Raw genomic sequence first — 57671 nt, 5'->3', positions numbered from 1 at the left:
TCGATATGTCCAAAAGGGAATCAACGGATCCGTTTGTAAAGAACGGGGTTTATTTAATTACTGGAGGAATGGGTGGTCTCGGCTATTTATTTGCTCGAAAATTAGCGGCGAAATATCAGGCGAAACTTATTTTAACGGGCAGAAGCGCTTTATCTGAGGAAAGAATGGAGCAACTGCAGCAATTAGAGGAGATGGGAGCGGAAGCTTGCTACATCCAGAGCGATGTCTCTGTGCGGAGTGCTGTGGCTCAACTGGTACGCACGGCTAAGGCGCGTTTTGGTCATATTGACGGCGTTCTTCATGCGGCCGGGGTGCTCAAGGATGGGATTTCCGCGGATAAGCATATCGATGAATTCGAGGAGGTATGTGCTCCAAAAATCCTTGGCAGCGTGTATTTGGATGAAGAACTGCAGGAAGAGCATTTGCATTTTTTTGCTGTATTTTCTTCAGTCACATCGCTGATCGGCAATATTGGACAGGTTGATTATGCGTATGCCAATCATTTCATGGATCATTATGTCGGAATACGTGAACGCTTGCGGCTACAAAAGAAAAGGCATGGCAGAAGTTTAGCTGTTAGTTGGCCGCTATGGGAGCAGGGCAGCATGCAAACGACTTTGCGCAACAAGAAGGTGATGGCCGACAAGGGGATGGCGGTTCTTGGCATTGATGCCGGGTTTTCCGCTTTTCAGAAGGCTCTACAAATGTCGGAGACTCATATATTGGCGCTTGAGGGTGATAAGCACCGATTCGAGCAGCATCTCGATTATTGGATCGCGCCCGAAGAAGAGGAAGGTATTCAATTGGATACCAGTCCAATTACGATTGACTTTGAAAGGAAGACAGATCAGGATATAGCAATTATCGGTCTCGCGGGAAGATATCCAATGGCGGATGACATTTCGGAATTTTGGGCTCATTTGGCTAATGGACAGGATTGCATCACAGAAATTCCTGAGGAGCGCTGGAACTACACGAAACATTACCACCCAGATCGAAACCATGCGGGAACGAGTTATGGCAAATGGGGCGGATTTATAAGCGATGTTGATAAATTTGACGCTCTCTTTTTTAATATCAGCCCCAAAGAAGCTGAACTTATGGATCCCCAAGAACGAATTTTTATGGAGACGGCCTGGCATGCCCTGGAAGATGCGGGGTACACGAGAAAGCGGATCGATGGAAAGCGGGTGGGCGTATTCGTTGGAGCAATGTGGGGACAGTACCAGCATTACGAGGGGATGGATCGTGGCGCTGCTACGTATCCGACGTCGGTGTTTGCTTCGATTGCGAACCGGGTATCGTATTTTTTAAATCTTACCGGTCCTAGCATGGCAGTTGATACAATGTGTTCTTCATCGCTCACGGCAATTCACTTAGCCTGCGTTAGTTTGCTGCATGGAGAGAGCGAGCTGGCTATTGCAGGGGGAGTAAATCTCACTTTACACCCGAGAAAATACAAGGTACTTAGCCAAGGGCAGTTTTTGTCAAGCGATGGACGATGTCGGAGCTTTGGAGAAGGCGGTGATGGGTATGTTCCCGGTGAGGGAGTAGGTGCGATTCTGCTAAAGCCTTTGAACAAGGCAATTGCTGATAACGATCTTATTTATGGAATTATTAAGGGAACTTCGTTAAATCATACAGGAAAAAGCAGTGGTTATCATGTACCCAGTCCCCAATCCCAATGCAGCGTAATTTCTGACGCAATCCGTAAGGCCCAAATTCACCCGGAAACGATAAGCTATATTGAAGCGCATGGTACGGGGACGTCACTAGGGGATCCGATTGAGCTCGCAGGGTTGGTTAAAGCATTTCAGCAATATACTGATAAGCGTCAATTTTGTGCAATAGGGTCAGTTAAGTCCAATATTGGACATTTGGAATCGGCCGCGGGAATTGCCGGAATAACGAAAATACTGCTCCAGCTAAAGCATAATAAGTTGGCTCCTTCCCTCCTTCATTCAGATGCAGAAAATGCGAAAATTAATTTTGCTGATTCTCCTTTTTATGTACAGAAGGAACTTGCTGATTGGCATCAATCCAAGATGTCTGAGGGAACGAATGCGCGAAGAGCCGGTATCAGCTCATTTGGTGCCGGAGGAGCGAACGCACATGTCCTTATCGAACAGTTTACCGCCGGAGCTCTGCCACGGAAAAACAAAAGTCCTAGAACATTTTTGTTCGTGCTGTCAGCCAAAAATAGAGATCGGTTAGTAGCCTATGCGGAAAAAGTAAGAAAATTTCTGCTAGCAGAGTCGCTAACCGATGAGCAAATTTCGGATATTGCTTATACATTCCAAACCGGCCGGGAGGAAATGCCGGAACGATTGGCCATCGTAGCATCGGACAAAGAAGGAATCATCAAAAGACTGCTGCGTTATGAACAGGGCTGCAGCGAAGGAGAAAATCTCTTTAGCGGCAATATCATGGATAGTCCCGACTTGAGTGATGATGGGGCTTTAATGATGGACGACCCTTCCCGAAAAAGCGAGCAGCTATTGGAATGGGCCAAAGTGTGGATTCATGGCTATGAGCTGCCTTGGGAAAAATTATACACCGACGATATTCCCAAACGAGTGTCGGTACCCGGTTATCCGTTTGCAAGAGAGCGTTATTGGGTTGAGTCAAGAGGAAGGGATGAAGGCAATGACCATGTGTTGGTTATTCATCCTTTTGTTCACTACAATGTGGCCACATTGAAGGAACATAAATACCTTTCAATCTTTAACGGCTCCGAATTTTATTTTGATCAGCACCGGGTAGGGGGCAAAATGATTCTACCGGGCATGGCATTTATTGAAATGGCGCGCGCCGCTGGAGAAGCTGCTTCGGAGCAGACTATCGTGACGATGAAAAACATCATCTGGGAAAATAAGCTCGAGATCGAAAATTACCCAAAACGGGTTGAAACGGTTATTTATCCGAAAGTGGACGGCGTTCGATTTGAAATCCGTGCCGAGAGAGACGGAAGTGATGAAGGAGATTGTATCTTTGCCTCGGGGGGAATGTATACGGATGAAGGCTCGCGAGCTCCTGCACGTAACTTTGACATACGAAGCATCATGGAGCGCTGTCCATTCACGTTTACACGGACTGAAATTTATCCGTATTTCACGGAAATCGGCATCGACTATGGCGAGAAGTTTAACGCGATTGACAGTATGCACATTGGTAACGGTGAAGTCGTTTCGCGTTTAATCATCGAACCGGATGGAGGAGACAAATATATGCTGCATCCATCCTTGCTTGACGGAGCGATGCAATCTGTGGCTGGACTTATCGGAATTAAGGGCGGAAAAAAAGGACGACCATTGCTGCCGTATGGGGTGGGGCTAATAGAGATTTATAAGCCTCTGCCCTCTCTTTGCTATACGTTGGTTCAGCAGCGGGAGGATTATAATCAGCAGGCGTCCGGTCTGATGAAATGTAATATCACAGTGCTTAATAAGGACGGAGAAACGCTAATCGCCATGAAGGACGTATCCTTCAGGAATGATCTTCGATATCTCACGCAACCTGAAGAACAATCTAGTTCTGATTTCAAGGACGAAGCGTTGCGAGAATTGCTTATGAAACTCGAAAATAAAGAATATACGCCAGATGAAGTCGATCGATTAATGGAGGAGTTGTATGGATCGCCTAAATAGAAGAGAGATTCTCTCGTTGTTGGCATCAGGGCGCATCAATTCGGAGGAAGCGTATCAGCGGCTGCGAACGACGGAGCTTTTTGCGCCGCAAGAGACGGAATCTTTACCCGCAACTGATGAGGATCATTCAGTCTCCCTGCTACAGCATATCGAGCGTTTTCTAATTCGCATATTTGCCGAGGAAATCAAGCTTGATGACAAGCGAATCGATGTAAGGGTACCGTTTGAACAATACGGAATCGATTCTCTGATGGTGACACGGTTAAATAAAATGCTGGAAAATCAGTTTGGCGAACTTCCCAAAACTTTATTTTTTGAATATTCGAATATAAGCAGGTTAGCGGAATACCTCGTCAACAATCATGGATCTGCCTGCTCTCAATGGTTTTATTCTTGCGAAGAATGCATACCGAATACTTCCTCGACGCTATCTGTTTCCGATTCTGCGCAGTCTCTTGAGGATATGCAGACGGAAAGGGAAACGGCCCATCATGTTTCTGCAAAATTGGTAGAACGATCGGGTGAGATTGCGATTGTCGGGGTGGACGGAAGATACCCTATGGCAGACAATTTGCTTGAATTTTGGGATAACCTTACTAACGGGAGAAATTGCGTGGAAGAGGTTCCGCCAGAACGGTGGGAAATCGAAAGATACTTTGATCCAAATAAAGAAACCAAAGGTAAGAGCTATATTAGGCATGGCGGCTTTATTCGTGAACCTGAAAGCTTTGATTCCATATTTTTTAATATTTCTTCGAGAGAAGCAGATCTCATGGATCCTCAGGAACGGATTTTTTTGGAGACTGCTTGGAATACGCTAGAGGATGCAGGCTATACGAAGCAAAGTCTACAGAAGGATATAGTTGGAGTCTTTGTTGGAGTTATGTATGGGCAATATCAGCTGTATGGCATGGAACAGGCCGAACGCGGATTCCAGCTCCCGAATTCCGTATTTGCATCAATTGCTAATCGCGTTTCCTATTTTTTTGATTTTCACGGTCCCAGCATGGCAATAGATACGATGTGTTCTTCTTCTTTGACTGCTCTCCATTTAGCCTGTGACAGCATACGGAAAGGGGAATGCACGGTAGCCCTTGCAGGGGGCGTCAACTTGACGCTTCACCCGAATAAATACATTCTATTGAGCCAAGGCAGGTTCGCTTCCTCAGAGGGGAAATGCCGCAGTTTTGGTGAGCAGGGAGACGGATTCGTTCCAGGCGAGGGTGTTGGTGCAGTTCTTTTGAAGCCACTGGAGCAAGCGGTAGCAGATGGAGATCAAATTTATGCTGTAATCAAGACAACAGTTATCAACCATGGAGGTAGGACGAACGGATATTCTGTTCCAAGTCTCAACGCTCAAGCGGAATTAATCAAACACGCCATACAAAAAGCAGACATACCGGTGGATAGCATTAGTTACATCGAGGCTCACGGTACGGGAACGTCCTTGGGTGACCCTATCGAAATCGCGGCTCTGCGCAAGGCTTTTCAAGAAACTGGAGGCGGTACAGCGTGCCGTATAGGCTCGGTAAAATCAAACATCGGGCATGCGGAATCGGCGGCAGGTATTGCGGGAGTTACCAAAGTGCTGCTGCAAATGAAATATAAAAAAATGATTCCCTCCCTTCATGCGGAAGTAGTGAATCCGAATATCGATTTTCATGGATCCGGCTTGCAGGTGCAGACCAAGTTTGAAAATTGGAACCGGGGCGACTATCCGCGTCGGGCTGGAATCAGTGCTTTTGGAGCGGGCGGTTCAAATGCACATGTCATCTTGGAAGAGTATTCTCCACCGCATAGCCCGGAGCAGTACAAGAACGAAGGAGAAGCGCAGCTCTTTGTGATCTCAGCCAAGAGCGAGAAGGCTTTGCGTGCCTACATTAAAATATTCATTTCGTTTTTACAACGTCAGGACTGTCCGTCACTGCATCGCCTTGCCTATGTGCTGCAAACCGGAAGGCAGGCAATGGAGCACCGTGCCGCTTTTATTGCATCGGGGAAGGACATGCTAGTTTCACAAATGCAATCATTTGTGACTGGCGAGCAAGTTAAAGACGTATATGCAGGCAGCGTAACGACTTATGCTGCTGATTCTCGGGAAGCGGATACGAAGGCTGCGTTGGCTCAACAACGAGTCGTGCAGGCTATCGAGCAAAGAAATTACAGCCTTATCGCTTCTGCTTGGATAGAAGGCAAGGAAATTCCGTGGGGAAAATTGTACGAGGACAGTGGGCGAATTGTAAAAGTTTCTTTGCCCACCTATCCTTTTGAGAGAAAGAGACACTGGATAAAACGGGGGAAAGGAACTGAGCAGCTCATTGAAAAGGCTTCCGAAGCTGAGTCTGTGCCTGCGTTAGCGCCAATCTATTGCGTGCCTAAATGGGAGCTTATCTATCTGAATGAAGCGTTCGACAGAGAAGCTAGAGGGAAAACAATCCTTTGTATATTCCCTTCCGGACAGGAAAATTGGGCAGAGGCAATAGCTCAGCAATACCTTCGGCATAATGAAGTTTTGCGAATTCGTCTCGGGTTGCTGGATGCTCGAGTAAGCCAAAGGGAGTGGGAAATTTCACTTGCATCTACAGACTCCTTTAAGGAAGTGCTGAAATCAATAAAGCGTCCCGATATTGTATTTCATTTCGGTGGAGTGAGCGGCGAAGACGACGCTGTGCTGGACAATGCCCGTCTTGCAGAGGCTCAACAGCTAGGGCTTTTGTCCGTTTTCCGATTCGTTCAGTCAGCCAGCGAGCTTCGATGGAGCAATGCTCCGCTTCAGTTGTGCATCGTCACGGCAGGAGCCCAGTCGCTGCGCCCAGAAGACCCGATATATCCAGTACATGCAGGGCTGTTCGGATTTTCGAGATCATTAGCTAAAGAATTCGGGCAATGGACCATAAGGGCTGTGGATCTTCCATTTCAGGCTTTGTCTGATAGCGAGCTTGCCAAAGTGAGTCATTGGGTAGAGCTAGTTGCGGGGTTGTCTAATCATGCCGACTGCGGGGAAATCGCGGTTCGCGGAGGCAGGTGTTACGCAAAGAAATTAACACCAGCGCCTGACCAGATGAGCAATCAACAACATGCGCCGATGTTCCGACAAAACGGGGTGTACCTCATAGTTGGCGGAGCAGGGGGCATTGGATTTGAATTAAGCAAGCATTTAGCCAGAGAATATCGAGCCAATATCGCTTGGATAGGGCGGAGTCCGCTGGATGCACGGATAACGCGGCAAATTGAAGCTATCAGGGATCAGGGGGGACAAGCTCTGTATTTCCAAGCCGATATTTCCAACTATTCCGAAATGAACAGAGCCCTGCACGCAACCAAGGAGCGGTTTGGTCGTATCAATGGTGCGATTCATTCGGCAATTGTGCTGAAGGATCGGCTGATTGAGTTTATGGATGAAACCGAAATGCAGGCGGTTTTGGCGCCTAAAATGTCTGGAGCAGTTACGTTGTATCATGTGCTTCGAAATGAAGATCTGGATCTAGTGCTGTTTTTTTCGTCGGCGCAATCATTTTCGGGGAATGCTGGCCAAAGCAACTATGCCGCTGCCTGCACGTTTAAAGACGCCTTTGCCCATTATTGGCGCCAACGCGGATCTACTCCAGTCAAAATTATCAATTGGGGTTATTGGGGAAGCGTGGGGATTGTAGCGACTCCAGATTACAATAGGAAGCTAGCAGAAGCTGGACTATATTCGCTTTCTCCTAGAGAAGGGATGGAAGCGATTACCTATATTTGCGGCAACAACAGGGCGGATCAGATGATGGTAATCAAAGCCGAGTCGAGTTTGCTGCAAGAAATGGGTGTTCGCATTGATGACAAACTGCCTTCCTTAGACCTGGAATATACGCGCCATATTCGCAAAGGGACTGATCAGCTTAATCGGTTGAGCGCATTCGTACTTGCTGAAGCGTTTCAAACCATGTGCGTTTTTTCTGGCGGCAAAGGCCAGTATACGAAAAAGCAGCTAAAGGACAAGCTCTGTATCGTTCCCGGCTATGATCGATTGTTCGACGAACTAATCGACATTTTGTTGGAGCATGATATCATCCACGGTAATGGTTATATGTACGATTGGAACGAGTCCGCACTTGTCAGTAATGAATTAAGAAATCTGGATCGATCAATCCTTCAATTTATTGAAAATTATCCGGAGCTTGAAGATTATATCCGACTAGTGTCTGTATGCGCGAAGCACTATGCCGGCATACTCTCCGGGAAAACGCCAGCAACGGATATTTTGTTTCCAGGCGGGTCACTCGATCGAATCAAAGGCATCTATCGCGGGAATCAGGCAGCCGATTATTTCAATGATTTGGTATTGAATAGAGTGATTGCTTGGATTGAAGCCAGAAAAGGCAGTTTGCCTCCTGGTAAACAGTTGAAAATCTTGGAGATCGGAGCTGGTACGGGGGGCACGAGTGCATCTATTCTCAAAGGATTGTCTTTATATAAAGAGATGATCCGATACACCTATACGGATATTTCTATTGCGTTTGTCAATCACGGAAAAAAGGAATTTGGCGCCGATTATCCATTTGTGAATTTCAAAATTCTCAATATAGAGGAAGATCCGGTGAAGCAAGGTTATCATCTGGAAGATTACGATTTGATTTTGGCGACTAACGTGCTTCACGCGACGAAAAACATGACGGTTACGTTAAGACATGTGCAGCAGCTGTTGTCCGAGCAGGGGGTGCTTATTGTCAATGAAGGAACGGAGCGGCAAAATTTCTTAACGCTTACGTTCGGGTTGCTTGATGGCTGGTGGCTTTATGAAGATGAAAACATTCGCCTGAAGAGCTCTCCTCTGCTTTCGGCTGATATGTGGTGCTCGCTGCTTAATCATTTGGAATTTGCCGATGTTGCAGTGCTGGGGACTAACAATTCGGAGCAGCGTGGTACTGGACAGCATGTCATCGTAGCCAAGTCTTTTTTACGTAAACATCAAGAGCCGATTATTGAGAGCCCTGTCACTCAGAATCTCGACATGCAGCCGGAATCGCTAAAGCACGCAAAAGATGAAATAAATCTTGTATCCGGAGCAGAGTGCATGGAGGCGGCCATTATGGACAGCCTGTCCGAAGTGCTTGAAGTCGAGAGGGAACGCTTTGATATCGATGCTCCATTTACTGATTTCGGGGTAGATTCGATTTTAGCGGTGGAAATCATTGAACTAATTAATGCAAGACTCCAAATGTCGCTGAGGTCGACGGACTTGTTTAATTATGCAACGATTCGCCAGCTAACCGAGTACCTTTGCAAGCAGTGTGAGGATTACCGGTTGTTCGAAGATGTAGCCAACGGCCGACCTTCTCCGCCAGAGGCAATGTTAATTGAGGATGTTGCGCAAGCTGGGAAGAGAATGGACATTGCAGTTATAGGCATGTCCGCACAAATGCCCGGGGCTCGAAATATAAGGGAATTTTGGAGAAATATTAGCAGCGGAATGTCCAGTGTGAAGGAAATCGATCGATGGTCAATGGATTCGTTTTATGACCCCGACCCGGAAGCTGTAGGCAAAAGTTACAGCAAACATGCGGGGCTTATGGAAGATGCGGATAAATTCGATCCAGCGTTTTTTAATATTTCTCCAGCTGAGGCGGAATTCATGGATCCACGGCAGCGCCTATTTTTACAAGAAGCATGGAAAGCAGTAGAAGATGCCGGATACAGCATGAAGAAAATGGAGGGAACAAAGTGCGGCGTTTATGTCGGTGCTGGTTCCGGTGATTACCATAAATTAATGGAGGGTTATCCCGAATGCCAGGATAGTCATGCGTTTATGGGGAACAGCGATGCTATTCTTGCCTCAAGAATTTCATATTATTTGAATTTAAGAGGGCCCAGCATGGCAATTGATACAGCTTGCTCTTCCTCATTGTCGGCCGTTCATCTAGCCTGCGAAAGTATTCGAAACGGGTCGTGCGAGATGGCGATTGCTGGAGGCGTTGAAGTGTTGGCTACACCTCAATTTCATGTGCTGGCTAGCAAAACGGGCATGATTTCTGCCGATGGGTCGTGCATGACATTCGATCGACGTGCCAACGGATTTGTACCGGGTGAAGGAGTAGGCGCAATGCTGTTAAAGCCTCTTGCTGCTGCGCTGGAGGATGGAGATCATGTATATGCAGTAATAGCCGGTTCAGCCATGAACCAAGACGGAAAAACCAATGGCATTACAGCGCCGAGTGCTCCTTCTCAAGCAGCATTGGTATGCGAAGTATACGATACTTACGGAATCGATCCTGAGAGCATCGGCTATGTGGAGGCGCACGGAACGGGGACGAGGCTGGGGGATCCGATTGAAATCGATGCTTTATCGGATGCTTATAACCGATATACATCGAAGACATCGTTCTGCGCAATCGGCTCTGTAAAGACGAACATAGGCCACACACTGGCAGCGGCTGGTATCGCAGGGCTGATTAAAATAATACTTTGTATTGAGCAGAAGCATCTTGTGCCATCGCTTAATTATAAAGAAGCCAACGAATTTATTCATTTTGAGGACAGTGCCTTTTATGTCAATACGGAGCTGTGCCCATGGAAAGTCTCAGAGGGGAGTCCAAGGAGAGCGGCAGTCAGTGCATTTGGTTTCAGCGGCACGAATGTGCATATGGTTGTGGAAGAGCCTCCTCGGATAGCAAAAAGGCCACAGAAGCCGGTAGGCCCTCAGTTGATATTCATGTCTGCGAAAACGGATGCCGCATTGCGGCAAAAAGCGGCGGATTTGCAGGTGTGGATGGAGCGGGAAGGACATCATTATGATTTGGATGATATCGGCTTTACCTTAAACACAGGAAGAGATCATTTCCCGATTCGCTGCTGTATGCTGATACAAGATAGGGCCGGTTTAATTGACAATTTAGAAAAAGTAATCCGCGGTGAGAATTCGCAACACATTTATCGCCTTAATCCGGCTGAACGGAAGGTTAAAATGGAGCCCTCCACGATTCGGGAAGGGGAGCGCTTTTTAAAGGTTTTGACCCGGTCAACGGATCCGTCTAGTCGATACGAGATACTTAGTACCTTAGCTGAAATGTATGTTCACGGTTGCGATTTGCATTGGGAGGAGCTGTATCCGGGAGAGCGGCCTTTAAAAATTTCGCTTCCTGCATATCCTTTTGCCAAAGAACGCTATTGGTTTGATCCTAATGCGCATCATGCTGCACCTTCTATGAAGTCGGCGGAGAGTCTGCATCCTTTAATCGATAGGAACATGTCCTCTTTGTACGAACATAAGTATGAGAAGACATTCACTGGCCACGAATTCTATTTAGCTGATCATGTTGTATTTGGGCATAACATACTGCCAGGTGTGGCGTACTTGGAAATGATGAGAGCCGCAGCCGAATTGGCATCTGACCAGAGGATATTGCAGTTGAAAAGTGCGGTTTGGGCTAGTCCCATTCAAATAGCACTATCCGAAGCTCGCAGTGTTTATGTCGGATTGCGTGAGGGAGATGTGGGCTTATTGGATTGCGAGGTATACTCCGTACGAAAAGACGGCAGCAGGGACATGCATTTTCAGGGAAAATCGAGTATCGACAAGAGAGGAAGCGTGGTGCAAAGGGAGCTATCGATTGATTTAGGGGCAATACGCCAGCGCTGTACGATGAATTATTTTACTGGCAGAGAGTTGTACTCCATGATAAGCGCCAAGGGATTAATGCTTGGTTCCCGCTTCCACGCCATTCAACAAGTGTGGGGCAGCCCAGTGGAAGCTCTTGCGAAGCTACAATTGCCTGATGAACTGCTCCAGCAGTTTGACCAATATGTCCTTCATCCGATCCTGATGGATGCTGCGTTGCTATCCATTGCCGGGATTAAGACCGAAGAGGGAAGTAATCAGCTATATATTCCATTTTCACTAGGGACGCTCGAAATTATCAGGCCAATGTCTACCTCCTGTTATGTTCATGTCTCGTTAGCGGATAGGAGCTCGGAAATCGATTTTCATGCTACCAAGTTCAATATTGTCATTGCAGATGAACAGGGACGAGTAGCTATCCAGTTTCGTGATTTTCTTGGCAGGATTGTGGACAAGCAGAGGATGCAGCTGCAAACCGAGGATATGCGTGATAAAGAACTGTTGAATGTATTCCACAAAATATACAGCGGAGAACTTGATGTTCATGCAGTTGAGTCTATTACGGGAGTGAGCAAGGTATGAGCAGACAATACGAGTTAAGCGCCATTGCTGACATGCTGAAAAGCCGGAAAATTACTCCTGAACAAGGCTTGGCGCTCTATAAAAAGCTTGACTTGACTAATTCGGAAGCAAATGGGGGGATCAGGAAAGAACCTTCCATTCTTCTTTATCGGCAGCATTGGGCGGAAAGTCGACTAGATGTGGAAGTGGAGACAGCGTCTCCGCTTCTGCTCATTGGTCACGATTCGCAACGATTGCGTCGTATCAATGCCTCAATTGAACATGTAGAAGGTATGATTGATAAGGTTGTTTCCGTTTGTTTCGGAGAAAGATTCGAGGAGCTTGACGGACAAGGCTTCGTTATTGCCCGAAACAATGAAGCTGATCTTCATTCGCTGTTTTCCATTTTGGAAAACCGTTTAGAAATATTACCTTCGCGGATCGTATATATCGCGCCCCAATGGGACGGAGAATTAGCAGAAGCTGCAGCTGCTTCTTGGGCCTATGAAATGATGCCGCTTTTTTCATTCGTGAAAACGGCTATACGCCGACAGCCTTCGCGACAAATACAATTTCTATATGTATTTTCAGATACGCAACAGGGAGCAGCGTTTCATCAGGGGATGAACGGGTTCCTGAAATCAGTGCAGGCCGAGCATCATTCATTTTTAGGTCGTACGATTTCTTTTGCAGCTTCCGATGATACGATGCTGGCTAGTATTATTATGGGTGAGCTGGCGTGTTCAGATCGAAATCAAACAGAAATTTGTTATATAGAAGGCACTAGGTGGATTAAAGAGCTGCGCGAAGTCACTGGACAGCCGATGGAGGTAACAACTACGGCCTGTCCTAAGCTACGAGAGAATGGTGTATATGTTATAACTGGCGGTGCAAAAGGTATTGGTTACCTTGTTGCTCGGCATTTAGCAAAAAAGTATAGGGCCAAGCTCGTATTGGCTGGCAGATCTCGCATCATGGAAGTAGAGGGAAGCATAGCAGAACTTCAATCCTATGGCTCGGAGGTTATTTACGTCGAGGCGGATGTAGCAACAAGGGAAGACGCTTATCGACTCATTGCCACAGCCCAAAGCAAGTTTGGGGCATTGCATGGCATCATTCATAGCGCGGGCTCGAATAATGATTCGCTTTTGATTAATAAGAAAATAGAGGAGAGCCTAAACATTTTTGGCCCTAAAATACGGGGGACTATTTATTTGGATGAAGCGTCAAAGGACGAATCTCTCGACTTTTTTATGTTGTTTTCTTCACTTGCATCCATATTTGGAAACCGCGGGCAGAGCGATTATGCATTTGCTAACGGATTTATGGATGAATATGCGCGCTGGCGTGATAGCCTGCAGCGCGCAGGGAAGACAGTATCAGTTAATTGGCCTTTCTGGGAAAATGGCGGAATGAAGCTCGAACAGGACACAAAAGATTATTTAACGAATGTGCTCGGTTTGCATTCATTGAGCGATCAGGACGGAATGTTGATTTTTGAATGGCTGCTGACGCAATCTGATTGTCAAGCGGTTGTATTGACAGGCAATCGAGACAAAATCACAACACAAATTAAAGGCGGGAAAGAGCAGCAGCATACAAGGGGTAATGTTGCGGAAGTGTTACGCCAAAAGGATGACTTCTCACCTTCCGATAAAGAACTGCAGGGAAAAGTCAATCGAGATCTGACTAATTGTGTTCATGAACTGTTAAAAACGGACTTGAAGCGCATTGATCCTGATTCGGAGCTCAGTTCCTTCGGATTCGATTCTATCACATTGACAAGGTTCAGCAACCGTTTGAACGGACTGTACCGCTTGGATATTATGCCTTCGATATTTTTCGAGTTTCCTACTCTGCGTGCGCTTTCTGGATATTTCATATCTGAACATAAGGAACATTTGTGCAGATATTATGGTCTGTCTTCCTTCCCTCCTGAGATGGAAGCGCATGCATCTGTTGCCGAGGCGCCGCCAGTAAATCGAATCGAATCAGAACAAGTAGAATCGTTAATCCCGGATACGGAAGAGAAGGACGTGAACACATTCGAACCGATTGCCATCATCGGAATGAGCGGCATGATGCCGCAATCGGACAATCTGGACGAGTTTTGGGAACATTTGCGCGACGGACACGATCTGATTACGGAGATCCCTCCCGATCGTTGGGATTGGCACGAATACTACGGAGATCCAAAAGAGGAAGGCAACCAAACTTATGCTAAGCATGGTGGATTCATGAGAGAAGTCGATAAGTTCGATCCGCTATTCTTCGGCATTTCGCCGAAAGAGGCGGAACTCATGGATCCGCAGCAAAGACTCTTTATGAACGCAGTTTGGCACGCTATCGAAGATGCGGGATATCGGGCTTCTGAGCTGGCTGGATCCAGAACTTCGCTTTTTGTGGGCGCAGCTACGCAGGATTATAATGAAATATTAAAAATGAGTGTACCAAACTTGGAGCCCCAATCCCTGACCGGCATGACGCATTCAGTCCTGGCCAACCGTATTTCGTATCTACTTAATTTGCGCGGGCCGAGCCAACCTGTAGATACAGCTTGCTCCAGCTCCCTGATCGCGATCCATCAAGCGGTGGAATCGATTCAACATGGAGGCTGCGTGATGGCGATAGCGGGTGGAGTAAATGTGATGCTTACTCCAACGCTTCATATTTCTGAAAGCAAAGCGGGGATGCTGAGTCCTGATGGCAGGTGCAAAACATTTGATGAACGAGCCGATGGCTACGTGCGAGGTGAAGGGGTTGCAGTTGTATTGCTAAAACCTTTGCGTAATGCAGTGAGCGATGGCGATCATATCTATGCCGTCATTAGAGGCAGCGCTGTAAATCATGGAGGACGCGGGAATTCCTTAACAGCCCCAAATCCAAACGCACAGGCTGAATTGCTCGTAGAGGCTTACGAGAAGGCAGGCTTCGCTCCAAATACCGTCAGTTACATAGAAGCGCATGGGACTGGAACGAGTCTTGGTGATCCAGTTGAAATAAACGGGCTTAAGAAGGCATTTGCGATACTGCAGAAAAAACATGGGCAGATGTCAGTAACTAAACAGCATTGCTGGATCGGTTCTGTGAAAACGAATATCGGGCATCTGGAAACCGCGGCTGGGATTGCGGGAGTAGTTAAGGTTCTGCTTGCCATGAAGCATGCAACGATTCCAGCCAGTCTTCATATGAACAAGTTGAACCCATATATTCGATTGGACGATGGTCCCCTCAAGATCGCTACCCAAACGATACCATGGGATCCGATAAAAGATGATCGTGAACGGGCTATACCAAGGAGAGCTGGTGTCAGCTCATTCGGATTTGGCGGCGCCAATGCCCATATCGTTCTGGAGGAATATGTTTCGGCCAAGAAGCGCGTGCATGATAATATCGATGGGCATGCTCAAATTATTTTACTATCGGCTAAAAATGCAAACAGACTGCGCGCGTACGCCCACAGCTTGAGGGTGTACGTAGATCGGTTGCTGGAAGCCCGCGCAGCCGCATGTAGTGATTTCACAGAGCCGTTGCTGGCCTATATGGCCGAAGCTACTGCCCAAATTTTAGGTATTCGTCAGCAAGATATTTCTTCCAATGAACAATTTACGGATTTGGGACTCGATCCCGTGCATATAAGTCGCTTGGCTGACATGATTAGCGAACGATTCGAATTGGAGATGCATGCATCCATATTGGCGAATTGTGCAACATTGCATGAGTCAGCTGTTTATTTGCAGCATCAATATGGACGGAGCCTACAAAAACATTTTACAGGGGCTGGTCGGCCTATTCGATTTGATGAACCCTCTATCAGAGATATTGCATATACACTTCAAGTTGGAAGAGAAGCTATGGAAGAGCGCTTGGCATTTGTTGCATCCGATCTTTCCCAATTGAGAGAGGCGCTTTTTGCCTATGCATCAGCCGAAGCTTGTCATGATACTGTTTATGTGGGGAACTCGAAAAAAGGAAATCTCCTTTGTGATCTTCTACTGGAGGGCATTGAAGGCGAACAATATTTACACAGGTTAATCAAGGATAAAAAATATGCGAAGCTTGCACAACTTTGGGTGGCGGGTGTGTCTATCGATTGGAAAATGATTCATATGGGAAGGGAGTCCCGAAGGGTTTCACTTCCTGTGTATCCTTTTGCCGCAGAAAGATATTGGATTCCGCAAGTGAAGCACAAAGAGAAACCGACTGTGGTAACAAAATTGCACCCGATGGTTGGGGAAAATATATCGACGTTGGATGAGTTTAAGTTCTCTACCAAGTTTAGCAGTTCGGATTTCTTTATTCGAGATCATATTGTAAATGGTGTCCCAATGTTTCCTGGTGTAGCATATTTGGAGTTGGCCAGAGCAGCAGGAGACTTGGCTTCCGGGCGTACTGTATATGGATTGCGAAATGTTGTTTGGGCCAAGCCTATCATCATGGAAGGTAGAGATTGCCCGGTTCATATACGGCTAAGCATAAAATTGCCACAGTCGGGTTCAGTGGAATTTGCGATATCCACGGAGAATGAAATACATGCTCAGGGCAAGCTGGTATTCGAGCCCGTTGCACAAAGCGACGAGATTATAGATATCGAATCCATTAATCGTCGCTGCACGGCTTCTATTACTGGCAGAGAGTGCTATGAAGCTTTTTCCTTGATCGGATTTCGCTATGGAAATGCAATGCGGTCGATTCAGCGTATTTCAGGAAACGAAACAGAGGCATTTGCGGTTCTATCGCTGCCTAAAGAACTGCGCGGAAGCTTTCGGGATTATGTGCTGCATCCGGCATTAATGGACGGAGCGCTGCAAACCGTGGAAGGATTGATGAACGAAGGTTCTGAGTCGAACGTATCAACGTATTTGCCGTTTTCTGTGGGTGCTGTCGATATACTGAATTCCTTAACTGAGACATGCTATGTGCACGTTCGGATGAAGCAAGCATCTTCGGCTAGCGGCACTAAGAAGTTTACTATCATTATCGCGAATGAATCGGGACACGTGGCAGTAAAAATAGATGATTTCGCGGTGCGGGCCGTGCGCGACGACGTGCGATCGCCCTCGGTTGTTTATTTCAAACGACAGTGGGAAAAAAGCGATAGATGTGATTCAGAAACAGCTATGAACCGACTTAACGAAGATGTTCTCGTATTGGCGCCAAATCGGGAATTCATTGAGGCTTCTAAATGGACGAACTATGCTAAGAGGGTTGTCTATTTGCTGCCTGGCCAATCTTTCAGACATATTGGAAAGAGCATATATGAAGTTAATCCGGGCTCTGAAGCGGACTATGAACAATTATTTCAAGTCCTGCGGGATGAGGGGATTACTCCCCGCAAAATCATACATCTGTGGATGCTGAATAGAGACGGCGATGAACGTGCAGACCTCCTGATGGAGCTGAAGAAAAGCTTCTACTCCGTATTGTATGTGTATCGCTGTTTGTTCAGAAAAAGGCAGCCAATCAGTTCGGAGATGATTTATGTTACAGGCAATGATCATGCCCCGGGTACTACGTTTCCTGTTGGAGCAGCGACTTATGGATTGCTGAAAACGCTTTCCATTGAGAGTTCAAAGCTTTCCTTTAAATCAATAGAAATAGGAGCATCTGAGTTGCAGGGCGACGTACTATCTATAGCGATGCGGGAACTTCTATACAGTGAAGATGCAGGTATGGCTATCCGATATACGGACAGTGGAAGGTATGTCCAAAAATTGCAGCCGGAGAAAGAACAGTCGTTAGTTCCTCGTAATGTCGTCATTAAGCATCATGGAGTATACGTCATTACAGGAGGTGCCGGAGGCATTGGTCAACACATTTCTGAATACTTAGCCGAACAATATCAAGCGAAGCTAGTACTGGTAGGCAGATCCGATCTTAGCGCCGATCAAAGAAGGAAGATTGATCGCATAGCGCGACAATATGGCACCATAGTTGAGTACAGGAAGGCAGATCTTGCGCAATCTGCTGAAGTTCGCAAGTTGATTCATGAAATAAAATCGGGATTTGGTCAAATTAATGGCGTGATTCATGGGGCTGGAGTAATACAAGACAGCCTTGCGTTGATGAAATCGCCTGAGCAGATCGACAGCGTGCTTGCTCCAAAAGTATACGGCACGATGAATTTGGATAAGTCCTTGGCTGACGAGCCATTGGACTTTTTTGCCCTGTTCTCTTCGGTATCGGCCGTGACTGGAAACCGTGGACAATGCGATTATGCTTTTGGAAATGCATTTATGGATCATTTCATGCTACGGCGCGAGCAGTTGAGACAGCTCGGCCAAAGGCAAGGCCGAACGGTCACTATTAATTGGCCACTATGGGAAAGCGGCGGCATGCGTGTTGAGGAACATCTGTTGCGCATTATGGAAGAAGAAGCGGGACTTGTGCCCTTACCGACTAAAGAAGGAATCGCCGTATTGGAAGAAGCGCTCGCCTCAGACAGAACGCAGACGATTGCATTGTTCGGACATAGGAGGAAGATTGTAGCAGCATTATCTCGCAGCGTATCGCCTCGGTCTAACGAAAGTGAGAATTTCGTTGCATCACCAGTGCATTCGGAGAAAGACTTCGAACGGGATATCACTCAAATATGCGCAGAAGCCCTGAAATTAAACATTGCAGATTTTCAGCCTGAAGACGATTTAAGCGAATACGGTGTGGATTCGGTGACGATGATGGCGCTTTTGAATCGGTTAGAGCAACATTATGGGGAAACGATCGATCCGAGCGTGATTGCCGAACATCGATCAATCCGTGGAATTGCCCGTTACTTAACGGAAGAATCGAAAAATTGGAATGTAATGCGGAATCATGAAACAGTATCAAACGTTGTCATGCCTGAGTCTGTACTTGGTGTGTGGGAATCGGCTGTTACGGTTCCTCGTGGTAATGAAGGGGAAGAACGTCGGAAGGCCCATCAGGAGGACGGTCGTAAGCACGGAAGCTCTGGTGTACAGGATCGCAGGATCGCCGTTATCGGGATGGCGTGCCGCTTCCCTGGATCGGACAATCCCGAGCAGTACTGGGATAATCTTCGCCAAGGGAAAGATTTGGTGACCGAGGTTCCCGGTGAACGCTGGGATGCCGAGCTCTATTATGACAAGAACAAAGCCGAACCGGGGAAGTCGTACTCGAAGTGGGGAGGCTTTATCCGCCATGTGTTCGACTTTGATGCCGAGCATTTCGGGATTGAATCGAATGATGCTTTGATTATGGATCCACAGCATCGGATCATACTCGAGCTGGCTGAAGAGTTGTGGGCTAGAGCGGGCTACCAGAGGGATGAAGCCGCCAACACGAGTACCGGGGTGTTTTTAGGTGGCGGAGCCAGCTCATATGTGAAAATTTCAGATTCGGGGCTTGCTGACGAGTATTATAAGCGCTTAGTGGTCAATTCCATTCCTAATATGATGGCTGCTCGTATTTCCGACTATTTTAACCTGAAGGGAATATCTCAAGTTATAGATACGGCATGTTCCTCATCGTTGGTCGCTATTCACCAGGCTTGCCAATCTATTGCTAACGGAGAAATAGACATGGCTATCGCTGGAGGTATTGAACTGTTGCTTGATCCTTCTGTCTTTATTGCTTACAGCAAAGCGGGAGTGCTTTCTGACGACGGGAAATGTTACGTCTTTGATGAACAGGCAAAAGGATTCGTTCTGGGAGAAGGTGCCGGACTTATTCTGCTGAAACATTATGAAAAAGCATTGGAGGATGGCGATCCTATTATTGGGGTTATCGCCGGTTCGGCTGTAAATAATGACGGGAAAACGATGGGGCTTACCGTACCTAACATGGAAGGGCAGAAGCAAGTAATTCAGATGGCGTTGGATAATAGTGGAGTCCGACCAAATGAGATCGGGTACTTGGAGGCGCACGGCACTGGTACGCTCTTGGGTGATCCTATTGAGATTCGGGCAGCCACGCAGGTTTTCCGTTCTTATACGAATGAGACCCAGTTCTGCGCGGTCGGTTCAGTTAAGTCGAATATCGGACACTTGGCAAGGGCTGCGGGAGCCGCTAGTATAATTAAGGTTTTATTGGCTCTTCAACATAAAGAACTACCTCCAACAATCCATTGCCATAGTCCGCATCCGAGGTTCAAGTTCGAAGAATCACCGTTCTACCCGAACCGTTCCCTACAAAAGTGGGGCGAGAATAGCTGCACTAGAACAGCGGCAATTTCTTCGTTTGGATTCGGGGGAACCAATTGTCACATTATTGTTCAGGAGGCTCCGGACAGGGAGAGACAAGCTGAGAGGTCTCCGCTTGCCGTGCACTCGTTCAACCGGAAAACTTACCGATTGAAGACTTCTCCATCTCGAAACTATCTTATGGATGAAGTCCCTATCAATCAATCGATTGAACCGAATACCGATCTAAACGCGATAGCTATAGTACTGGATGAATTGGAAAAAGGGAAGCTTGATATTGAACGGGCGACACAAATTATTGAGAGCCGTCAAATGAACCGGGGGTGAGTTGGTGAGGTTGGACGTGAAAACGGTTTTGGAACGTTTCAAACATAAAGCATTCACGAAAGAAGAGGCCCAATTGCGGATTTCTTCATTGGATAAGGGAGAATTCTGGTTAACTTTTGAATACGGTGAGCCCTATCTGCAAGACCATACTGTCTTTGGAGAGCAAGTTCTTCTTGGCGTTACCCATTGCTCTTTGGCAATAGAGGCAGTTAATCATGTTCAGCACACTTTTCCGCTTCAATTTAGCCGACTATTGTTCCAAACACCAGCGACGGTTAAATCAGGAGAATCAATTGATATCAGATCCAGATTGACGATGGGTGACGACCAGAAACAAAAATTTACAAGTTTGTACAAAAGATCGTCCGAAAATACTTGGACGGAAGCGGCTGTCGCAGAGATCGAGAGGATGGAAAAGATTGAGCCGATTCAAAAAAATATCGCAGATGTACTGGACGAACCGGATCGGATTATGCAAGGTCAGGAAATTTACGAGAAGTTATCGAAGTCGCCCGTCTGTCATGGGGAGTCGCTCAGAACCGTTGAGCATGTTTATATTCGCGATCATGTCGTGCTCGGGAGATTATGCCTTTCGGAAGAATTCACAAGCTCGGAAGGAAATTATATTGCACATCCCGCCCTTCTGGACGGAGCAATCGTCAGCAGCATGTGCGGTATCCGTGAAGCACGGGACGGGGCGTTTATACCGCTGTTCATCAAACGAGTTACCGCATTTGCGCCTCTATTGCAGCGGTGCTTTTCATGGTCGGAAGTCATAAAAATGAATTCCGAATTAATTGAAACCAATATTTATGTGTGTGACGAAGAAGGGAATTGCCTGTTAATGCTGGAGGGTGTAACCTGCAAGCGGGCAGAGTCCTCCGCGCTTTTGGATAGTTCGGAAAAGGAAGCTCATGTAGCTGGAATTCAACGCATGATCAATAAAACGGAGTCTACAATCGTCAGGTCGAATGCTAGTGCTGAGGGGGATTATCACGATCCTCTCAGAAGCAACATTGAGAAGTATTTGACAGAACGGGTTTCGTGCTTGCTCACGGAAGGAAAAACAATTGGCGATAAGAGCAAAAATTTTATGGATATGGGGATTGACTCTACGAGATTGATCGAATTGGCTCGTGAGCTCGAGGTCGAGTTGGGTATAGAATTATACCCAACTTTGTTTTTTGAATATCAAAATATTCTCGATTTATCGACTTATTTCGCTAAGCAATATCCTGAGGTTATGCGATCAAAATTGCATGTTCCGGAATCGGCAGCCAGTCAGATACCGGAGGTGGGGCAAAAGGATCGGGCAGCAGAACTGCCGTTCTCAGAACCGATGTTGTCTACGGGTTCCCAAACTAGTAGCGACGACTCTGAGAGAATGTATGGAGCAAAGGAGCTTCAGAAGCAGAGCAGTGAACGGGATATAGCAGTAATCGGCATGTCAGGCATGTTCGCTGGTTCTCCGGATCTACACTCATTCTGGAACAACATTCGCGAGGGCGTAGATTTAATGCAAGAAATTCCGCACGAACATTTTGATTATCGGCCATGGTACGACCCGACACCGTATGCAACCGACAAAATGTATTGCAAGTGGGGGAGCTTCATTGATGATGTGGATAAATTCGATGCGGAATTTTTTAATATCTCTCCACGTGAGGCGCAAATGATGGATCCGCAACTTAGACTGCTCTTGCAGGTGCTTTATGGAACGATGGAGGATGCCGGATATGCGGGACGCATAAGAGGAACGCATACGGGGATGTATGTTGGAGCCTGCTTCCAGGATTATAAAGATAGGCTTCCGCAAACGGTTGATCCGCACTCTGGGACAGGGAATGCGTCTACCATGCTGGCTAATCGCCCCTCTTTTTATTTTAATTTATTGGGCCCGAGTGTGTTTATCGATACTGCTTGCTCCTCTTCTTTGGTTGCCTTGCATTTAGCGTGCCGAGCATTGCGTAATCAGGAATGCGAAATGGCATTTGTCGCGGGAACCAATTTATTGTTAAGTTCGCATCATTACCGCTATTTCTGTAGCATTGGAGCATTATCCGCTACGGGAAGATGCCATACATTCGATGCCGCGGCAGACGGATATGTTCCAGGAGAGGGAGTAGGCGCAGTTTTATTGAAGCCGTTGCAGCAAGCTTTGCGGGATGGGGATCGCGTTCATGCGGTTATAAAAGGGACAGCGATTAATCATGGTGGATACACTCCATCGATTACGGCTCCAAGCATGTTGCAGGAGGCCAAGGTCATCATGGACGCATGGAAAGATGCCGAAATTAATCCGACATCGATCGGTTATATCGAAGCTCATGGGACAGGAACGAAATTGGGTGATCCTGTAGAAATAAATGCGTTAAAGGAGGCGTTCAAGCCGTACGCCGGGCAAGGCGAAGCATTTTGCGCTGTAGGTTCCGCGAAGGCGCATATCGGACATGCAGAGGGTGCTGCAGGCATAACGGGCTTGCTTAAGGCGATTTTGTCTTTGCAGCATAAGGAAATTCCCGCAATGCCTCGGTTTCATGAGTTGAATCCGTATATTAAGCTGGAAAGCTCGCCGTTATACATTAATCGTGAAGTCATTCCATGGGAATCGGTCAATGGAGAGCCAAGAAGAGCTGGCGTGAGCTCATTCGGATTCGGTGGCGCTTACGCGCATGTCGTCGTGGAAGAGTATGTCTCCCCCTCTGTTGACGAGAGCCAGTTGCATACGCTGGCGCCGCACGTAATTGTAATGTCTGCCCTAAATCGGGACAGATTGACAGAGCAAGCGGCACGATTGATTGCTTATGTCGAGAAGTATAATGCAAGTCTGTGCATAGACGATATTGCCTTTACTTTGCAAACCGGGCGGCAGCATATGGAAGAAAGGCTCGCTTTCGTTGCAGCTGATCTTACATCCCTAGTAAGGCGATTACAGGCCTTTATCAATGGTGCCGGCGTTGAGCAAGGGATCCATTCCGGCAATGTGAAACAAATTGGATCCTCGTTGGAGCTTATGTTAGGCGGTGCTTCAGGAAAAGACTTCATTCGCTCTATCCAATCTCATGACGAAACATATAAGCTTGCCCAATTGTGGGTATGGGGAGCACAGATCGACTGGTATTCCCTTTGGCCTGAGCGAGTAGGCAAAGTCGTATCATTGCCTACTTACCCATTCGCCAAGAAGCGGCATTGGGCTGCAGAGGATCAGCCGCAGCCGCACTCTTCTGGAAGTCTTCTATCGATTGGGAACCTACATGTCGAACGTTCTATGAAAGAGTCCGGTCTCGTGTTCGAAACCGTCGTCGCTCCGGAAGACTCAATTATGTCAGACCATTTAGTTCACGGTTTGCCGACGATGCCAGCCGCAGTATTTTTGGATATGGCGTCTCAAGCGGCAGCGTTGATTGCTAAAGGAAAAGAGTTTCATCTGATGGATGTAGTGCTTGCACGAGCATTGACGGCAGATACCGTGCCCAAAAAAATTGAATTTGTAATGAAAACATCAAATGCTGGAACACAGTTCGAAGTGCGCAGTCCAGGCAAACATTCAGAAATACATGTTCAGGGTCTTATTGGAATGCAGCCCTCGTTAAAATTGCGGAATTCCGTAAATCTGCAGGAGCGAATGGAGATTGCCGATAGCACGATTGAAGCAGAACAATTATATGATGCGTTCCGCAATCTGGGCATTCAGTATGGCCCCTTCTTCGAATCTGCGCGGAAAATATGGATTAAGGGCGATCAAGCGCTCTGTTATCTCGAAGCACCAGAAGGCGGCGCAGGCAGTTTTCATCAAATCCATCCGTCGCTCTTGGACGGAGCATTGCAGGGCATCATTGGCATTTTCGCTGCAAAAGGCATAATAGAGCCATATCTGCCATTCAGTATCGATGAGTTGATATGGTCACACTCAATACAAGGAAGTGCATATGCGTTAATAACGACTGCAGGGAAAGACAAATTCGATATTGAGCTGACGGATGCCCAAGGAAAAGTGGGCGTTCATATAAGCGGCTTGCGCATCAGAAAAGCTAGGGATCCGCTTGCGTCCCTACTGTATGTTCCAAAATGGGAGCAGGATCCAAATGAAATCCGTGAACATGCTGCGACTTCTAGTGGGAAACGGATATTGATTGCCGCCGCTCCGGGGTGGGAAAGGTTCTCTGAGGCTCTAGGCCGATATCATATGGACGATAGTGTGGTCGTATTTTCATTGACTCATGAATCTCTATCGGAACAGCAGGCAGGTGCACATCCTTTTTTCTCGGGAGAGGATGCACCAGAAATTATTTATTTTTTGGTGGGCTTCAGCGATATACAGGAACGTGTAGATGCAATCGGCCTGGAGCAAAGCCAAGAATATGGAATTATCGCGCTTTATCGCCTGTTCCGTGCATGGAGCAAAATCGGTTATTTGCATCAATCCGTTCAATTAAAGGTAGTTACAAATCGTGCCTTTGCTGTTGAGGGAGATGAAGCAAGTCCCTTTACCGGAGGCATCTTCGGGTTTGTCAAATCGATTGCTCGAGAATATTTGAACTGGAATATTCATTGCTTGGATGTTAGCTTCGATTTGCAGAATGAGAACGAGGGAGAAATACGAAGCGCTGCTGAAGCGATTGTTAGGGAAAACGAGAAATTCCACGGAGAAATTGCATTTAGGAGTGGGAAACGGTATAAGCGCATGCTATATCCGATTGTACTTCCACCGGCCGAGAAGTCTGCCTTCAAACAAGAAGGGGTGTATTTTATCGCTGGCGGAGCTGGAGGAATCGGTATAGAGTTATGCCGCTTTTTATCGCGCCATTACAGGGCGAAACTCGTCTTGATTGGGCGCCGCTCTATTAAAGAATTGACTGCTAGCACACAGTCAATGATTAATGAATTTGGTGCTGATTTGCTGTATTTGACAGCGGATTTAGCGAATCAGGAGGAAATGGAAGAGGCTGCAGCCACAGCTAAACGGCGTTTCGGAAAAATAGACGGGGTCATTCATTCTGCTTTGGTGCTGAAGGACTGCTCGTTAGAAGCGCTCGAGGAGGAAACGCTGCTCGAAGTTATGCGACCGAAGGCCGCGGGCAGCATTGAGCTCTATGAAGTATTTAAAAACGAGCCGCTTGATTTCATGCTCTTTTTCTCATCAGTGCAGTCGTTTTCCGGCAATGCGGGTCAAAGTAATTATGCTGCCGCCTGTTCCTTTAAAGACGCGATTGCAAATTACATTCGTGAAAAGGTCAGTTACCCGGTTCATATCGTGAACTGGGGCTATTGGGGGAGTGTTGGTGTAGTAGCGAATGACAGCTACCAAAAGCGGCTAGCCGCACAAGGATTATATTCCATCGATCCGATGGTAGGGATGGAGGCAATCGTTCGTACTCTCGCTTGGAACATCCCGCAATTAATTGCTATAAATGCGGATGTCAACGTTATTAAGGGAATCGGTGGGAAGCTTGATGCGACCGTTGTCGTTCCGGCAGAACAGTCTGCTTCTATTCCGCATGCAAGACTAAATATCTCGGAACGCCCTAAAATGGGTACGAAGCATGTTAGAAAGTCCCTACATGCACGGGGCATTATCAACGAATTCGGGCAGCAGATGCTGATGAATGCTTTCCAACGCATGGGCGTTTTTTTACCAGATGGAGAGGCTGTCAGAGCAGATGAGTTGCAGAAAAAGCTAGGTATTATTCCGCAATACTCCAGGTTGTTGGAAGGATTGTTGCAAATTGCAGCAGCAGCGGGACACATAGAGGATCAAGGAACGTATTTGTCTGGCACTAGCACTGCTACCTCGCTGGATGAGCTTGCCGAACGCAAGAAGCAGTGGTGTAACTTGAATCCAGACATTAGGCCGCAGCTGGAACTAATATGGGAGTGCGTGCGCCACTATCCAGAAATCTTGACTGGGCAAGTGCCGGCGGAGAACATATTGTTCCCGGAAGGTTCAATGGAACTGGTTGGATCCGTCTATCAAGGAAACGCCGATTCCGATTATTACAATGGCGTAGCAGCTTGGGCACTGCAGCGCTATGTCGAATTAAGACTGCCCGATTTGAAGCAAGGCAGCATCATTAAAATATTGGAAATTGGTGCGGGAACCGGAGGAACGAGCTCTCGAATCTTGCCAGCGCTTCAAAAACACAGAGACAACTTATCTTATACGTATTCAGATATTTCAAAAGCTTTTCTCAAATACGGTCAGGAAACGTTCGGAAAGGGATTTCCTTTTGTAGAATTCAAACTGCTTAATATTGAAAAAGAAGTATTGCAGCAGGGATTCGCAACTGGAGAATATGATGTTGTAATTGCTGCCAATGTACTTCATGCTACGCAAAATATTGAGCGCACATTAAGGCATGTTAAAACATTGTTGAAACCGAATGGGTGGCTCGTCATCAATGAAGTGACGTCGAGAATGGATTTCTTGACGATGACATTCGGATTGCTCGAAGGCTGGTGGCTGTTCAAGGATGACTTGCGAATTCCGCACTCGCCACTGTTGTCGCCGGCGTGTTGGAAAAAGCAATTGTCGGTGCAAGGCTTCCGCGGTGTTACGTTATTGGCGGATGCTGAGGAGGAAATGGAGCATAGTCAGCAAGTCATAATAGGTGAGAGTGATGGTCTCTATGTTGTGAATAATCCGGAGGCCATAGAAATATCGGCAACTGGCGCCGCACTCGAAAATGTAGCACCGTCTACTTCTAGGATTGAGCCCCCTTTCCATACGCCCGGTCTAATTGAGCGTTTGGAACAGCCTACGCAGGATACAGGCAGATTGTCGCAGGCGGAATTACAGCGTTATGTAGCCAATAGGCTGGTTTTATTTTTGCGGATGACGTTAAAGCTTACAGACGACGATATAAAGTCGGAAAAGCAATTTACTGATTATGGTGTTGATTCCATAATGGGGCTGGAATTTGTGAAGCACATAAATGAGGAATTCGGCATTACAATGCGGACTACCGCATTGTTTGATTATGGAAATGTTCGTGATTTATCCGCATATCTCTGCAAGGAATATGGCAAGCTCATTGCTCCGCACTCGAAGGAGGGCAGGCATGAAGGTCCTCCGAAGTCGACCAATCCGCTCGAGAAAGAAGTGGGGGAGAGGACGCAATTCGAATTGCTTCAAAATCTGGCGGATGGGAAGATGAGTGGTACCGAAGTGTTAAAGCTACTGGGAGGTATCTGATGGACAACGTTGAAAAAGTGAAGCAGATAATTTCCATGATTGAAAGCCATCAAATGACGCCTGAGGAGGGATATCGGCACATCCAACAGATCAGGCAAGGCATCGACACCTTCTTTGATAAAGGCTCAGAATGGTACAAGGTATACTTGACGAAGCCGGGAGCCATTGAAGACATTGTCTTGGATGCTGTTCAACCCAGCGATCCGTCCAATAGCGAAGTGCAAGTGCTGGTTAAAGCATTTTCGATAAATTTTGGTGATATTTTATGTATTAAGGGGCTTTATCCAACCCAACCGGATTATCCATTTACACCAGGATTTGAATTTTCCGGCATTGTGATGAATACGGGGAGCAGTGTTACACGAGTAAAAATCGGGGATGAGGTCATCGGGCTGACAGGTGCACGCATGGGGGCGCATAGCTGCGTTGTCAACACGGATGAGCATTTCCTCGTTAAGAAACCGAAGCATATTACATTTGAACAAGGCTGTAGTTTTCCCGTCGTTGCCTTGACGATGCAATCCGTATTTGACAAAGCCAACCTTCGGCCGGGGGAGAAAATATTGATTCAAACCGCGGCGGGAGGAACAGGTCTAGTCGCTGTGCAGATGGCGCAGAAAATAGGTGCTGAAATATTTGCAACCGCCGGATCAAAGGAGAAGCTGGAATATTTAAAGCAGTTAGGCGTGCCACACCTGATTCATTATAAAGAAGAGGATTTTGCAGATAAGATCATGCAGTGGACGAATAACTACGGAGTTGACGTTGTCATCAATACGCTGTCTGGAGAGGCAGTGCAAAAAGGCTTGAACTTGTTGGCCTCCGGTGGCAGATACATTGAAATTGCCGTCGCTGGCTTAAAGGCCTCCGGTGCAATAAGCTTGTCCCATCTTATTGACAATCAAAGCTTTCACAGTATAAATATCCGCAAATTACTGACGGGGAGTCCTGACAAGTTATCGCTTTATTTGAAACGAATGGCCAATATGCTGGAAACAGGTGAGGTACAACCTAGTGTGGGCCGCGTTTTTACTTTTACTGAGATTAAAGAAGCATATAAGTATTTGGAAAGCGGTAGCAATATTGGAAAAGTAGTCGTATCTACGGAAGCTTCCTTACCGACAGCATTCTCTACCAGTTGGATGAAGCCGAAGCAGACAGACTTGTCAGAAGAGGTTCGACCGTTACGAAATTGTTCGGATATAGCTATTATTGGCGCTGCCGGTAAGTTTCCTGGAGCCAAAAATTTGGATGAGTTCTGGGACAATTTGAAGAACGGGCGCTGCACAATCGGTGAAATCCCTAAAGAACGCTGGGATACCGAGCAATATTATGATCCGGATCCGAAGAAGCTTGACAAGACGTATTGCAAATGGGGCGGCATACTCGAAGATATCGATCAATTCGATGCGGTGTTCTTCAACATGTCAGGGAAGGAAGCTGAGGTCACCGATCCACAGCAGCGTATTTTTTTGGAAGTATGCTGGAATGCCTTGGAGGATGCTGGATATGCGATCGAGTCCATGGATAAAAAGAAGTGCGGTGTATTCGTCGGCGCCAGCGGAGGCGACTATCTCGCCAAAATGCAAGAGGACGGGGTACCGATGGAACCCCAGTCGTTCTGGGGCAATTCCGCTTCGGTTCTTGCTGCCAGAATATCGTACTTTCTGAATTTGAAGGGTCCAAGCCTCACTATCGATACGGCTTGCTCATCATCACTTGTGGCGATTCATTTGGGATGCCGCAGCATACTTGCAGGAGAAAGTGAGATGGCTATTGCGGGGGGCGTTTTTATTTCCTTGACACCCGCCTTCATTATTTTATCCAGTAATGCAGGAATGCTGTCTCCCGTTGGTCGATGCAAAGCATTCGACGATGGAGCAGACGGCTTCGTACCTGGTGAAGGGGCAGGCGCCGTTGTACTCAAGTCGCTAGATGCAGCCCTGCGAGACGGAGATCATATTTACGGCGTTATTAAAGGTTCGGCTATCAATCAGGATGGAAAAACGAATGGCATGACGGCTCCTAGCACACTATCCCAGACGGAGGTCGAGCTCACCGTTTATCGCGAGGCCAATATTCATCCTCGCACCATTCAGTTGGTGGAAGCTCACGGAACTGGAACGAAGCTCGGTGATCCGATTGAAGTGGAAGCATTGACAAATGCATTTCGCCAGTATACGCACGATACCCAATTTTGCAAAATTGGTTCAGTCAAAACTAATATCGGGCATGCCGCTGCTGCTGCCGGAGTCGCCAGCGTCATTAAAGTGTTATTAGCCTTTAAGTATAAGCAGATTCCTCCGAATATACATTTCAGGCTGCAAAATCGGCATATTCAATTTGAAGAGACGCCGTTTCAGGTCGCAGCCGAATTAGAACAATGGACGGCTTCCGACGTTCCTAGGAGGGCTGCCGTCAGTTCTTTCGGCTTTAGCGGCACGAATGCTCACATGGTAATTGAGGAAGCGCCGCGAGCAGATGCATGTTTATCTCCGGAGCTTCCGTATTATTTAATACCGATCTCGGCTAAAAACAAACAAGCCTATGATAGTGCATTGAGGAATATGCTGAAGTGGCTGGAAATAGAAGCAGTTGATTATTCAATTTCAGATATTTCCTATTCATTGCAGATTTCACGTATGCATTTCTCATACCGTTCGATGCTCATTGTTCAAACTAAACAAGAATTAATCGAAAAGCTTAAACGATACTTGAACGGTGAACAGATTGAAAACTTCTTCCTCTGCAATCTGAAGGATCACAGAAGTATTGAGACAAAGGTATTTCCGGAGGAATCACAAGAAGTCTTATTTGAGGCCGCGATGCTCTCGACGGATTATGGCAACAAAGTTAAGACAGCGATCGAAATGTATTGCCAAGGTAATGAAGTTCCTTGGCATGAGTTGTGGCCGCTTGGAACGGTTCGTAAAATACCGCTCCCGACTTACTCGTTTAACCGGCAACGGTATTGGTATAGACAAGGGAGAAGGCAAAGCGTAAATAAGGCTTCGAGACGATCAGGGGTAAAGCTGCATCCTCTTGTGGAACAAAATGTGTCGACAATCGAAGAAACTAAATTTTCGTTAACCTTAACGGGTGATGAATTTTATATTCAGGATCATGTCGTGGGCGCAGCTCCGTTAATGCCGGGTGCTGCTTATATTGAAATGGCTGTCGCTTCGGCGGAGCTTGCTTTTCAAGCGCAGATTTCTAGTCTGAGGAATGTCATATGGGCAAGCCCGTTGTCAGTAGAGAATGAGCCTTGCCGTCTTGAAATTCGGTACCGGAAGGAAAAAGCGGGAGCATCTTATGAAATTTATTCAATCCAGCCGGGAAGTGGGGAAATCATCCATTCCAGAGGAAACATCGGGACAGTGGCGGTTGATAAGCCTGCAAGTAAATTGGATATTCAAGAAATTGTAAACAGGAGCAGCTCTTCTTACTCTAAAGAGCATTGTTACAACATGTTCCGAACGGCGGGATTTCAATACGGTTCGACCTTTCAATCCATTCAGCATTTATGGGTGAATCGTCAGGAGGCGATAGCGCGCCTAGAACTCGCTGCCGAATGTGATGAGAATGACTCCATTTTCAATCTGCATCCAGCTATGTTGGACGGTGCGCTGCAGACGGTCATGGGAAATTTATTGTTCGGCGATGCATCTGTAGATGAGCGGTATCTTCCCTTCTCAGTAGGATCGATAGAAATCTATGATCGCATACCGAGAAGCGGTTATGCATATGTTCGGGATAGGACGGATTCCCAGCGGATCGCGGACATGAAATGCTTTGATGTGTATGTTACTGACGACGAGGGACGCCTGATTGTTCATTTAAAGGAGTTCTTGAGTCGTGCAGTGCCTGCAGTGTCTGCAGCGCCATTGTTGCAAGGCAAGCAAAATCATACCGCGAGTCCAGAATGGCTGCGCTTCAGACCTATTTGGAAGCCAGAGGAGCGTGTGTCGATTCCTGAGAATCGGCTCGAGGGCTCCGTTCTTGTATGGAGCCATTCAGAGGAATTTTTCAGAAAAATAAGGGGACAATGCGTTAATCCCGAGCGGGCTGTATGGGTTAAGCCGGGGAACTGCTTCCTTACAACGGATTCCGGCCATTATACCGTTGCGCTGGAGAGTGAGGAAGATATGCGCCTTCTCATCCGTGCGACAGAGCAAAATGAAGTGGAACCAAGCCATATCATCGTTCATTCGCAATCTGCGGAAAAAACGCCTGATTTGCTGCAGGTGGACGAGCAATTGGAGCAAGTCCTTTATCCAGTATTCATGCTGATTAGAGAGCTTGTGGCAGCCAAGTCCAAGCGCCAATTGAATGTGCTCTATGCTTTCCAGAATGGTGGAGGCCAGCCGTTTCCTTATGCCGCGGCCATTGCGTCCTTTTTGAAGTCAGTTTCCTTAGAACATCCGAATGTACAAACCAAGAGCGTGGAATGGGGAATGCCCGTCGAGGATGATTCTGACTTAATGGTAGAAACGTTGATAACCGAATTGGTTCGTATATTGCCATCAGAGAGGGAGATTCGCTACCTCAACGGTAAAAGGGAAGTTGCGGCGATAGAGGAAATCCATTCGCCAAGTGAGTATTCGGCGTATTCTTTGAAAGATAAAGGCATTTATGCGATAACAGGCGGGATGGGAGGAATCGGTTTTGGAATTGCGGAGCATCTTGCCCGAACGCATCAAGCCGGTCTTGCTCTATTGGGAAGAAGCCCGCTTAATCCGTGTATTGAGGAGAAAATAGCCAAGCTTCGCGCTTACGGTTCCGAAGTGATTTATCTCGAAGCTGACTTGGCAATTTATTCAGACACCGAACGAGCTGTAGAACGTATATGCAGCCACTTTGGTCGACTGCATGGCATTTTCCACTGTGCCGGCTTAACTCGCGACTCCTTATTAGTTGAGAAAACGCTTACAGATTTGAAGGATGTTCTGGCTGCGAAAGTGTGGGGAACGGTTCATTTAGATTGCGCGTCGCAGCGCTATGTTCCTAATCTTGATTTTTTGATGTTGTTTTCATCGGTGTCTGGAATGCATGGAAATGTGGGACAAACCGATTATGCGTATGCCAACCGCTTTATGGATCGTTATGCGGAATACAGGAGTGTTCGTGAAGGCGGAGGAAGAACCATTTCTATCAGTTGGCCTTTATGGAAGGAAGGCGGCATGAAAATCGATCCACATACGGAGCGCTTATTCATGACGGCGGTAGGAATGTCGGGCATCTCGACTGAGACTGGACTTGCAATTATTAAGGAAGGGTTGCTTTTGAACCATGCCCATATAGCTGTCATCGCCGGAAACGGAGAGAAAATCAGAAAATGGGCAGGCGTGACTGTGACGGAAAACAACCCAGGAAGAATTAAGCAAGGTCACATACGCGAGAAGGATATATCAATTTCGTCCGAAAGCGATGAAACCAGGTGGCATGAACAATATCGTTCAGAGGTTGTACAGATCATTTCGTCCGTTCTTCGCATCGATCGCGAGGCAATTGATTATTACGGGGAGCTTGCCGAATATGGGTTCGACTCACTGACATTGACTGAGTTTGCGGCGCAATTGGGAGGGGCTTATCAACTGGAGCTCACTCCGGCTTCTTTTTTCGGACACTCCACGATTGAAGGAATAGCAGAAGCGATTTTCGAAGAATTCAAGGATAATATTTTCATTGCACACCGTGAAAAAGAGAATTCAGTTCATCCTGAAAAACGTGCAAGCTTGGCGAATGAAAAGGAGCCTCCCGCTGACTCAAGCGAGGATTCGGATCATATGATTCACTCTTCTAAGGTGGATAATGAACTTGGCGCAGCGCAGGATGGAACGGCGGCTTCTGATGAAGTACGATCTTACGAGCCCGTCGCTATTATCGGGATGAGTGGAAAAATGCCAAGTTCGGACGATTTGGACGAGTTTTGGAGGAACCTGGAGCAGGGAAGGAACATGATTTCCATTATTCCGCAAAATCGCTGGGACTGGACGGAATATTACGGGGATCCGAATTCAGAGATAAATAAAACCGATATCAAGTGGGGCGGTTTTATGAAGGAAGTAGACAAGTTTGATCCGCTTTTCTTTGGAATATCTCCCCGCGAGGCGGAACTAATGGATCCGCAGCAACGAATTTTTCTAGAAAGCGTGTGGTCGGCCATCGAGGATGCAGGCTACAGGGCTTCGGATTTATCCGGTTCTGACACCGGACTGTTCGTTGGCGTGGCAAGTAGTGACTATAATGAGATTTTGCAGCATACAACGGCAGAAGTGGAGGCACAGACGTCAACCGGTATGTCGCATGCCGTGCTTCCAAATCGAATTTCGTATTTGCTCAATCTACACGGACCTAGTGAACCGGTAAACACTGCATGCTCCAGCTCGTTGGTGGCGATTCATCGGGCTGTAGAGGCTATCCAGAACGGGCACTGCGAAATGGCGATTGCGGGAGGCGTTAACGTGATACTTACTCCGACTCTTCACATTTCGTTTAGCAAAGCGGGCATGCTGGCTCGGGACGGAAATTGCAAAACCTTTGACAGCAGTGCAGACGGGTACGTGCGGGGAGAAGGCACAGGCGCTGTCATTCTAAAGTCATTGAAGAAAGCAGTTGAGGACGGAGATCATATTTATGCGGTAATCAAGGGCTCTGCCGTAAATCATGGGGGTAAAACGAATTCATTGACCGCCCCGAATCCTTATGCACAAGCGAATCTTATCGTAAAAGCATTCGGAAAAGCACATATTGATCCTGCGACCGTAACCCTTATTGAAGCGCATGGTACAGGCACTCATTTGGGGGATCCCGTTGAAATAAACGGATTGAAAGCAGCATTTGCGCAACTTTATCAAAAATGGGGAAAGTCCACTCCGATCGTTCCTCATTGCGGCGTCGGTTCGGTTAAGACGAGCATAGGGCATTTGGAGGCAGCGGCAGGAATCGCAGGTATTTTCAAGATTGCCTTGTCCATGAAGCATGGAACTATTCCTGGGAATTTACACTTTGAAAGGATGAATCCGTATATACAGCTTGACGGTTCGCCGTTTTACATCGTTAATAAGACGATTCCGTGGGCTAGGCTGACAGATAGCGAGGGGAGGGAGCTTCCGAGAAGGGCAGGCATTAGCTCCTTTGGTTTCGGAGGGGCCAATTGCCATATCGTATTGGAGGAATTCTGCGATGTGAGGCCAGTTGACTCATGCATTGATCCGCAAATTATCGTGATATCGGCCAAGAAGAAGAGCGCGTTGAAAGAATATTGTAATAAGCTTTATCAATTTCTAACTATTGGCCAAACTGGGGAGCCAACTGGCTATGAGCAGAGTCTTTCGCCTACGGCTCATGAGAGTATCCTAAGTGAGCTTATTCGATATAGTTCAGAAATGTTGAACGTGGGCAGAGAAGAGATTGATCCGTGGGAACATTTGCTGCACTTGGGCTTCACACAAGTTGAATTGGTATCCTTGGCCGAACAAATTTCGAAAGCCTATCAAATCGACTTTCCTGCTTCTCTATTAGCCATATACTCTACACTGGAAGCAGTAACGGGATATTTGCTGGAGAGCATACCATACTGCGGTGGATCCGGTAAGTCTGCCGGAATTAATTTGCAGCGGCTTGCCTGTACTTTGCAATCAGGACGAGAAGAATTTGGTTGGAGGCTTGCGATCATTGCAGCCGACGAAGCCGATTTGTCCAATAAATTAATGGAGCTTCTGAAGGCAGAGGATATGAAATTGCCGTCTGTCTTCTACGGCAAAGTAGAACGTAAAATTCGAGGGAAAACGGATAAGGAATTCGATGAAGCTTCTGATGAGATTATTGAGGCAATAAGACAACGTGATCTAACAGCTTTAGCCCAATTATGGGTCAACGGAAGCCAGATTCCATGGGAGCAGGTGCATCGAGGCCGTAAGCAGCTTCGCATGCCATTACCGTCTTATCCGTTTGCCCGGGAAAGATACTGGATACCTGAAGCACAGGCCCCGAGCGTGGAGATCGAGGATGAACAGCTCTTGCAGCTGCTTCGCCAATTGGAGAATGGGACATCGTCGATCGAACGTGTGCGGCAGGCCATGGGAGTGATGGAATGAAAAAGCAGAAGATGCTGGATAAAGTGCTTGAACTGGTAAAATCTAATCAGCTCAGTGCTGAACAAGGCATGGAAATGATTAAGACTTTGCGCAAGCAGAAGCAGGGCGATGCAATAGAGAGGACTCCGGATACGGAGCTCCTCTTTTTTGATGATGAATGGGTAGCATCGGATTTGCCAAATACAACTGCGACCAATAACACTGTTCTTCTATTTGACAACAATCAGGATTTGAGTACCGTTCTGAAGGAGTACTGGAAGCAACAGGAGATCGAGATTGTTCGAGTCGTACGAGGAATGAAGGCTGAAAGGCGGGGTGATGGGCATTATGCAATGAATCCCGAGAATGATGGTGACTATGAATGGCTGCTGAATGATTTACATCAGTGTGGCAGACATCCGGATATTATCATTCATGCGTGGTCAGATAGCCTGTTCCAGCTGAATATTCATAACCTTTCCGAGCAGTTGGCAAGCAGCTTCTACTCCTTGTTTACTTTGTGCAAATCCATGATGGTACGGAAACTAACGCATCCGGTGAAACTGCTTTACGTATTCGAATCGAATGGCAGCATTCAACCACAGTATGCTGCGATGAGTGGTTTTCTGAAATCGGTGCGTCAGGAAAATCCAGTGCTGGACGTGTGTTGTCTTGAGTTATGCGATGCAAGCATGAACGAATCAGCACAGATCATTGCGAAGGAAGCACTCAATCAAGATGGAGAAGCAGATGTCCAGATTCTAAGAGGAGAAAGGCGTGTAAAACGCCAAATTGTCTGTCCGCTCGAAACAGATTCAGTCCCGTCAGTTCCGTTGAGACAGCGTGGAGTGTACATCATTACCGGTGGATTGGGAGGAGTAGGATATCTTTTTGCCCGCTATTTAGCCGCTACAGTGCAGGCGCGGCTCGTATTATGCGGAAGATCAGCTCTTACTTCTGTGTTGGAGAACAAAATAACGGAATTGGAATCGCTAGGTGCGGAAGTGCTTTACATTCAAGGGGACGTATCTGTACCGGATGATACAGAACGTACGATCACCGAGGCCAAACGTCGATTTTCGTGTATTAATGGGGTCATTCATAGTGCCGGTGCCATTTTCGACTCTTTTCTCATCAATAAAGAAAGAGAACACATGGAAGCGGTCGTCAAGCCAAAACTGTTTGGGACATTATTGATGGATGAGGCTACTCGTAATGAGAAGCTAGACTGGTTTGTCGTCTTCTCCTCCTTGAGCTCGGTATGGGGGAATCCCGGACAATGCGATTATGCATTTGCGAATCTGTTCTTAAGTCATTTCTGCTCTGCGCGCGGTAAGCTGAGGGAAGAGGGGAGCAGGGAAGGGCTTTCATTGGCTATAAATTGGCCGTTCTGGAAGGAGGGCGGTATGAAGTTCGCTGAAGCCTTGCAATCAGAAGATATACCGCTCCTGTCTTTGCCAACGGATGAAGGAATCAAATCATGGGAGTTAGCCCTAGCTAGCGGGAAACACCAAATATCTGTTCTTTATGGGAAAAAAGGAAGGCTGGCGGAATGGCTTCAGCGCATGGAGGAGAGGTCACGAAGAATTGGATATCGGAGCCCAACTAGTTCGCAGAAGAGCGAGGTGCCTATTCAAGCACTGTATCAGTATATTAAGACTTCAATGGGTAACGTGCTAAAGCTGTCTCCAGATAGAATAGACAATTCGACGCCTTTTCAAGAGTATGGGCTCGATTCGATTGCGATCAAGCTGTTCAATTCAAAAATGGAATCCGATTTCGGTGAAATGTCCAAAACGCTGCTCTATGAATACCAAACAGTTGACGAACTGGTTGACTTTTTCGCAGTGCATTATGCAGATCGGCTTGGAAATGTGCTTGGCCCGGAGAAGGTAAGCACACCGGTGCATCGATCGGAAAGCATTCAAGAATCGAAACGGAGCGTGCATGAGACAAGTTGTCCTCAAGCAGCTGTTCCTGAGCGTGGAGCCGTTGCGATTGTGGGTATCGGGGGGCAATATCCTGGTGCGCGTACAATCGAAGATTTCTGGGATGTTCTGAAATCAGGAACATCGTGCTTTACAGAAATACCGCAGACCCGTTGGAAACATGGGAATTATGGAAATGATATCTCGCTGCCGCTTGCAGAAGGGGACATTTATTGCAAATATGGGGCCTTTCTTGATGGCGTGGATGAATTTGACCCCATGCTATTTAAGATGAATCCTCTTGAGGCAAAAATGATAAACCCGGAAGAACGCAAATTTTTAGAAACGGTATGGTCTGCCTTAGAAGACGCCGGATATGCCAAAGAAGCTTGGAGCGGAAAAAAGGTAGGGGTATTCGTGGGTGTGACTTCCATGACATACCCATTGTTGGGAGCCAATCAATGGAATTCTTCCGATCGGACGCCTATCCATTCTACATATTTCAGCTTGCCAAACCGGATATCGTATTTTTTTAATTTTACTGGCCCAAGCTTGGCATTAGATACAGCTTGCTCTTCGTCATTAGCAGCGATTCATTTGGCATGCCGGAGTATTCTGAATGGCGAAAGCGAGGCTGCAATCGCAGGCGGTGTCAATCTATACTTGCATCCTTCGAGATATCTGGGCATGTGCCAGAGCAAAATGCTCTCCACGAAAGAACAAACCAGTATGTTCGATGCCGATGGAAACGGCTTTATACCAGGAGAAGGCGTCGGAGCAGTTTTGATGAAATCGTTGGAACGAGCTATTGAAGATGGCGATTATGTTTACGGAATCATTCGCGGATCTGGGATCAGTCACAAGGGATATTCTTCGGGATTCTTTTTACCCGATCCGCAGTCACAGACGGGATTGATTGAAGAAGTCATGAACAGCAGCGGCGTTCATCCAGAAACGATAGGGTACGTTGAACTTCAAGCTTTGGGCAGCGATACGACGGATACGATTGAATGGACTGGGATTCGGCGCGCTTACGAGGCGAGAACATCGGTGCGCCAATATTGTGCAGTTGGCTCCGTAAAGCCGATAATCGGACATTTGGAGGCGGCAGCTGGCATTTCACAGCTCACAAAAGTGCTGCTGCAGATGAAATATAAAGCTTTCGTTCCTAATAAAGTGGCCGATTCAATAAACCCGTCGATCCGCTTGGAAGCATCGCCATTCTATATTCCGACGGAACTGACACACTGGCCTGCAATGACTATACATGACGGAGATTCGTACAAAGAGCTTCCACGTCGCTCTGCCATCAGCTCTTTTGGAGCAGGCGGCTTAGAAGCGCATCTAATTGTAGAAGAATACAAATCAATTGAGTTGCCGCCGTCTGCCGAGACGCTTATACCGGGCGAATGCATCGTTCCACTATCCGCTCGCTCCTCAGCACAATTGCGGCGCTATGCCGAGCGATTGCTGCAGCATTTGGAGCGACATGACTATCCTACGGCAAAAATGCTGGACATTGCGTACACTTTGCAGTTCGGAAGAGAAGCCTTTGCGGAGAGGACGGCCTTCGTTTGCCGAACCCCAGAGGAGCTGAAGGAGCAAATTGGTCGATATTTAGCTGTTTCGGCAATGGGAGATAGAGCGGACTGGAAGATCGAATATTCTTCTTTACTCGCTTCTCAGATCGAGAATGAACAAATCGTAAAGCTGCTGGAGCGGTGGATGGCTGGCGAACAAATGGATTGGCCGCTTGTGAATGATATCCAACGGAGGAGGGTACCTTTGCCTACTTATCCTTTTGAACAAAGGAAATGCTGGTTGTACAGTGCGAATGATGAATCGATCCAGAATTACGATGGCAGATCGAAACCGGCGTTGAATGACCAGGATGCCGTAGTAGCCGACTACTATGATGCATCAGTTCAATTATATGAGGAAAGCACCGAACAGGAAGGTTATTTGACGTTCGCCCCGTTTTCGGAGAAGATAACAGGATTTTCATGGCTGAACGTATTTTCCGAGCCTCAGCAATATTCGGCTATGGCCCAATTCGCCTTGGCTAAACAAAAAGAAATGAGAGATATGTTGTATCGGCATGTAGATTTTAGCAAAGTAAATCATTTGTTGGATATCGGCTGCGGTTTTTCAACTGATTTGCTTCATCTCGCAAGAGCCCATGAGCATATACATTGCGATGGATATACCATATCAGCCAATCAGGCCGAATTTGGACAACGGCGAGTTGGCCGAGAAGGTTTGGAGGATCGGATTACTATTCATTGCAAAGACAGTGCAAAAGAGGATTTCCCCGGCATGTATGATCTTATCATTGGACTGGAAGTGACAGTGCATATCGCGGATAAACACGGGGTATTCGGGAACATCGCTAGGCATTTAAAGCGGAAGGGAACTGTTGTATTGGCGGATTGCCTCGCTAACACAGTGAATGAAGTACATTTGCCCCATGTCGGACAGTATACGAATACACAGGGGCAGTACAGCCGAATTCTTGCAGAGAATCGTCTGCGAGTAATTGATTGCATCGATTGCAGTCAAGAGATATCCAACTTTTTGCATGATCCGGAATTTGAGCAGAACTTGTCCATACTGAAGGAGAAATATCCCCACTTAGCTGACATGGAAACGGAACACCGTGCTTGGAACAATTTCGGCAAGGCATTGTCTTTGAACCTCTTTCGCTATGTGCTGCTAACCTTGGAAAAAGCAGACGATCTGCTGACTCAAGAACAATTGTTGATGATGAACGAATCGGCTTTTAAGCATGCAGCGAGCTATACGGATGCAGTCGGAAAGTGGCTTGGAAACAGTCTTCATTATAAAGAAGACGTTGTATACAAACGGGCTGAGGAAGCCGCTTTGCCGCATCATGTCGGCGGGATAAATGGGGATACGATTAGAAAGATGGAGGATAAGCTGGCGCAATGGTTCGCGGACACTCTCGAAATGAAGCCGACTGAAATCGATCGTCGCGCAAGTTTTTCCGATTACGGAATCGATTCGCTGATAGGTCTCAAAATATTGGATGACTTGAACCGGAAGCTGGAATTGAATCTGCAAGTTCAAACGATGTTCGATCATTCAAATCTTCGGGATTTAACTCAATATTTGGCGCAAACCCATCCAGAGGTTATCGAGCGCATTATCGGCGTACAAAAGCCTATGGATTGCTCCTTAAAGCGCGATGATCAAAAATCGGCCGTTCTGGAACGATTTGCGAAGAGGGAGCAGGAAAATAAGAATGAATGTCTTACACCAACAGAAACCGCAATTAAAAAGGAACGCACGGGACTATCCGGTGCATCTTCGGATGTAGCTGTAATCGGCATATCGGGACGTTTTCCAGGAGCGGAAAATGTTCGCGAGCTTTGGGGAAATCTCCGGCAAGGAGTCGATTCAGTTCACGAAGTTCAGGCTGATAGATGGAACCCGAATATGTTTTATGATCCCGATCCGCTAGCTCCCAACAAAACGTATGGAAAATGGGGGGGATTCGTAGCGGACATGGATAAGTTCGATCCGGCCTTCTTCCAAATATCCCCTGCCGAGGTGGAAATGATGGATCCACAGCAGCGGTTATTTCTTCAAGAAAGCTACCGTGCGCTGGAGGATGCCGGTTACGCACCTGAAAAACTGAATCGCGTCAAATGCGGGGTCATCGTAGGGGTATTCGGCAACGAGTATAGTGCAATCGCGGAGGGAACAGCCGCGGGTTATAATGCGCAGCTGATGCTCGGCAACACGAACTCGATATTGGCCTCACGCATCTCTTATTTTCTGAACTTAAAAGGGCCTGCCATCAGCGTGGACACAGCTTGTTCAAGTTCTTTGGTAGCCGTTCATTTAGCATGTAAGAGCTTGTTGAACGGGGAAACGGATATGATGCTCGCCGGAGGGGTTACATTGTATTTAACCGAAAAGCCCTTCATTTCCATGAGTAAAGCAGGCATGCTTTCCAAAGACGGAAAATGCAAAACATTTGCGGACGATGCCGATGGAATTGTTCCTGCGGAAGCTGCCGCAGCCGTTGTATTGAAGCGCTTGGATCGAGCTGTTGCTGACGGGGATTATATTTACGGCGTGATTAAAGGATCGGAAATCAATCAGGATGGACGCACCAACGGAATTACTGCACCGAGTGCCAAGTCGCAAACGGAGATAGAGTTGGAAGTTTACCGAAAGTACGGTATTCATCCTGAAACAATCACTTATTTGGAGGCGCACGGTACGGGAACCAAATTGGGCGACCCGATTGAAATAGCGGCATTGACCCAAGCTTTTGCCACATACACCGACAGGAAACAATTCTGTGCGATTGGCTCGGCAAAGAGCAATTTAGGACATACATCTGCTGCATCAGGGGTAGTGGGACTAATCAAAATATTGCTATCTATGAAATATAAACTACTTCCTCCCACGCTGCACGCCGCGAAGGAAAATGAGCACATCGACTTCAAGGCTACTCCGTTCTTTGTGAACCGAGAATTGCAGGAATGGGCATCGGACGGAGCACCGCGGCGAGCGGCAATTAATTCTTTCGGCTTTAGTGGAACAAATTGTCACATGATCGTCGAAGAAGCGCCGCAATCATTAGATGTCGAACCATTACATGCAGTGGAATCGAATGCGGCTGATTTGTATATCTTTCCTCTTTCGGCAAAAAACAAAGAGCGCTTGCAGGATTATGCCCTGCAAATTGTACGCTTTATAAGCGGAAATGACGGCAGGGAACAACCTAACATTGCGAATCTATGCTATACCTTCCAAATCGGCAGGAGAATGCTGGAGGAGAGAGTTGGGTTTGTTATCGGTTCCATATCGGAATTACAGGAGAAGCTTTTGGCTTACGGCAAGGGCGAGCGCAATATCGAAGGTATGTTTACCGGAACGAGCAAACAGACGGATGAAAAATATGGCTTATTGCTCGAAGGTGAAGAAGGGCGGCAGTTCGTAGAGGCAATAATACGAAACCGGAAGTTGCATAAGCTGGCACAGATATGGGTATCCGGAGTTGATTTGAACTGGGAGTTCCTTTATGGATGCCAGGCTCCACATCGGATCCCAGCTCCCACGTATCCGTTTGCCAAAGAACGATATTGGCCAGAGGATCGGGCAAAGATCAGTGCAGCACTGCCTCAGCGGATGAAATCCTTGTTCCAGACCGGTTCCAAAGAGGTTGCGGACGGAGAGGAAGACTCCAGAGGCACGGACTATACTTACGTACCAAGATGGAAGCAGGCGCCCACACCATCGGCAGAGGGGCAAAAATCCCAAATTGGCAGTAAACAGGTGCTTATTATGACTTCCGATAGTTCCGACCCGCTTGTGGCTGCAATTCGTTCCCTGCATTCGGCGGATGAAGTCTCAGTAACAGTTCTGGGAAGAGATGCAGCAGAGATTTATCCATCCCAAACAATTATTGACGCTAGTAATCCTTTAGCGATTCATCAGCATATTAGTCAATATTCGAGACTGAATACGGTATACTTTTTGGCGAATTTTAGATGCAGCGCTGGAGAACAGATAAGCATGCTTGAGGATAGTCAAGAACAGGGGACGCTATCTTTATTTCGCTTGGTAAAAGCATTGATGGCTGCTCAGCTTGATCTTGGCTTGGAATTGAGAATCGTAACTTATAATCATTACAACGTACTGCCGGATGATATCGTGACTCCATTTGGGGCAGGGGTGCATGGACTGGCACGTACATTGGCAAAGGAGCTTCCGCAACTGCGCTTGACTCAACTAGACTTGAGTTGGAGCGACGTAGTGCAGAATTCAAATAGGAACGCAATAATGAGCCTTGCCAAAGCTATTGCGTACGAGCCTGCTCAGGCGCGTGGAGAAACAATAGCCATTCGTGGATTCCAAAAATTCAAACGAATTCTGGTTCCCGAAAAGATAACCGTTTCAACTACGCCAACGCGTTTTAGACATCATGGCGCTTACGTTATTGTCGGCGGTTTGGGAACGGTTGGCTATATATTTGCTGAGTATATGGCGAAAACGTCAAATGCTTCTCTCGCTTTAATCGGAAGAAGTGAAATGAATACTGATATGCAGAAGAAGATAGAGCATTTGGAATCACTCGGGGGTAAAGTAATTTACTTGCAAGCGAATGTTGCTGATTATGATGCGATGAGAATAGCAATAGAACGGACAAAGTCGCAATTCGGAACGATTCACGGCATTATTCATTCAGCTTTAGATGTTCAACCCCAAGCGGTGCAAGACATGTCAGAAACGGATTTGCGAACAGCCTTGGAGTCGAAGGCAAAAGGAAGCGTGGTGCTGTATACTCTGGTTCAGCATGAACCACTGGACTTTTTCCTCTTCTTTTCCTCGGCTCAGTCATTTATCGGAACGGCTGGATGGGCCCATTATGCGGCAAGCTGTGAGTTTAAAGATGCTTACGTTTCTTATCTTCAAACAGAATCCCACTTCCCTGTGTATATGGTTAACTGGGGGTATTGGGCCAAGCGCCGCGGGGAGTCTAATGAAGAATTAACTCGATACATTGAGCGACAAGGGGCTTATCCGTTAAGCGAAACCGAAGGCTTACAGTTGATCGAAAGTCTGTTGGGCACTAATATCCGCCAAGTTGCAGCCATTAAGGCTCAACCATACGTATTGGAGTTAATGAATGTAGATCACAGTCATTCCGTTACATTTGAGTTTGAAAAAGATAACATGTCACCAGGACATGATGTCTCTATGAAGATTGCGGGCAAAGGAGCGGGAATAGAAGAGGTTATGGAACTGATTACCCGCAGTGTGGCAGAAGTGCTGCATATGGATTCAGCAAGTATCAATTTTGAATTATCTTTTATGGAGCTTGGCGTGGATTCGATTTTGGCATTATCAATTGTAAAAATAGTAAATGATGCCTTGCAGACTGATTTGACGCCAAAGGATATATTCGATCATGCAACAATTGGACGATTAGCTGATTATATTGTGGGTGTAGATTCCGAAGAGGATGAAGATGAAAGGCTTTTCCAGCTTTTTAAAAGCTTGGAACGCAAAGAACTGGATGTGGATGCGGCAGGCCATCTGCTGAGGGGAGCATCGTCATGATTGACATTGACGCGTACAAGAAGCAAATTCTTCAAATGGTGCGAAATCAAGAACTAACGGCAGAAGCCGGATTGAAGCTCTATAAAATTTTGCAAGCAGATGAATTCTTGACGCAATCGCGTATAAGCGATGAAGGTATTGCCGTGATCGGTATTTCTGGAAGATTTCCAGAAGCTGATAACGTTCATGAATATTGGACGAATCTTGCGTCAGGAAGGGATTCGGTAAAAGAAATAACACGCTGGGATGTGAATGGTTTTTACGATGCAGATCGGAAGTCAAAAGACAAGAGCTACTGTAAAGACGGCGGTTTTATGTCGAATATAGACAAGTTCGATCCGCTGTTTTTCAATATTTCTCCTAGACAAGCCGAATTGATGGATCCCAGACAGCGCTTATTTCTGCAAGAAGCGTGGAAGGTTCTTGAAGACGCAGGCTATTCCAACCGAGATGTGGCGGGCAAGAAGATAGGAGTCTATGTCGGCTGTGAAGGCGATACCGATTATTTTGCATCATGCGAAACAGGAAGCGAGATTGGTTCTGAATTATTTCTGGGAAACTCCAATTCAATTTTGGCTTCGCGCATTTCCTATTTTTTAGATTTAAAGGGACCCAGCATAACGCTCGATACAGCATGTTCATCGTCATTAGTTGCTATTCATTTGGCTTCGGAAAGCATCCGTTCCGGAGAGTGTGAGATGGCGATTTGCGGTGGAATTGCGCTATATACAACCTCTCAAGGTTATGTGCTGGCCAGTCGTATGGGAATGCTGTCTCCGGATGGTAGATGCAAAGCTTTTGATGATCGGGCCAACGGTTTCGTACCTGGCGAAGCAGTCGGAGCTGTACTGCTTAAGTCCGCAGCGAAGGCGATTCGTGATCGAGATCATATATATGGCATTATCCGAGCCTCTGGAATAAATCAGGATGGCAAAACGAACGGCATAACAGCTCCGAGTTCAATGTCACAAACGGCACTGGAAACGGAAATTTATCGGAGATTTGGAATCGATCCCGCTACGATTACTTATGTGGAAGCTCATGGGACAGGGACGAAATTGGGAGATCCGATAGAATTCCATGCGTTGCAGGAATCGTTCAAATTGTTTACTTCCGACAAGCAATTTTGCGGACTGGGATCTGTCAAAACGAATATTGGGCATACAGGGGCGGCTTCCGGATTAGCCGGTTTCATCAAAATTTTACTGGCGATGAAGCATCGTCAGCTTCCGCCTACCTTGCATTTTGAAAAAGAAAATAGCCAGATCTGTTTGCGGGAAAGTCCATTCTATATGGTTACTGAGCTGACCTCGTGGTCAGCAGACCCGGGGAACCCGCGCAGGGCCGCCATCAGTTCATTTGGACATAGCGGAACGAACTGTCATATGGTGCTTGAAGAGTATGATATACAAGTCGAGGAGCCGGATGAATATCCGGCTTCAATGCAGCTTTTCCCGATTTCGGCTAAATCCAAGGACAGCCTTCGCCAAAAAATTTCTGATCTTCTTGCTTGGTGCCAAGAGAACGGGCGCTCGACATCCGTCAAGGAAATTGCTTATAGCTTGCAAACAGGCCGCAGTCACTTCGATTATCGCATTGCTTTGCTCGCCAATAGTATGGAAGATTTTGTTGAACGATTGAATGATGCTGCGGCAGGGAACAGTCATCAGCATATTTTCTGTGGTATGGACAAATCAGCAAGAAATAAAGAGGATATCCCTTCAGATGAAAAAAAAGAATCAATGCGGCTCGTGCAGGCTTTGCGACAATCCGATCCTGTCGGTTCTGAGAGAGAGAACCTGCTGCAGCGATTAGGACAATTATATTGCGACCGAGTATATATTGACTGGAACGGCGCTTATGGCGATGCAGAAGTACGAAAAGTTCCTTTGCCGTCATATCCGTTTGCTATGAAGAAGTATTGGCTTAGTGAAACTGCTGCAGTCAAATCAGAGGCGGTAAATCTCGGGCATTTGCACCCGCTGCTTGATTCCAATGAATCCGTATTCGGTTTGCAAAGATACAAAAAAACATTTCATCTATCCGAGTCAATCATCAAGGATCATGTCATTGGAGGAAACGTAGTGGTGCCGGGCGCTGTTTATTTGGAGATGGCAAGGGCCGCGGGTCAATTGTCCTATCCCGAAAAAAAAGTAACCGCGATTTCAAATATATTTTGGTTAAAGCCACTGCAAGTTTCAACTCCAACGGAAGCGTGGCTGCGATTGGAGCCGACGGGAGAACAGACGGCCGAATTCCAAATTGCAGCAGGTGCCGATGATAGAGAGCATATTCACGCACGCGGCAAAGTACGCTACGCGTCGAAGGGAGAAAATGAACCCGACTTGGGTGAACTCCCAGTGGATGCTATTCGTGCTAGGAGCGCGGAAAGGTTGAGTGGACTCGATTGTTATGGAATATTCCGCAGCATGGGATTCCATTATGGAGTTTCCTTTCAAACGATAGAAAGTGTAAGTGCGAGTGAGCATGAGGTTCTTTCCCGGTATTGTCTTCCCGATCATTTAAAAAACTCATCGAAGTCTTATCTACTGCATCCGGTGCTACTCGACGGTGCCTTTCAATCATTGATCGGTTTTGGCGGAGCAGAGGAAGATGGAGAAGAGATGTTCTTGCCGTTTTCAATCGGTGAAGTGAAGTGGAGCGGAAGCGTATGCGATGTCGGCTATGTCTATGTGCAATATCGAGATGTCCAACTTCCAGGTGGGGAACAAGCGAAGCGATATCGTTTATGTATAACAGATATAGAGGGTAAAGTTCGGGTATTAGTAACGGATTACTTGGTTCGCAAGGTACCGGTGTCGAAAAAGAGTGCTGCCATGAGCGATGCGGAACTGCTGGAAATGTTGAATAGTGTGAAAAAGGGAACCGCCAGTTCTTTGGAAATTGTTCAACTACTGGGAGGGAACAGAATATGACGAAGTTCTCGTCTTTGCAGGAAGTTATCGAGGGCATTAAATCAGGCATTGTAAGCCCGGAAGAAGGGCTGATTTATGTAAAACGTTTCAAAGAGAAGCAGCTTGCAAGCTATCGTTCGGATAATCTTCCACTTGAGACAGAAGAACTGATTTATTACAGCAGTAAATGGGAGCCGAGACCGATTGGCGACTTTGAGAAAACACAAAACAAGCGAAACATTGTTATTTTCGATCGCACTCCGCAACTATATCGCAATTTTTTGGCGATTCTGAGAGAGGAATACAGCGAGTCGCAATTATACTGGGTCAAGGATGGAGACATGTTTGACCAAATAGATAGTCAGGAATTTGGATTGAATGTAAGGAATCCGGAGCATATGGATCGACTGCTGGAGCTAATGTCAAATGAGCGGCATACCGAGTGGGTGTGGATAGTCAATTGGGACTGGCAGGATTGGGAAACGGAAATGTATGAGAAGGAGAACAGGCTGGATGAATATATCCTGAATTTATTTCATCTAACAAAAGCCTGGATGAGAAGCGGGAAGCCTCAGACTCTTCGGATTATGTGCATGTATGAAAGTGAGAGCGATGTCCCAAATCCTTTTTTTACGGCAGTCGGTGGTTATGCGAGATCGGTTCGTAAGGAATTTCCGAGCATTATCATTCAAACCTGCCACATTCAAGATTCGAAGCGGCGCGGCTGGGAGCATAGGATCAAACTATTCCAGCAAATCCTGCGAGAGTTTGATGGTGAAGCAGATGAAGTAGAAATAGCATGCTCGATTCATGGACGACAGGTACTAACCTTGCATGAAGTGAAGGATTCTCCATCTGCCGTAATCAATACAGTCCCTCCACAGAAGAACGGCGCTGTCATTATAACGGGAGGAGTCGGAGGCATCGGATTTATTGTCGCACAATTTTTGGCGAGAACGCGGAAGACTAGCCTCGTCCTCGCTGGTCGATCTGAGGAGGATGTACGGATTGCTGATAAACTTAGTCACCTTCGCTCGCTTGGATCAGAGGTGCTTTACGTTCAGACTGATGTAACCTCACCGGATGAAGTAGATAGGTTGATTGAACGAACCAAGAATAATTTTGGATTCGTTCAAGGAGTTATTCATGGTGCCGGCATCGCAGAGGACAGCGTAATCATAAATAAGACAAGCGCTCAGTTCTGCAGAGTGCTGGCAGCAAAAGTTGCCGGAACGGTGCTGCTGGATCGGGCGACTTGGAATGAACCACTGCAATATTTCGTGTTGTTCTCTTCAATTACGGGGAAGCTGGGCAATGTGGGACAAGCCGATTATGCTTATGCTAACCGCTTTTTAGATGGTTATGCTCAGTATCGTAATCAAGTTGGTCGCTCTGGACACAGCATATCCATCAATTGGCCTCTCTGGACAGAGGGAGGAATGTCTGTAGATTCGCAGATGGAAGAATACATTTATAAAACTTCCGGAATACGAGCAATCAGTGCCGATACCGGGTGCCGAATTTTTGAAAATGCTCTCTATTTGAGTCAGGTGGAAATTATGACGCTCGCAGGTAATCATTCAAAAATAAAAAGTTGGCTGGCGGCCAAAAAAGAAGAGGAGCAACCGGAGAGAATGCCGGTGCAGCAAATTGCCTCCTATTTGTCATCAACCCAGCCTGTCGGCAATAAAACGGATATAAACGCGCAGACAACCGATGCATCGCTTAATCTTGACCAATTGAGGAATGAACTCTCTATTTTCGCAGCTGCGATCATTAAAATCGACCGCAATGAATTAGATGATGAGACGAGCCTGGCGGAGTATGGATTCGATTCGATTACGTTCGTGGAACTGGCCAATCAGATTAATGATCGTTTCGGAATTGAAATGAGTCCCACTGTGTTTTATGGGTCACCTACGATTCATACGATTGCCCAAAATATAACTGAAGAGCACGGAGACACAGTTCAACGCAATTATTATTCGGCTGGTGAGAGCCGTAGTTCATCGGAGTTTGTTCAGGAACTACAGTCTGGTGAGGGGAATATATCCTGTACAGTTCCCCACGAACAATCGGATTTATTAAATGGTGCTTTATTGGATGCTTTAGAGAAAGACGTTAAGACGATTATTTCCGAAATCATTCGATTGGAATTCAGTGAAATTGAGATGGATATCAGCTTAAGTGAGTTTGGGTTTGATTCCATTACTTTTGTCGAGCTGGCTAACCGAATAAACGAAAAATATACGATAGAATTGACACCAACCGTATTCTATGGAAGTCCTACTGCATATTCTATCGTTCAATATTTGTCTGATCATCACCGGGGGGAAATCAGAAATGTTTATTCTTGTATGGCGGAGGAGCGATACCAGTTGCATTCCGATAACTTGAGCCCTTCGGAGGAAACGGAACAACCTTACATGTCACCGATGGAGAATGACGTATCAAGGGAAACTGAAATACCAGCGATGATTAGCGAATATGAACAACAGTCCACACAAGCAGTTGATGGAGCCACCATCCCTGTTGCCATCATTGGAGCAAGTGGGGCATTTCCTCAATCCGCAAATGTGGATGAGCTGTGGGGAAATCTTGTTGCTGGCCGGAATTTGATCAGTGAAATTCCAGAGGATCGTTGGGATTGGAAAGCTTATTTCGGAGATCCGCGGGTTGAACATAATAAAACGAATATTAAGTGGGGCGGATTCATGCATGAGATCGATAAATTTGATCCCCACTTTTTTGGGATATCCGGCAGAGATGCCGAGATGATGGATCCGCAAGAACGCCTCGTTTTAGAGCATGTATGGAAAGCGATAGAAGATGCAGGTTATCGGGCCAAGCAATTGTCAGGAACGAGTACGGGCGTATTTTTAGGAGTCTGTACCGCGGATTATAAGGAGTTGCAGCTTCAGGCAGGGATTCCTGCAGCGATGTGTCAATGGGGGCTCACCAATCGGATTTCTTATATGTTTAATTTCAGTGGTCCGAGTGAACCTATCGATACTGCGTGCTCCAGTTCCTTGGTAGCTATACATCGTGCAGTTGAGGCGATTCGTTCAGGCCAATGCGATATGGTTCTGGCGGGAGGCGTGAACGTGATTGCGAGTCCGAACCCTTATTTGATGCAGAGTAAAGCAGGAATGTTGAGCGAGGATGGCAGCTGTAAAACCTTTGATGAGAGAGCAGACGGTTATGTCCGTGGAGAAGGTGTGGGTATCCTGCTGTTGAAGCGATTAGATCAAGCTAAAGCGGACGGGGATCACGTTTATGCCGTAATTAGGAGTTCTGCTGTTAATCATGGAGGACGGGCCAGCTCATTCACAGCTCCCAACCCGAACGCTCAAGCGGAGGTACTTGTGAAAGCTTACGAACGCGCGGGAATCGATCCGCAGACGGTATCGTATATTGAGACGCATGGCACCGGAACCAAGTTGGGAGATCCGATTGAAATTGACGCTCTGAAGAAAGCGTTCAAAACGTTATATAAAAAATGGAATAGGCCTGTGCCCGAAATACCTAATTGTAGGCTGGGTTCTCTTAAAACGAATCTTGGACATCTTGAGGCGGCCGCAGGAGTTGCTGGCGTAATAAAAGTTATGTTGGCGATGAAGCATTGCAAGCTACCCGGCCTTGTCCATTTTAATAGTCTTAATCCATATATTCAGTTGACTGGATCGCCTTTTGTGTTGGGAAGGGATGTATCGGACTGGTGCTCTGAGGTTGGAAATGGTGGGAATCCGCGAAGAGCTGGGGTCAGTTCATTTGGCATAGGTGGAGTGAACGCCCATGTCGTACTAGAAGAGTATACTGAGGAAGCCTATTTTCAAGAGCAGGGAGAGAATGCATACATCGTTGTCCTTTCGGCAAAGGAAGAGGATAGGCTGTGCGAATATGCGAGACTCCTTGCAAATTATGTATCGAGTTGTGAAAGAAATTGCAACAGTTCCGTTCTTAAGCGACTTGCCTATACGATGCAGTTGGGCAGGGAGGCTTTTGATCACAGAGTGGCTTTTATTGTGTCTGATCTAATGGAATTACACGGTAAGCTTACTTTATTCGCTGACGGAAACACAGAACTTGATAGCGTTTACAAGGGGTGCTCAAAGAGTGGTGGCGTCAATCTTACGCAATTGATTGCCGGATCGGAAGGAAGCGAATTTATACGTTTGTTAATTCAAAATCGTAATTTAAAAAAGCTCTCTCAACTGTGGGTATCGGGTGTGGATTTGGACTGGGGACTATTCTATGATCGGCAGCGGCCGAAACGATTGTCATTGCCTACCTACCCATTTGCTAAAGAGAGATATTGGATACCAAAAGAAGCGGACATTGTGCTTCACGCGACGAATAACGAAGACGAGATTCTGAGAAAAGCCGACAGTCCGAGTACCGAGGAAAGCCCGCTTCTTCTAGAGAAAGAAATTGTTCATATGATGGCAGATACATTGAAGGAACCGATATCGAGAATTCGTCTTGATGCCGAAGTGGCCGAGTTGGGATTCGATTCAATCTCACTCACGGAATTGACGGCACGAATCAATCGAAAATACGGGCTGGAGCTGAAAATAGATCTGTTTTTTAAATATACGCCCATTTCCCGCTTCATTTCCTATTTGTTAGAAGAGTTCGGGGGGCAGATTACCCAACATAACCAAGTGATCACCTCCAGCCTGAAGAGTAATGACATTGATAAGGATGAAACGTCAGCAGGAAATGAAAGCAATGGAAATGCTGAGGGTGGCATACCTAAGCTCCCTGGAAATTTGGAAATTTTGGAGATGGGTCCTTATTCGGACAAATCATTTCTTTTGAAATGGTACCAGATGAGAGAACGGGGCGGCATCCAATTGCAAAGCTTTAATTTTATTGAGGAGTATATGCAGCCTAGTCGGAAGCGGAGCCCGAAAATGCTGCATATGTTGGCGAAGGATTCCATTGAAGAGCAGACGGAAGTCATTGTGATTGGTAAAGGCAAACCGTTGCTGCTCATAACCGGATTTGCGCTTACAGCTCCACAATTCATTTATCAAATTAACGAGTGGTCATCCCAGTATCAGTTGATCATTATTCATCTTCCGGGATGCGGCTTGTCAACCGGACGCCACGATTTATCCGTCGGGGGACTCAGCAGGAGATTTGTTCGAGTGTTGGAACGACTTGGTATACAGGAACCAGTCCATATTATTACTACCTCATGGGGTGGTTTAGTTGGACAGAAGCTAGCACAGGAGAATTTTCAATTGGTGGCCTCTCTTGTATTGACTGGAGGATTCTTTCACGTAAAGCAAGATTTAGACATAAAAGAAAAGCTGCAGATGGATTTTGAAAGAGTTGGTCATGGACAAGCTTTTGAGATTATCGAAAAAAGCCATCAGATCAATCCCTCCATTTCCAAATACTTTGATTTCTTCAATGAAGAAGCCTCTACGGAAGAGGTGCTGTCAGATGTTCTCGTACCTGCGCTGATCGTTAGCGGTGATATGGATTCGATCGTATCCCCAGAGCATGCCATTGCATTGAGGAAGAGACTTCCACACGCTGAATATCAAGAAATAAAAGGGGCCGGACATGCTCCATTTATTACGCATTACAAAGAGTTTAATCGTTGTATCAGCGACTTTATTGCTCGTGTTCAAATAGAAGGAGAGAAAAAGGATGGCACGCAGAACATTTGATGATTTGAAATCTACCTATTACGAAGCGTATGATCGAACCTTGACTCTTTGGAATACTCCATTCACTTCGGTCGAACTGGAAACACATTTTGGAAGAACTCACGTGATTGCAAGCGGCAGTGAGGATGCCCCGCCGATTGTGTTGCTTCACGCTCATGAATTCAGCTCAACGATGTGGTACCGCAATAGCTTGGAGTTATCAAAGCACTTTCGAATATACGCGGTAGACATTATCGGCGATAAGAATAAAACCTTGGTGACGCGTTTTCCGAATAGTCGGGAAGAGTATGCACAATGGCTCTGTGAAGTATTGGACGCATTACATATTGAACGAGCGGATATTGTTGGATTCTCTTTTGGAGCATTACTGGCATTAAATCTCGCAATTCATTTCCCTGAACGCGTTGGCCGAGCGATAATAATGAGCCCTTCATCAGGACTAGTGGGCTTAAGTGGAAAATTCATTGCCAAAATCATCTGTAATTCCCTTATATCCACCCGGAGACAATTCGTATCGAAGCTGTTTCGCTGGAACCAGCATGAATCCCATACCCATTTCTTCGAACAGGTCGTTGCCGGAGCATTGTGGAGGAAGCCTCATCCGAATGTAAAGGCAGGAAAAAGAGTATGGCCGCATGTTTTTAAAAACGAAGAACTGAACACTATTACATGTCCGCTTTTGATCATGTTGGGAGAACAGGATATTACCCAGAATCCGCAAGCTGCGATGGCTAAAGCGAGATCGTGCTTACCTAGCGCCGTCATGGAAATGTTGCCGGGGGTGGGACATTTTTTTAATCTCCAAGTTCCTGAAATTGTAAATGAAAGAGTTATATCCTTTATGAAGGATGATAACCCTGCGTCAAAGGGGGATGTAAGACATTGAAAAAAATCGTACTGGCCAGTGAAGGTTCGAACGGAGACCTGTTTCCGATGCTTGCCCTCGCAAACGAATTAATGCGATTAGGTCATGACGTTGTCGTATGCGCTCCGCCCAACAATGATTCTTTCGTGCGCAAATGCGGTTTTCAGTTTATTCCTATAGGCGTCGACTTTCAAGCCCTGCTTCAAGAGCATGCTGATAAAGTCATGGGGAAAAACCCGATGCGAATCATGAAACTCACGGTAAAGTTATTAAGGGAGCAGGTGCAAAGACATATTAGCCAGTTAAAAGAGGCTGCTATTGATGCGGATATCATGATCGCATCAGGTGTTATGTATGCGGCGAGGTCTGTAGCAGAATATTACCGGATCCCATTTCGATTATCCGTGGCTATCCCGCAAGTTTTGCCTTCTCGGAGTTATCCGCCATTGCTTATCAACGCTCTTGACTGCCCACAGTGGGTCAATCGCTTTTTGTGGTGGGGAGACAGCAAATTTCAAAATCGAATGATATTGAAAACGTTAAATGAGGAAAGGGGTAAGCTGGGATTACCCCCGGTTCGCGATATTCAACACTATTTGTTAAACGATATTATCATTCCGGCCGATCCGGTACTGGAGCCTGTACGGGCCAATCCTGCATTTCGCTTTACTCAAACTGCATATTGGCATTTTGAAGACGGGGCTGATCTTGATCCAAGCATATCCCAATTTATCGAGGAAGGGGATCCTCCCGTCTTCATTGGATTTGGCAGCAGCACGGATCCAGATCCTTTGCGTACAAGAAATATACTAAATGAAGTAATTGAGACAAGCGGGCAGCGATTTATCATCCTAAAAGGCTGGGCTGAATTGGGAACAGGCTTGAATCATGCCAATGTTCGTACGATAGATTTTGCCCCTTACTTGAAGCTGTTTCCTAAGATGGGAGCCATTATCCATCATGGCGGTTCGGGAACGACGCATTGCGCAGCGCGTTCAGGGGTTCCGCAAATTATTATTCCGCATGCGATGGATCAATATCGATGGGGGAGTACGATCGCAGCGAAAAAGCTGGGGCCCGATCCGATCAATCGTTCTAAGTTAACTGCCGACAAGCTGTTGCACGCCATTAAAGAGGCCGTGACCAACCCCGAATTCAAGAAACAGGCTAGCCAGGTGGGACACTTAATGCGACAAAAGAATGGGGTCGAGGAGTTCATTCGTCAATTCCCATTGTAGCAAGAACGATCCCGAAACACCAAAAACCGAGCACATAATCGTCCCCAAAAACGGGGGGAGGTCATTGGATGAGAGTATTAATTACCGGAGCGCACGGCCAACTAAGCAGCGAATTAATTCGAAAATTGAGCAGCGAACATGACGTATTTGCCTATTCAAGCAAGGACTTAGATATTACTTCATGGTCCAATACCAGTTCTGTTGTGAGGGATGTATCTCCGGATGTGGTAATTCACTCTGCCGCAATCACAAATATCGACAAAGCGGAAGGCGACCCAAAGAATGCTTACTTGGTAAATAGCTACGGAACCCGCAATGTGGCGGTTGCTGCTGAGCAGTGTGGTTCCTCGCTGCTCTACTTAAGCTCGGCTTATGTGTTTGACGGTACCAAAGCTGAGCACGGTGAGTATGATAATCCTCGGCCTTTAAATGTTTATGGCGAGTCGAAATTAGGAGGGGAGTTGTTCGTGCGCTCTTTCCATACTAAATACTGGATCGTACGCACCTCTTGGCTTTATGGGGAGAATTTCATTCGATCGATTATAGATGTGTTGAATCGTCAGCAGTCCTTGAAGGTAAGTCCGAAACAAATCGGATCTCCGACTTCCGTTATTGATTTGGCAGCCTTCATACAAGGACTGATCCGAACCGAATCCTATGGAATTTATCATGTTACAAATAGTGGGAGATGCAATAAATTCGAATATTACAGAGAAATTCTCCGACTGTTGAATGTCCAAAACATAGATAAACGCTTGATCGCATCGGAGTCCTTGTCGAGCGTTCCTCGTCCTCCGTCGTGCTCATTGGGTCAGTTGTCAATTATGTTCCAAGGCTTCGAGATGCTGCGACCATGGGATGAGGCGTTAGAGAATTTTATGAGCACTAGGCAATTTGTTGACTTGAATGTGATATGAGTTATGCAGTGTTTCGGATGTTCGATGACCGCCCCATTCTTTAAAAGGAGATGAAAATCGTGAATCAATTGAAAGACGCAGGATCATTAATCCATTCTGGGAACTCCACGCGATATCCATTCGTGGCACAGGATAGAGTAAATTCATTATTTGGGCATCAAATTCATTGTGTTCTTCGCTTAGTTGGTTTTGTAGATATGGAACTCCTTGTTCAGGCCTATCGCGTGACGTTGGATATCGAGCCTGTACTAGGCTGTCGGTTAGCGGAAGAAAATCAAGAATGGTTTTGGGAAAGAAGAGCCGATTTGGACATGTTAAATGGCGTCTCTATCCATGAAACGGATGATGTGGAGACTCAGCTTAAAGCTTTCATTTGTGCACCTAGTGATGCGCGAGTTGATCCCTTAATAAGCATTCGTGTATTCAGATCTACTTATGATTTAATATGCGTCAAATGCAATCATGCTTGCTGCGATGCTGGAGGAGTGAAGGATTATATTTCATTGTTGTCATCCACGTACAATCATTTAAGTTCGAGTCCGAACAGCCCACCAACAGTCCCAAATAAGGGAAGACGTGATCAAGGGATCGTGTTCGATCAGCTCGGATATCATAATCTTTTAGAGGCATGGGATGCGTCAGAGGCACAGCCTATTGCCAAGTGGGCATTTCCTTTTGATCCGAGCACAGAGCAGAAGCTTTGGACGTCTACATATCGTTTTCAACCGGAATGTTACCGTTCATTTCAAACATTTAACCATCTACACGGAGTATCGTTTAATGATTTGCTTTTGACAGCTTATTATAGGGCTTTATTCAGCATCACCCGTTCGTATGGCGCGGGACCTATGCCTTTACCTGTTACTATGGACTTGCGGCAGCACTTACCGAACGGCAAGGCTAAAGCCATATGCAATTTGTCGAGCTCGATGAATATCGAAATAGAAGTACTTGAGCATGAACCGTTTCTCGATACCTTAATGAAAGTAAACAGGCAGACAAAGAAAGCGAAAAATCCAAGGCTTGGTGTCAATGGGATGGTTACGTTAGAAACACTTGCAGCACTTAACTACGAGGAGTTGAAGAAAACATTTCACATGTCAATGGAAGAAGGGATAAAATCGAAAAAGTCGAACCCGATTTTATCGAATGTCGGCATAATTAGCGACCAGCCCATTTTCTTCAGTGATGTGGAAGTGATTGATGCCTATATTGCAGGTCCGATTATGATGCCGCCAGGTTTCCTTTTGTTAATTAGCAGCTACAACCAGAACCTTACATTATCGACAGGATACGATGCTTCTTCGGTAAAAGAGGAACATGTAGAATTGTTGTTGCGGACAATGTCTTCAGAGCTAATCCTTGCAGTGAGTTGATCGCGCTAGTGAAAGGGGCTGTCCCATAAGTAGGTTTTTACTACCTGTGAGACGACTCTAGATTTGAAAAAGGTCGAGCTATGGGTTAC

Annotated in this window: 12 protein-coding genes (1 of these 12 running past the window's edge); all 12 read left to right on the top strand. The window is 46.5% G+C overall.

Annotation, left to right across the window (positions count from 1 at the left end; translation table 11 throughout):
- Nucleotides 1-3647 carry the 3' portion of an SDR family NAD(P)-dependent oxidoreductase gene (locus ABN764_RS23775; protein WP_446673289.1) on the top strand. 1933 nt of this gene lie to the left of the window's left edge, so the window shows 3647 of its 5580 coding nt (coding positions 1934-5580); the start codon falls outside the window, past its left edge; the stop codon is at nucleotides 3645-3647.
- Entirely contained in the window at nucleotides 3631-11826 is an 8196-nt protein-coding gene (locus tag ABN764_RS23770) for an SDR family NAD(P)-dependent oxidoreductase (protein WP_446673288.1), read from the top strand. The genes ABN764_RS23775 and ABN764_RS23770 overlap by 17 nt, the downstream gene beginning before the upstream one ends.
- The gene (locus tag ABN764_RS23765; RefSeq protein ID WP_446673287.1) at nucleotides 11823-20291 is read left to right on the top strand and encodes an SDR family NAD(P)-dependent oxidoreductase; all 8469 of its coding nucleotides are present in this window, start codon (nucleotides 11823-11825) and stop codon (nucleotides 20289-20291) included. Before ABN764_RS23770 ends, ABN764_RS23765 begins: the two co-directional genes overlap by 4 nt.
- Before the next feature lie 16 nt (nucleotides 20292-20307).
- Nucleotides 20308-27483, top strand: a complete 7176-nt coding sequence (locus ABN764_RS23760) for an SDR family NAD(P)-dependent oxidoreductase (protein WP_446673286.1) — start codon at nucleotides 20308-20310, stop codon at nucleotides 27481-27483.
- A complete protein-coding gene (locus ABN764_RS23755; RefSeq protein WP_446673285.1) occupies nucleotides 27483-35582 on the top strand; it encodes an SDR family NAD(P)-dependent oxidoreductase in 8100 nt (2699 codons plus the stop codon). Before ABN764_RS23760 ends, ABN764_RS23755 begins: the two co-directional genes overlap by 1 nt.
- Entirely contained in the window at nucleotides 35579-44587 is a 9009-nt protein-coding gene (locus ABN764_RS23750; protein WP_446673284.1) for an SDR family NAD(P)-dependent oxidoreductase, read from the top strand. The genes ABN764_RS23755 and ABN764_RS23750 overlap by 4 nt, the downstream gene beginning before the upstream one ends.
- The gene (locus ABN764_RS23745; RefSeq protein ID WP_446673283.1) at nucleotides 44584-47523 is read left to right on the top strand and encodes a type I polyketide synthase; all 2940 of its coding nucleotides are present in this window, start codon (nucleotides 44584-44586) and stop codon (nucleotides 47521-47523) included. The genes ABN764_RS23750 and ABN764_RS23745 overlap by 4 nt, the downstream gene beginning before the upstream one ends.
- Nucleotides 47520-53186, top strand: coding sequence for an alpha/beta fold hydrolase (locus ABN764_RS23740; protein ID WP_446673282.1), 5667 nt, complete (start codon nucleotides 47520-47522; stop codon nucleotides 53184-53186). The genes ABN764_RS23745 and ABN764_RS23740 overlap by 4 nt, the downstream gene beginning before the upstream one ends.
- Nucleotides 53167-54072: an alpha/beta fold hydrolase gene (locus ABN764_RS23735; protein WP_446673281.1), complete on the top strand. Its 906-nt coding sequence runs from the start codon at nucleotides 53167-53169 to the stop codon at nucleotides 54070-54072. The genes ABN764_RS23740 and ABN764_RS23735 overlap by 20 nt, the downstream gene beginning before the upstream one ends.
- Nucleotides 54069-55289, top strand: a complete 1221-nt coding sequence (locus ABN764_RS23730) for a glycosyltransferase (protein ID WP_446673280.1) — start codon at nucleotides 54069-54071, stop codon at nucleotides 55287-55289. The genes ABN764_RS23735 and ABN764_RS23730 overlap by 4 nt, the downstream gene beginning before the upstream one ends.
- A gap of 68 nt (nucleotides 55290-55357) precedes the next feature.
- Nucleotides 55358-56206: a dTDP-4-dehydrorhamnose reductase gene (gene rfbD, locus ABN764_RS23725; RefSeq protein ID WP_446673279.1), complete on the top strand. Its 849-nt coding sequence runs from the start codon at nucleotides 55358-55360 to the stop codon at nucleotides 56204-56206.
- Between the two features lie 59 nt (nucleotides 56207-56265).
- The gene (locus ABN764_RS23720; RefSeq protein WP_446673278.1) at nucleotides 56266-57582 is read left to right on the top strand and encodes a hypothetical protein; all 1317 of its coding nucleotides are present in this window, start codon (nucleotides 56266-56268) and stop codon (nucleotides 57580-57582) included.
- The last annotated feature ends 89 nt before the right edge of the window (nucleotides 57583-57671 follow it).

Origin of the sequence: Paenibacillus wuxiensis, from assembly GCF_040195695.1 — a bacterium.
Classification (GTDB): Bacteria; Bacillota; Bacilli; order Paenibacillales; family Paenibacillaceae; genus Paenibacillus_B; species Paenibacillus_B suaedae.
This window is presented reverse-complemented; position numbering and strand designations above follow the sequence as displayed.

Coding starts and splice junctions, on each gene's coding strand:
- ABN764_RS23770 (WP_446673288.1), top strand. CDS start 3,631: ATGGATCGCCTAAATAGAAGAGAGATTCTCTCGTTGTTGGCATCAGGG.
- ABN764_RS23765 (WP_446673287.1), top strand. CDS start 11,823: ATGAGCAGACAATACGAGTTAAGCGCCATTGCTGACATGCTGAAAAGC.
- ABN764_RS23755 (WP_446673285.1), top strand. CDS start 27,483: ATGGACAACGTTGAAAAAGTGAAGCAGATAATTTCCATGATTGAAAGC.
- ABN764_RS23750 (WP_446673284.1), top strand. CDS start 35,579: ATGAAAAAGCAGAAGATGCTGGATAAAGTGCTTGAACTGGTAAAATCT.
- ABN764_RS23745 (WP_446673283.1), top strand. CDS start 44,584: ATGATTGACATTGACGCGTACAAGAAGCAAATTCTTCAAATGGTGCGA.
- ABN764_RS23740 (WP_446673282.1), top strand. CDS start 47,520: ATGACGAAGTTCTCGTCTTTGCAGGAAGTTATCGAGGGCATTAAATCA.
- ABN764_RS23735 (WP_446673281.1), top strand. CDS start 53,167: ATGGCACGCAGAACATTTGATGATTTGAAATCTACCTATTACGAAGCG.
- rfbD (WP_446673279.1), top strand. CDS start 55,358: ATGAGAGTATTAATTACCGGAGCGCACGGCCAACTAAGCAGCGAATTA.